The organism is Streptomyces sp. NBC_01485 (assembly GCF_036227125.1).
Taxonomy (GTDB): Bacteria; Actinomycetota; Actinomycetes; order Streptomycetales; family Streptomycetaceae; genus Streptomyces.
Window position 1 is genome coordinate 4,449,892 of record NZ_CP109435.1, and the last position, 57,671, is coordinate 4,507,562.

A 57,671-nucleotide genomic window follows, 5' to 3' on the forward strand; every position below is an offset into this window, starting at 1 on the left:
ACGACCTCGTCGTCGCCGTTCACCCAGGGGCTGCCGCTGGTGCCGCCGGTGAACTCGGGGCAGGTGATGCGCTGCTGGGTGGCGTTGTGGGCGGTGGGCCGGTTCGTGCAGCGGATCGGCACGTCGAGGGAGTCGGGGTAGCCGGTGACCGTCACGGGGGTGGCCCCGGTGGTGGTACGCGCCACGAACCGATTGCCGCCGACGACGTCCTCGACGCCCTTCCCGTCCCGCTCCCCGAGCACGGCGAACGCCACGTCGCTGTCCTCGCTCTGCCCCTTCGCCCACCCGTCGGGCAGGAAGGACCGCTCGACCTTCCAGATCCCGTAGGGGGCGGTGCCCGCCCGGTATCCGGGTACGAACACCAGTTCGCCCACCCCGCTGCTGAGGCAGTGCGCGGCGGTGGCGATGAGGTCGTGGTGCGGACTGTGCACGACGGAGGCGGTGCAGAAGTGCTCACCGGTGAATCTGCCGGCGCCGGCGTCGTCCGCGCTGAACAGCGCGCCGATCCGCGCGGACTGCGACGTCGCCACCGCGACGGCCGTCACCCCCAGGGGGCCGGGCCCGCCGTCGGCAGCCGCTTCGGAGGCGGAGGTGACGGCCAGCATGACGACCGCACCGAGCAGGGCGTTTCGCTTCATCGGGTTCACTGTGTCCCACGAAGGTGAGAGAAACGTCAGACGCGTGCTTTCCCATACGACGCTACCCGCACTCGGCCCACACAACCTCCCCAGCGTTTCAGTTCTCAGAAAGGACGCCCCCGTGGCTGAAATCCCCTCCGACCTCACCTGGACCCGCGCCGCACCGCCGGACGCGACCGGACCCGGCCCCTGGATCGAGATCGCCTTCGGCGAGGGGGACGACGGCGAGGCACCCGTCTACCTGCGGGAGACCAGCGACCCGGAGAACGTCGTCACCACCAACCGCCGCAAATGGGACGCGTTCGTCCTGGGCGTCCAGGCAGGCGAATTCGACCACTTCGTAGAAGGCGTAGAGGGCACAGAGGGCACAGAGGGCAACGAAGGAGCCTGACCCCACGCCTCACACCCCACACCTCGCACCCCATACCTCACACATCACCCCGCACCACAGCATGCAAATGCTGATCGCGCCACCCGTCCGCGTGCAGCAGAGCCCCGAATCTCCGCGACTCACGACCACCGGAGGTCAAGTCCCGGCCATCTTCACACCATCCGCCAGCCATTGATCAGCAATCCCGCAACCCCGTTCAGTAAGGCAGGAGTCAGGATTCGACCGCCTGTCTTGTTGTCGCGTACTCAACAAGCACACAGTGACGGCGGGCCGCCGCCCGCCGCCGGGGATCTCGTACCGGTGGCACGCACCACCCCCCACCCGCACCGCCCCTGCCACTGATCCCCAGGAGCTGTCCGTTGCGTACGACGACTTCCCCCAACACCCCTGCCATATCCGGCAGATGGCGCCGCGTTAGCGCCTCGGCCCTCGGCACCGCCGTACTCGTGCTCGCCGGTATCGGCACCGCGGCCCACGCGAGCGCGGTGCCCACGGCCACCATCAAGGCCACGTCCGTCGCCAAGGCCACGCCTGCCAAGGTCACCTGGGCGGCCACCCCCTGCGCCGTCCCCAAGCACAAGGGCGACCTGGCCTGCAACTCCTTCCGCGTGACCGGCGGCACCACGGCCTTCCAGAAGGAACGCGCCGCCGAGACCGGCAAGGCCGCCACGGTCACCCCGAAGGCCTCGTCCGCCAGCCCCACCGGCTACGGCCCGTCCGACCTCCAGAACGCCTACGGCCTGACCGACGCGGCCTCGAGCAACGGCTCCGGCGAGACCATCGCGATCGTCGACGCCTACGACGACCCGAACGCCGCCGCCGACCTCGCCAAGTACCGCACGCACTACGGCCTCCCGGCCTGCACCGTCGCCAACGGCTGCTTCAAGAAGGTCAGCCAGACCGGCTCCACGACCTCCCTCCCCACCGCCGACAGCGGCTGGGCCCAGGAAGAGTCCCTGGACCTCGACATGGCCAGCGCGGTCTGCCCGAACTGCAAGATCCTGCTGGTCGAGGCGTCCTCCTCGTCCATGGCCAACCTCGGCAAGGGCGTGAACGAGGCCGTCTCACTCGGCGCGAAGTTCGTCTCCAACAGCTACGGCGGCGGCGAGTCCTCCTCCGACACCTCCTACGACACCTCGTACTTCAAGCACCCGGGCGTCGCCATCACCGTCAGCGCGGGCGACGAGGGCTACGGCGCCGAGTACCCGGCCGCCTCCAAGTACGTGACGTCCGTCGGCGGCACCGCCCTCTCCAGCTCCTCCAACAGCCGCGGCTGGACCGAGAAGGTCTGGAACACCAGCTCCACCGAGGGCACCGGCTCCGGCTGCTCCGCCTACGACGCCAAGCCGACCTGGCAGACCGACACCGGCTGCGCCAAGCGCACCATCTCCGACGTCTCGGCCGTGGCCGACCCGGCGACCGGCGTCTCGGTCTACGACTCCTACGGCGTCACCGCCGGCTGGTACACCTTCGGCGGCACCAGCGCCTCCGCGCCCATCATCGCCGCGGTCTACGCCCTCGCCGGCACCCCCGGCAGCAGCGACTACCCGGCCTCGTACCTCTACTCGGCGGCCGGCACCTCGGCCCTGAACGACGTCACCAGCGGCAGCAACGGCACCTGCTCCTCCAGCGCCGCCTACCTCTGCACCGCCAAGTCCGGCTACGACGGCCCCACCGGCCTCGGCACCCCGGAGGGCACGGACGCCTTCACCGGCTGACCCTCCGTCACACAGAAGCAGCCACAGTGGGGCCGTGGGGGCCACACGTGGTGAACGGCGAGCGGGCCGCGGCATCCAGCCGCGGCCCGCTCGCCGTTCCATCGTGTTCGCCGTTAGTGATGAGAACCACAGGTCGTGAGACCATCGAAACGTACGCTCACCCGACCATCCGTCAGAACCGGCGCAGGGCCGTGAAGTGGGCTAACGACGGAACCACACCACAGGTTCCGCTCCGGCCTCATTGCCCGGCGTGACCTGCCGTGATACACAGAGTGACCGTACGAGCCATTCGTACGAATCCCGCCCATCAAAGACGCCAAGTCGACATACGACGGCGGATTTGTCGGCGAGAATGAGGCGTGACCTCTGCACACCGGCAGGGGAACGGCGGAACTACCCACCAGGGGCGGTGACTTACATGCTGTTTGCGGCCGACAAGGGCGATATCAACACCATCATCGGCGGGATCGCTCCGGACTGGGGGCCCTTCGGCAGCCTGGGCAACGAGGCCAAGGTGATGATCGAGGTCGTGATGGCGGTCGCCATCCTGCTCTGCCTCGGCATCGCCATCTGGGGCGCGGCCAAGCAACGCATCGGCGCGACCGCCCTGCGGGACACCTTCAGTGCGGAACAGGGCAAGGGCCTCATCATCGCGGGCCTGACGGGCGTCTTCATCATCGGCTCCCTCGGGACACTGTTCACGATCGTGTACGGCATGGCCGTGTAGCAGGAGTCCCGCGCACCACCCCCAGTCCCGTCCGGGCGCGCCCGGCCCGCCGTCCCCACCCACCTGTCGTGCCCACCGGCTGAGGTTGCGTTTCCCTGATGTCCCTGATGTCGAGTCACCACACCGCGCCCGCGCGGGAACCAGCACGGCTACCGTCGTACTTCTACGCGGTCCGGTACGGCAGCGAGGGGGCGTACGCGGCATGACTCCCGGCGACGAACACGACTACGGCGAACCCGCGCGCACCGACGAGGGCCACGGCTACGGCGCGACCCGCCTCCGCCTGCCCGACAGCGACCCCTACGGCGGCGCCCGCAGAGGCTCCCGCTCCTCCTCCCGGAGCCTGGTCACGGTCGTCGGCGTCGTCGTCCTCCTCATCGCGGCGATCGCCTTCGCGAACCGCGGAGGAGGCGATTCCTCTTCCACCTCGGCCGACGGATCCACCGGCGCCGGCAAACCGAAGACGACCAGCACGGCAGCCAGCGGGACCAAGCCGGTGGAGTCGAAGAGCGGCACCATTCCGACCGGGTACGCGCACGATGCGCAGGGCGCCCAGAGCGCCGCGGCCAACTACGCCGTGGCACTGGGGTCGGCGGACATGTTCCTCACGGACCGACGGCACCAGATCGTCGACACCGTGTACGCACCCACCGTCGCCGCCACCCGGCAGTCCGCCCTGGACACCGCGTACGCGAGCGAGACGTTCCTGAGCAACATCGGGCTCGACAAGGACGGCACCGCCCCGGACGGCCAGACCTTCGTCTCCCGGGTCATTCCCGTGGGCACCAAGGTCACGGCCTCCAGCGCGAGCAATGCCACCGTCGAGGTCTGGTACACGTCGCTCTTCGGGCTCTCGGGCGCGGCCTCGACGAACCCCGTCTCCGAGAGCTGGTTCACCACCACCTACCAGCTCACGTGGACCGACAACGACTGGAAGGTCGCCGACTTCCAGCAGAAGGACGGGCCCGTTCCGGTCGGGCGCGACCAGCAGGCCTCCACCGCCGACGACATGACGAAGGCCGTCGAGGAGTACGGAGGGTTCACCTATGCGCGCTAAGCACCTGCCCCTCAAGGTGACGGCCGCCCTGGCCGCCGTTCAGACCACAGCCGTGCTGCTGGCCACCCGCGCCTTCGCCGCGCCGACGCCCAGCCCTTCGCCGTCCCCCTCCGCGTCCCCGAGCGACAGCGCCTGCAGCGAACTCATCCGCGGCCCCGCCAGGGACTACTGCCAAAAGGGGGAGAACCCGTCCTCCGGCACCACCCCCAACGTCTCCGACACCCTCGACCCCCTCTCCTCCCTCGCCAAGGGCTGTGCCGACGCCGCCGCCTGGACCGTCACCAAGCTCAGCGACGCCGTGAAGGACACGGCGAACGTCGACTTCACCAACGAGAAGTTCCTCAAGCAGTACGCCGTCGTCTTCGCCGCCTCGACCGTCCTCACGCTCCTGCTGTGGCTGCTGGCCGTCGCCAAGCGGGCGGTGCGCGGGGTCCCGGTCACCACCGCCATCGGCGAAGCCGTCGGCTTCCTCTGGCTGACCGTCCTCGCCTCCGCCTTCACCCCCCTCATCCTCTACACCGTCGTCTCCGCCACGGACGGCATCACCGACGTCCTCGCGAAGACCACCGGCAACCAGACCGACACGTTCTTCGGCACCTTCTCCGCGGCCCTCGCCAAGGGCGAGGACATCGGCGGCGGCCCGATCATGCTGATCGTCGTCTCGCTCGTGTCGATCCTCGCCGCCGGCGTCCTCTGGCTGGAGCTCGTGCTGCGCGCCGCCCTGCTCTACGTCGGCGCGCTGCTCGGCACCGTCGTCTACGCGGGCCTGGTCGACAAGCACCTGTGGAGCCACGTCCGCCGCTGGGCCGGCATCATGATCGCCGTCATCCTGGTCAAACCGGTCATCGTGATAGTGCTCGGCCTCGCCGGCGCGCTGTCCAGCGACGACGGCCCGAACGCCTTCTCCGCCGTCGTCTCCGGCCTCTCCATCATCCTGCTCGCCATCTTCGCCAGCGCGATGATCTACCGCTTCGTGCCCGGCTTCGGCGACGAGATCGCCAGCGGCCGCAACAACCGCATCATGCAGGGCGCCGAAGGCAAGGCCGCCGCCGTCATCAGCAGCCCCGCGACCCTCGTCGCCCAGGGCATCAAGACGCACAGCACCCGTGCGGACAACAACGGGGGCGGAGGCCAGTCCGGATCCGGCGCCCGCCCGTCCAACCCCGTCAGCGGCGGGGTGGCCGCGCACAGCTCGCGCTCCTCGAACGGGGGCGGCGGATCTGTCCCCTCCGCCGCACCCGCGCCCCGCGCGAGCAGCCCGGTCAACACCCCGCACGCCGGCAACAACCGCAACAGCAGCCCCAACCGCACGGGAGGTGAAGGGCGTTGACGACCGATACCCACCTGTCCCACGCGATGACGCCCCGCCGTACATATCTGGTCGGCCGCGCCCGGCCGAACGCGATCGTCGGCCGCAACCGCGAGACCGGCGAGATCGCGCTCATCGTCATCGGCGCGTTCCTCGGCATGATGTGCGGCCTCCTCGTCCCCGTCCTCGCCCTGCGCATCGCCGCGCTGAGCGGCTTCCCGATGCTCGCGCTGGCCGCGGTCTACGTGCCGTACAAGCACCGCACGTTCTACAAGTGGTTCGAGATCAACCGCAGTTACAAGCGCAGCCTCCGCCAGGGCACCACGTACCGCTCGACCGCCGTGGAGGCCGGCACCCGGCTCGACGGCCAGGAGATCGAGATCGGCCCGCCCCCGGGCATCGGCCGCATCAGCTGGCTGGCCGCCCCCTTCGGCCCCGACGAGATCGCCGTACTGCTCCACGCCGACCGCCGTACGGTGACGGCGGCCATCGAGATCGAGGGCCCGGGCGTCGGCCTGCGCGACAGCGAGGACCAGGAAGCCCTCGTCGACCGCTTCGGCACCCTCCTCAAGCACGTGGCCAACGGCGACGGCTTCGTCACCCGCCTCCAGATGCTCGCCCGCACCCTCCCCGCCGACCCCGACGCCCACGCCAAGGACGTCGCCGTACGCGGAGACGAGAAGTCCCCCGACTGGCTGGCCCGCTCCTACGACCAGCTCCAGTCCATGGTGTCCACGAGCAGCGAACAGCACCGCGCCTACCTCGTCGCCTGCATGCACTACACGCGCGAACTCGCCGCCGAGGCCCACGCCATGGCCCGCGCCGCCCGCCCCCAGTCCGGCCGCAAACTGGACCGCGACGCGGGCCTCGCCGTCGTCATGGCCCGCGAGCTGACGGACATCTGCTCCCGCCTCCAGGAGGCGGACATCCGCGTCCGCCAGCCCCTCGGCCAGGGCCGGCTCGCCTCCCTCGTCCACTCCATGTACGACCCGGACCACCCCATCGACCACATCCAGGCGATGACCAAGCGCAACGCCTGGCCGGCCGAACTGGACGCCATGCAGCCGACGTTCCTCCAGGCCAAGACCCGCGAGTCGTCCACCCGCGCCCCCTGGTGCCACGCCACCGCGTGGGTCAAGGAGTGGCCGATGACCCCGGTGGGCGTCAACTTCCTGGCCCCCCTCCTCGTCCACACCCCGGACGTCATCCGCACGGTCGCGGTCACGATGGACCTCGAACCCACCGAGGTCGCCATCGAACGCATGCTGACCGAGAAGACGAACGACGACGCGGAGGCCAGCCGCGCCGCCAAGATGAACCGCACCGTGGACCCCCGCGACGTGGCCGCCCACTCCCGCCTCGACCAGCGCGGCGAGGACCTCGCCTCCGGCGCGGCCGGCGTGAACCTGGTCGGCTACATCACCGTCTCCTCCCGCAACCCCGAGGCCCTCGCCCGCGACAAACGGACGATAAGGGCCTCGGCCGGCAAGTCGTACCTGAAGCTGGAGTGGTGCGACCGAGAGCACCACCGGGCGTTCGTGAACACCCTCCCGTTCGCCACCGGAATCCGAAGGTAGGGGCTGATGAGCTGATGCGGGATCCGCTGTCCGTCCTCACGGACGCCTTCACCTCCTTCCTCTTCGGCAAGATCGAGACGACCCGGCTGCCGGTACGCACCTCCACGGGCCAGGCCCAGGCGGTCTACCTGCCCACGGCCGCCCCCGGCCTCGGCGACTCCGGCGTCATCATCGGCCGCGAGGTCTACTCCGGAAAGGGGTACATCTACGACCCCTTCCAGCTCTACGGCCAGCAGCTCCCCGCGCCCCACTGGCTGGTCCTCGGCGAGTCCGGCAACGGCAAGTCGGCCCTGGAGAAGACGTACGTCCTGCGCCAGCTCCGCTTCCGCGACCGCCAGGTCGTCGTCCTGGACGCCCAGGGCGAGGACGGCGTCGGCGAATGGAACCTCATCGCGCAGGCGCTGGGCATAACCCCCATCCGCCTGGACCCGACGGCCGCCCTGGACATGGGTATCCGCCTCAACCCCCTGGACCCGTCGATCACCACGACAGGCCAGCTCGCGCTGCTGCGCACGATCATCGAGGTGGCGATGGGCCACAGCCTCGACGAACGCTCCGGCTTCGCCCTCAAGGTCGCCCACGCCTACGTCAACGAGACGATCGTCGAACGCCAGCCGGTCCTGATGGACATCGTCGAACAACTCCGCCACCCCGAACCGGAGTCGGCGGAGGCGATGAACGTCGCCATAGACGACGTACGGGCCTGGGGCCTGGACGTGGCACTCGTCCTGGACCGCCTGGTCGACGGCGACCTCAGGGGCATGTTCGACGGCCCGACCACGGTCGGCATCGACCTGGACGCCCCCCTGATCGTGTTCGATTTGTCCCACATCGACCGCAACTCGATCGCCATGCCCATCCTGATGGCGATCGTCGGGGTCTGGCTCGAACACACCTGGATCCGCCCCGACCGGAAGAAGCGCATCTTCCTGGTCGAGGAGGCCTGGCACATCATCAACAGCCCGTTCGTGGCCCAGTTGTTCCAGCGCCTGCTGAAGTTCGGCCGACGCCTGGGCCTGTCGTTCGTGGCGGTGGTCCACCACTTGTCGGACGTGGTGGACGGAGCGGCGGCCAAGGAAGCGGCCGCGATCCTCAAAATGGCGTCGACCAGGACGATCTACGCCCAAAAGGCCGACGAGGCGAGGGCGACCGGCCATGTCCTGGGCCTCCCCCGCTGGGCGGTCGAGATCATCCCCACCCTCACCCCCGGCATCGCGGTGTGGGACGTCAACGGCAACGTACAGGTGGTAAAACACCTGGTCACCGAGACGGAACGCCCCCTCGTCTTCACCGACCGCGCCATGACGGAATCCTCCGCCGAACAGGCGGCCGCAGCCGACGACGCGCTCCTCGCCGCCGAACTGGAACAGGAACGCCGAGCGGCGGCCTTCATGGAACAACACCTGGCCGACCTGGACGGCTCGTCCGAGTCGACGGTGGCGTAAGAGGGCCGGGGGCTGCGGGATGAGACCAACCGACGAACACCACCACAACGGCCAGGGAGGCACCCGGGGAGGCGCTCAGGGAAGCAACCAGGGGGGCATCCCCGACGGCCTGCTGGTCGGCATACTCGCGTTCCTGCTGGGCATGACCCTCCTGGTCTGGACGGCAACAGGCCTGGCAGCCCTCTTCTCCCACGGCGCCTGGCCCACCGGCGTCACCTTCACCCGCACCCCCCTGGCCATGCGCCACCTCATCGCCCAGCCCCACGACATCCCCGGCGCCTGGCCAGAAGCATCCCCACCCACCCTCTCGGGCTACGGCCTCTTCTGGGGCCTGTTCATCGGCCAACTGATGATCCTGCTCGTCCTGACCGTGTTCACGATGGGCACCGTCGCAAGGTGGCGAGCGGTACGGGCGAGGAGACGATCCGGTGGGACTGCGACGCCACCGGCAGCACCGTCAGGACACGAGGTGCCAGTGCAGAGGTCAGAGGCGGAGTCGGAGTCGGGGGCGAAGCCAAGGCTTGGGTCCGGGCTGAGGCCTGGACCGGAGATGGAGCCCGGGGTCGGGCCGAGGGGTGAGGCGGAGCCGGCCGCGTGGACGGAGCCCAGGCCAGAAACCGGGCCGAGCTCGGAAACGGAGTCGAGGCCAGGAGCCGGGCCAACGCAGTTGGCAGAGCCGCTGAGCCCGACGCCGACGGCGTCCCTCGGCCCAACGGCACCCGCACAGCACCCCTCAACCTCCGCTTCCCTGTTGCCAGGTGAACGGTCGGACGGTTGGGAAAACTCTCGCACCGAGGGCACCGTGCGCTACGCCCCCGCGGAAACCCGCCACACCACCGCAGCCCAGGCCATCCGGGACGCCGACGGCGGCCCCGCCCTCGTCCTCACCTCCAACCCCGCCCTCTGGCAGGACACCAAGGACGCCAGAGCCAAACTGGGCCCGGTCCACCTCTACGACCCCACCCACCGCTGCGACACCCCGGCCCGCCTCCACTGGTCCCCCACAACAGGCTGCGCGGACAAGGCAACGGCAGTGGCGAGAGCCGCCGCCCTCCTGACCCCCGTCCGCCCCACCGCCCGCCTGGACCAAGCGGTCAGCGACACCGCGGAAATCCTCCTCCGCAGCTACCTCCACGCCGCCGCCATCGACGGCCGCACGATCCGCCACGTCCACCGCTGGTCCCAGGGCACCGGAATCCAGGACGCGGTCCGCACCCTCCGCACCAACCCCAAGGCGGCCCCGGGCGCGGCCGGCGAACTCGAAGCCGCCCTCACCGCCCACCCCGAACGCCGCGACATCGCCCAGGAACTGACCTCCCGAGCCCTCTCCGCCCTCTCCACGGTGAACATCCGCGAGGCCTGCACTCCCAACCGAAGTGATGCCCTCGCCTTGGATTCCTTCGTGAACGAAGGGGGAACGCTTTATGTGCTCGGTGAATCCATCGAGGACCCCAGGACGAATCCCGGCGCGATGCCCCTCCTGACGGCCCTCGTCTCCAGCGTGGTCGAGCGCGGCCGGCGCATGGCCGAACGGTCATCCTCCGGTCGCCTCGACCCACCACTGACCCTGGTCCTGGACGACGTGGCAGCGGTGGCCCCGATCTCCCAACTCCCGGATCTCCTGGCCACCGGCACGAGCCGCGGCCTCCCCACCCTGGCCCTGCTCCGCTCCCGCGAACAGGCCAAGGCCCGCTGGCCCCACCACGAACTACCGGCATAGGCCGGCAGAAACGCGCTACGGCCGCTCGACCACCATCTCCAACTCACGCTCGTCCGTGTCCTTCGAGAGAGCCACGACAACCCCGCTGGGTACGAACCCGACCTTGCCGTAGAACCGCAGCGCCCGGCCGTTGTCCTCATGCACGATGAGCCGCACCCGCTCGGCCTCCCGGCTCCAGGCCCATTCGAGCCCCGCGTCGAAGAGCACCTCGGTCAGCCCGATGCCCCGGCACTCCGGCCGCACGAACACCCCGACGATGTGCCCCTGCCTCTGCTCGACCGCGAACCCGGCCCAGTCGGTCGTCCCGGACTCTTCCAGGAGCACGGTCACGGTCCCGACCCACTCACCGTCCGGCCCCTCGGCGACGATCTGCTGGGCCCCGCCGGCACCCACCGCGGCCCCCGCAGCCCGCTCCTGCCAGAAGGAGTCCGGCCGGGCAGCGGCAACGTCGTACGTGTCGAGGAAAGCGAGATGCGCGACCGGATCCCGCAACGCGATGAGCCTCAGCTCCTTCGCCGCGGCCCACTCGTCGGCGCGTATGGAACGGATCTGGTAGTTCATGTGGACCACGGTAACGGAAACGCAGAAAACCCCCGCACCATGATGGTGCGGGGGTTTCCCGGAATGATTGTTCGGCGGTGTCCTACTCTCCCACAGGGTCCCCCCTGCAGTACCATCGGCGCTGTAAGGCTTAGCTTCCGGGTTCGGAATGTAACCGGGCGTTTCCCTCACGCTATGACCACCGAAACACTATGAAACTGTTTCAGCCGCACCACACCCCGGCCAAAGGGGGTGTGGGGCTGTTCGTGGTTTCAGAACCAACACAGTGGACGCGAGCAACTGAGGACAAGCCCTCGGCCTATTAGTACCGGTCAGCTCCACCCATTACTGGGCTTCCACATCCGGCCTATCAACCCAGTCGTCTACTGGGAGCCTTAACCCCTCAAAGGGGGTGGGAATACTCATCTCGAAGCAGGCTTCCCGCTTAGATGCTTTCAGCGGTTATCCCTCCCGAACGTAGCCAACCAGCCATGCCCTTGGCAGAACAACTGGCACACCAGAGGTTCGTCCGTCCCGGTCCTCTCGTACTAGGGACAGCCCTTCTCAATATTCCTGCGCGCGCAGCGGATAGGGACCGAACTGTCTCACGACGTTCTAAACCCAGCTCGCGTACCGCTTTAATGGGCGAACAGCCCAACCCTTGGGACCGACTCCAGCCCCAGGATGCGACGAGCCGACATCGAGGTGCCAAACCATCCCGTCGATATGGACTCTTGGGGAAGATCAGCCTGTTATCCCCGGGGTACCTTTTATCCGTTGAGCGACGGCGCTTCCACAAGCCACCGCCGGATCACTAGTCCCGACTTTCGTCCCTGCTCGACCCGTCGGTCTCACAGTCAAGCTCCCTTGTGCACTTACACTCAACACCTGATTGCCAACCAGGCTGAGGGAACCTTTGGGCGCCTCCGTTACTCTTTAGGAGGCAACCGCCCCAGTTAAACTACCCATCAGACACTGTCCCTGATCCGGATCACGGACCCAGGTTAGACATCCAGCACGACCAGACTGGTATTTCAACGACGACTCCCCCTGAACTGGCGTCCAGAGTTCAAAGTCTCCCAGCTATCCTACACAAGCCGAACCGAACACCAATATCAAACTATAGTAAAGGTCCCGGGGTCTTTCCGTCCTGCTGCGCGAAACGAGCATCTTTACTCGTAGTGCAATTTCACCGGGCCTATGGTTGAGACAGTCGAGAAGTCGTTACGCCATTCGTGCAGGTCGGAACTTACCCGACAAGGAATTTCGCTACCTTAGGATGGTTATAGTTACCACCGCCGTTTACTGGCGCTTAAGTTCTCAGCTTCGCCACACCGAAATGTGACTAACCGGTCCCCTTAACGTTCCAGCACCGGGCAGGCGTCAGTCCGTATACATCGCCTTACGGCTTCGCACGGACCTGTGTTTTTAGTAAACAGTCGCTTCTCGCTGGTCTCTGCGGCCACCCCCAGCTCGGAGAGCAAGTCCCCTCACCAGTGATGGCCCCCCTTCTCCCGAAGTTACGGGGGCATTTTGCCGAGTTCCTTAACCATAGTTCACCCGAACGCCTCGGTATTCTCTACCTGACCACCTGAGTCGGTTTAGGGTACGGGCCGCCATGAAACTCGCTAGAGGCTTTTCTCGACAGCATAGGATCATCCACTTCGCCACAATCGGCTCGGCATCAGGTCTCAGCCTTAATGTGCGACGGATTTGCCTATCGCACGGCCTACACCCTTACCCCGGGACAACCACCGCCCGGGATGGACTACCTTCCTGCGTCACCCCATCACTCACCTACTACAAGTCTGGTCCGTCGGCTCCACCACTTTCCATTCCCCGAAGGGTCCGGAACGGCTTCACGGACTTAGCATCGCCTGATTCAATGTTTGACGCTTCACAGCGGGTACCGGAATATCAACCGGTTATCCATCGACTACGCCTGTCGGCCTCGCCTTAGGTCCCGACTTACCCTGGGCAGATCAGCTTGACCCAGGAACCCTTAGTCAATCGGCGCACACGTTTCTCACGTGTGTATCGCTACTCATGCCTGCATTCTCACTCGTGAACCGTCCACCACTGCCTTCCGGCGCGGCTTCACCCGGCACACGACGCTCCCCTACCCATCACAGCACCCGTTGGGGCTATATGCTGCAATGACACGACTTCGGCGGTACGCTTGAGCCCCGCTACATTGTCGGCGCGGAATCACTAGACCAGTGAGCTATTACGCACTCTTTCAAGGGTGGCTGCTTCTAAGCCAACCTCCTGGTTGTCTCTGCGACTCCACATCCTTTCCCACTTAGCGTACGCTTAGGGGCCTTAGTCGATGCTCTGGGCTGTTTCCCTCTCGACCATGGAGCTTATCCCCCACAGTCTCACTGCCGCGCTCTCACTTACCGGCATTCGGAGTTTGGCTAAGGTCAGTAACCCGGTAGGGCCCATCGCCTATCCAGTGCTCTACCTCCGGCAAGAAACACACGACGCTGCACCTAAATGCATTTCGGGGAGAACCAGCTATCACGGAGTTTGATTGGCCTTTCACCCCTAACCACAGGTCATCCCCCAGGTTTTCAACCCTGGTGGGTTCGGTCCTCCACGAAGTCTTACCTCCGCTTCAACCTGCCCATGGCTAGATCACTCCGCTTCGGGTCTTGAGCGTGCTACTCAAACGCCCTATTAGGACTCGCTTTCGCTACGGCTACCCCACCCGGGTTAACCTCGCAACACACCGCAAACTCGCAGGCTCATTCTTCAAAAGGCACGCAGTCACGAGACATGTGCAAGCACATGTCCGACGCTCCCACGGCTTGTAGGCACACGGTTTCAGGTACTATTTCACTCCGCTCCCGCGGTACTTTTCACCATTCCCTCACGGTACTATCCGCTATCGGTCACCAGGGAATATTTAGGCTTAGCGGGTGGTCCCGCCAGATTCACACGGGATTTCTCGGGCCCCGTGCTACTTGGGTGTCTCTCAAACGAGCCGTTGACGTTTCGGCTACGGGGGTCTTACCCTCTACGCCGGACCTTTCGCATGTCCTTCGCCTACATCAACGGTTTCTGACTCGCCTCACAGCCGGCAGACTGTGAAAGAGAGATCCCACAACCCCGTATGCGCAACCCCTGCCGGGTCTCACACGCATACGGTTTGGCCTCATCCGGTTTCGCTCGCCACTACTCCCGGAATCACGGTTGTTTTCTCTTCCTGCGGGTACTGAGATGTTTCACTTCCCCGCGTTCCCTCCACATACCCTATGTGTTCAGGTATGGGTGACAGCCCATGACGACTGCCGGGTTTCCCCATTCGGAAACCCCCGGATCAAAGCCTGGTTGACGACTCCCCGGGGACTATCGTGGCCTCCCACGTCCTTCATCGGTTCCTGGTGCCAAGGCATCCACCGTGCGCCCTTAAAAACTTGGCCACAGATGCTCGCGTCCACTGTGCAGTTCTCAAACAACGACCAGCCACCCATCACCCCCAACCCTCACCGGGTCGGAGTGCACTGGGGCCGGCACTGAAGACAGACCTTGCGGCCATACCCTCAGACACCCAACAGCGTGCCCGACCAACCCCCGCCCGAAGATCATGCTTTCCACACCCTTACGAGCAGTACTTGCAGCCTCCGACCCGGAAACCGGCCGAATAATCAACGTTCCACCCTTGAGCAACCACCGTCGGACATACGCCGACGTAATGGCCCTGGACCACCGGGCAAGCCCGGCAGCCTAGATGCTCCTTAGAAAGGAGGTGATCCAGCCGCACCTTCCGGTACGGCTACCTTGTTACGACTTCGTCCCAATCGCCAGTCCCACCTTCGACAGCTCCCTCCCCGTGAGGGGTTGGGCCACCGGCTTCGGGTGTTACCGACTTTCGTGACGTGACGGGCGGTGTGTACAAGGCCCGGGAACGTATTCACCGCAGCAATGCTGATCTGCGATTACTAGCAACTCCGACTTCATGGGGTCGAGTTGCAGACCCCAATCCGAACTGAGACCGGCTTTTTGAGATTCGCTCCACCTCACGGTTTCGCAGCTCTTTGTACCGGCCATTGTAGCACGTGTGCAGCCCAAGACATAAGGGGCATGATGACTTGACGTCGTCCCCACCTTCCTCCGAGTTGACCCCGGCAGTCTCCTGTGAGTCCCCATCACCCCGAAGGGCATGCTGGCAACACAGAACAAGGGTTGCGCTCGTTGCGGGACTTAACCCAACATCTCACGACACGAGCTGACGACAGCCATGCACCACCTGTACACCGACCACAAGGGGGCGACCATCTCTGGCCGTTTCCGGTGTATGTCAAGCCTTGGTAAGGTTCTTCGCGTTGCGTCGAATTAAGCCACATGCTCCGCTGCTTGTGCGGGCCCCCGTCAATTCCTTTGAGTTTTAGCCTTGCGGCCGTACTCCCCAGGCGGGGAACTTAATGCGTTAGCTGCGGCACCGACGACGTGGAATGTCGCCAACACCTAGTTCCCACCGTTTACGGCGTGGACTACCAGGGTATCTAATCCTGTTCGCTCCCCACGCTTTCGCTCCTCAGCGTCAGTAATGGCCCAGAGATCCGCCTTCGCCACCGGTGTTCCTCCTGATATCTGCGCATTTCACCGCTACACCAGGAATTCCGATCTCCCCTACCACACTCTAGTCTGCCCGTATCGAATGCAGACCCGGGGTTAAGCCCCGGGCTTTCACATCCGACGTGACAGACCGCCTACGAGCTCTTTACGCCCAATAATTCCGGACAACGCTTGCGCCCTACGTATTACCGCGGCTGCTGGCACGTAGTTAGCCGGCGCTTCTTCTGCAGGTACCGTCACTCTCGCTTCTTCCCTGCTGAAAGAGGTTTACAACCCGAAGGCCGTCATCCCTCACGCGGCGTCGCTGCATCAGGCTTTCGCCCATTGTGCAATATTCCCCACTGCTGCCTCCCGTAGGAGTCTGGGCCGTGTCTCAGTCCCAGTGTGGCCGGTCGCCCTCTCAGGCCGGCTACCCGTCGTCGCCTTGGTGAGCCATTACCTCACCAACAAGCTGATAGGCCGCGGGCTCATCCTTCACCGCCGGAGCTTTCAACCCCCACCCATGCGAGTGGAAGTATCATCCGGTATTAGACCCCGTTTCCAGGGCTTGTCCCAGAGTGAAGGGCAGATTGCCCACGTGTTACTCACCCGTTCGCCACTAATCCACCCCGAAAGGCTTCATCGTTCGACTTGCATGTGTTAAGCACGCCGCCAGCGTTCGTCCTGAGCCAGGATCAAACTCTCCGTGAATGTTTTCCCGACTATGCTTAATTAAAAGCGCGGGTCGACACCACGAGAGCGGAACAGCCAGGCGGAATAAGCCCGGCCGTTCACAGCGTCCTCGCTGTGTTTTGTTTCAAAGGAACCTCATCCCCGGCTATCACTGCCGGGAACGGGGTATCAACATATCTGGCGTTGATTTTTGGCACGCTGTTGAGTTCTCAAGGAACGGACGCTTCCTTTGTACTCACCCGAGAGACTCTCTCAGGCTTTCCTCCGGGCTTTTCCCTTCGGTCTTGCGTTTCCGACTCTACCAGACCGTTTCCCGATCCGATTTCCTCGGTGCTTTCCAGGTTCCCGCTTTTCTTTCGCGGTTTCCCTTTCCGGCGGTTCCGACTCTACCAGATCCTTTCGGGCCTGATTCCCAGTCAGCGGGGGGTTGTCTTCCCGGCCGTTGGGCCGTTCCGACGTCTCAAACCTTAGCGGATCCGCTCGGCAGCTCCTAATCGAGCTGCCGGCCCCGAATCGAATTGAATTCGGGCACGCCGAATTCAATCCCGTTGGGAGATCGTGCTGATGGTTTGAGGTGCCGCTACTGCGGCAGAGGTGTTACCGAAGAACCGTTACGGCTCCGTGGCAACCCGACGAACTTTACGCACCCCGCATGGGGGTGTCAACCACTCCTGTCAAGATCTTTTAGTCGAGGTCACTGAGTCGGCCGCCGGCGTCCGGCTGGGCGTGCTCCACCCGGCGCAGGAGCCTGGTCAGGACCTCGCCCAGGGCCGTGCGCTCCTGCGCGGAGAGGTCCTGGAGGAGGTCCCCCTCGAAGACCGTCGCCATACGCATCGCCTCCAACCACTTCTCCCGGCCCTCGGGCGTCAGCTCGACGATCACCCGGACCCGGTTGGACTCGTCCCGCTCACGGGTCACCAGTCCCTCGGCGACCATGCGGTCGATCCGGTGGGTCATCGCGGCCGGCGTCAGGCCGAGGCGCTTGGCCAGGTCGCTGGGGCCCAGGCGATAGGGGGCGCCGGAGAGGACGAGCGCCTTCAGGACCTCCCACTCGGCGCTGCTGATGCCGAGGTCGGCGGTCTGGCGGCCGTAGGCGACGTTCATCCGGCGGTTGAGGCGGGACAGCGCCGAGACGATCTTCTCGACCTGGGGGTCGAGGTCCCGGAACTCGCGCTGATAGGCGGCGATCTGCTCTTCGAGAGTCGGCTCGCTGCCGAGGCCGGTACCGACCGTGCCGGGGGTGTCACCCATGGGCCCCAGTATCGCACGGGGCTCGTTCACCTTGAAGTTCTTCTAGGTGTACAGTTTAGCTTCAAACTTTAGCTTCGAAGTCTTCGGTTCTAAGTACTGAGGCATCGGAAGCATCAGGGCATCAGAAGTACTGACCAGCACTACCTGAGAGATGAGAGAGGGTGAACGTGACCAGGGCGAGGGGCGCGGCGATGCGCCGGATCCACGTGGGCAACGCACTCAGCGCGTTCGGGCTCGGCTTCACCGTCCCGTACCTGTACGTCTATGTGGCGCAGGTACGCGGGCTCGGGGCCATGACGGCGGGGCTCGTGCTCGCCGTCTTCGCCGTGGCCGCGCTGATCGTGCTGCCGTTCGCCGGTCGGGCGATCGTGCGGCGCGGTCCACTGCCGGTCCTGCTCGCCGCCCTGGTCACCGCCGCGCTGGGCGCGCTGGGCCTGGGGCTCGCCGGCGACGCCACCGCCGTACTGGCCGCCGCGGTCGCGCTCGGGGCCGGGCAGGCCGTGATGCAGCCGGCGCTGGCGACGATGATCGTGGACTGTTCGACCGCAGAGACGCGGTCGCGGGCGTTCGCGACGCAGTTCTTCCTGCAGAACCTCGGGCTCGGCGTGGGTGGGCTGATCGGCGGGCATCTCGTCGACACCACGCGCGTGTCCTCCTTCACCCTGCTGTTCGCCATCGAGGCGGCGATGTTCCTGCTGCTGGCCGTGGTGATGACGACCGTGCGGCTGCCGCACGCTCCGCACGTCGGGGACGCTCCGCGGTCGGCCAAGGGGAGCTGGAGGCAGTTGGTCGGCAACCGGGCCATGGTGCAGCTGTGTGTGCTGGGCTTCGTGCTGTTCTTCGCCTGTTACGGGCAGTTCGAGTCGGGGTTGAGCGCGTACGGGGTCGAGGCCGCCGGGATCTCGACGTCCGCCCTCGGGACGGCGCTCGCGGCCAACACCGCGGTGATCGTGGTCGCGCAGTTCGCCGTGCTGAGGTTCGTCGAGCGGCAGAAGCGGTCGCGGGTGATCGCGGCCGTGGGGCTGATCTGGGCCGTGGCGTGGGTCGTGGCCGGGTACGCCGGGCTCGGGCACGGCAGTCAGGCGATGGCGACGGCCGCGTTCGTGTCGACGTACGCGCTGTTCGGGCTGGGTGAGGCGATGCTGTCGCCGACGGTCGCGCCGCTGGTGGCGGATCTGGCGCCGGACGGGCTGGCCGGGCAGTACAACTCGGCGTTCGCCCTGGTGAAGCAGCTCGCGCTGGCCGTCGGGCCGGCGGTGGGCGGGCCGATGGGGGCCTCGCTGCACGCGCCGTACATCGTGACGTTCCTGCTGTTCTCGCTGGGGATCACCTACCTCGCGCTGCGGCTGGGGCGGCAGTTGACCGCCGTCCAGGATCAGCCGTGGCTGGCGCGGAAGCGGGTGGTGGCCAGGGGTGGGGCTGCTGTGCGGCCTGTGGGTGCCGAGGCCTGAGGGGCCGGAGCGGGAGGCGGCCGTCGTTCTTCGGACGACGGCCGCCTTCGCGCGCTCTGTCACTCCGTGGGCTTCGGGAGGACGAACTCGCACCACACCGCTTTTCCGCCGTCCGGGGTGCGTCTGCTGCCCCAGTTGGAGGCGATCGTGGCGACGATGGCGATGCCGCGGCCTGACTCGTCGCCCGGTTCCGCGCGGCGGCGGCGCGGGAGGTGGTCGTCGCCGTCGGTGACCTCGATGATCAGGCGGCGGTCGGTGCGGCGCAGCCGCAGCCGCATGGGCGGGGTGCCGTGCTGGAGGGAGTTGGCGACGAGTTCGCTGGCGGCGAGGACGCCGAGGTCGTGCAGCTCGGGCGGGAAGCGCCAGCTGGTGAGGACGCCGGAGGCGAAGGCACGCGCGCGTGGGGCCGCTTCGACGCCGCCGAGGAGCTCCAGGGCCGCGTTGCGGAACAGCTCGCTGTCGGGGCCGGTGCGGGCGGGGTGCTGGAGGACGAGGACGGCGACGTCGTCGTCGTGGTCGGCGGTGACGCCGGCCGAGCGGACGAGGCGGTCGCAGACGACCTGGGGGGTGCCGGTCGCGCCGGACAGGGCGCGCTCGAGGGCGGCGATGCCCTCGTCCAGGTCCTCGTTCCGGCGCTCCACCAGGCCGTCCGTGTAGAGGACCGCCGTGGAGCCGGGGCCGAGGGCGATCGAGCCGGAGGCGTGCATCCAGCCGCCGGTGCCCAGCGGCGGGCCGGTGGGTTCGTCGGCGCGCTGGACCGCGCCGCTCTCGTCCCGGACCAGGATGGGCAGGTGGCCGGCCGAGGCGTACACCAGCCGGCCCTCGTTCGGGTCGTGGATGGCGTACACGCAGGTGGCGATCTGGTTGGCGTCGATCTCCATGGCGAGGCCGTCGAGGAGCTGGAGGACCTCGTGCGGGGGCAGGTCGAGGCGGGCGTAGGCGCGGACGGCCGTGCGGAGCTGGCCCATGACGGCTGCCGCGCGGACGCCCCGGCCCATGACGTCGCCGATGACCAGCGCCGTGCGGCCGCCGCCGAGGGTGATGACGTCGTACCAGTCGCCGCCGACCGCGGCCTCGGTGCCGCCCGGCTGGTAGGTGGCGGCGATGCGCAGGTCGTCGGGCTCCTCGAGCTCCTGGGGGAGGAGGGATCGCTGGAGGGTGACGGCGGTCTCGCGCTGGCGGCGTTCGCTGGTTCTGAGGCGTTCGGCGGCTTCGGCGTGGTCGGTGACGTCGGTGGCGAAGATCAGCACCGTGCCCTTGCCGTTGCCCTCGCCGGCGGGGGTGCAGGTGAACGTGTAGGAGCGGCCGTCGGGGGCCTTGCGGGACTTGAGGATGCGGGGCTTGCCGCTGCGCAGGGCCTGGTCGAGGAGGGGCATGAGGCCGAGGTCGCGGAGTTCGGGGAGGGCCTCGGCGGCCGGTTCGCCGCAGGGACGTACGCCGAAGGCGGCCGTGTAGGCCTCGTTGACGTAGGCCAGGCGGTGGTCGGTGCCGTGGACGAGGGCGACGAGGGCCGGGACGCGGTCGAGGACCTCACGGACCGGGAGTTCGTCGACGGCGGGCACCGGGGGCGGCTCGTCGGTGAGTTGTTCGGCGCGGGCCGCTGGTACGGAGCCTTCGCTCCGCCGGTCCGTGGTGGTGACCGGGTGCTCGGCTCGCGCGGCGGCGCGGCGCTGCGTTCCGGGGAGCCGGGCGCTCCAGCGCGTGAAGTTCACGAATCCTTGCCTCGTGTAGTCGTCGTCGGCCGGCTCCGGGCCCGGCCTGGGCTGGGCTGGGCTTGGGCTGGGCGTGGCTTGGGCTGCGGGGGGCCGCGCGGCGGGGGCCGCACAGTGTTGCAGGGGGCGGGGTGGCCCGCCGGGGGCTCGGCGGGGGGCTATGAGCAGGGAGCAGTCTGGCAGTGTGGCCGCCGTCCGGGCCGACAATCGTCGGACGTACGGGCGGCCGGTGGAGTTCCTGGATCGGTCAGGACGACCCCTTCGGGTCGCCGGAAGACTCGTCAGAAGGCTTTCCACCGGCAGCCAGTTCGAACTCCGCGCGGGGATGTTCGAGGGATCCGAGGGAGACGATCTCCCGTTTGAAGAGCCCCGAGAGGGTCCATTCGGCGAGCACGCGTGCCTTGCGGTTGAAGGTGGGCACGCGGCTGAGGTGGTAGGCGCGGTGCATGAACCAGGCCGGGTAGCCCTTCAGCTTGCGCCCGTAGACCTGCGCGACGCCCTCGTGGAGGCCGAGCGAGGCGACCGAGCCGACGTACTTGTGGGCGTACGTCTGGAGGGGTTCGCCGCGTAGTGAGCGCGCGATGTTGTCGGCGAGGACCTTGGCCTGGCGGACGGCGTGCTGGGCGTTGGGGGCGGTCTCCGTGCCGGGCGCGTCGGCCGTGACGTCGGGGACGGCGGCTGCGTCTCCGGCCGCCCACGCGTGCGTGACGCCGTCGATGGTCAGCTCGGGGGTGCATCTCAGCCGACCTCGTTCGTCGAGGGGGAGGTCGGTGGCGGCGAGCAGCGGGTGGGGTCTGACGCCGGCGGTCCACACGACCGTACGGGTCGGGAGGCGGGTGCCGTCGCTGAGGACGGCGGTGCGGTCGGCGCAGGACTCCAGGCGGGTGTTCAGGCGTACGTCGATGTTGCGGCGGCGCAGCTCGCTGACGGTGTAGCGGCCCAGGTCGGCGCCGACCTCGGGCAGGATCCGGTCGGAGGCCTCGACCAGGATCCACTTCATGTCCTCGGGTTTGACGTTGTGGTAGTACCGCGTGGTGTAGCGGGCCATGTCCTCCAGCTCGCCGAGCGCCTCCACGCCCGCGTAGCCGCCGCCGACGAAGACGAAGGTCAGGGCGGCGTCGCGGATCGCGGGGTCGCGGGTGGAGGAGGCGATGTCCATCTGTTCGATGACGTGGTTGCGCAGCCCGATGGCCTCCTCGACGGTCTTGAAGCCGATGGCGTAGTCGGCGAGCCCCGGGATGGGCAGCGTGCGGGAGACCGAGCCGGGCGCGAGGACGAGTTCGTCGTACGCCGACTGCTGGGGTCCGGTGCCCTCTTCGTCGGTGGCGAGGGTGGTGAGGGTGGCGGTGCGCTTGGCGTGGTCGACGGCGGTGACCTCGCCGACGACGACCCGGCAGTGCGGCAGGACGCGGCGCAGGGGCACGACGACGTGCCGGGGGGAGATGGAGCCCGCGGCGGCCTCCGGCAGGAAGGGCTGGTAGGTCATGTACGGGTCAGGGGTGACGACCGTGATCTCGGCCTCGCCCCGGCCCAGTTCCTGTTTCAGCTTCCGCTGGAGCCGCAGGGCCGTGTACATCCCGACGTAGCCGCCGCCGACAACGAGAATGCGCGCACGTTCCTTCACCATCCCATGACGCACCGGGCACCGGAGTTTGTCCACAGCCTCGACAATTTGTGTGACCGCGAGTCGGGCGGGCGCGGGGTTGGCCGAAACACCGGAGTGCGGGGCAGGTGTGCAGGTCAGCGGGTGCGCGCCGGGGTACGGGAAGGGGTGCAATCAGGACGTATGCGATCCGTACTCCGATCGGGGGGCGCTCCGTGCGGAACCTCCCCCTTCTGAATTGACTCCCACTCAACTATGTTCGTGTGACGACGGGGTGTCAGGGGGAAGCGCTCTGCGGGTCTGCGACGGGCGGGTCCGGGGTGACCGTCCCCTGTTTCCACGCCCCGCTTTCTATGACGGGGAGTCTCCGGGGGGAGACGTCATTACCGGGGGATCAATCATGCACATGCAGAATTCGCATTGGCCGTCCGCATCGGCTCTCGCACCCGGCACCGCGGTCGGTGCCATCGGTGTGACCGCCGCGGCGGTGGGAAACGGACGCGGAGACGGCGCGCGCACAGCGCCGCTGCGCGTGGACGCACAGCGCAATCTCGAACACGTACTACGGGCGGCGCGCGAGGTGTTCGGCGAGCTGGGATACGGCGCGCCGATGGAGGACGTGGCGCGACGCGCGCGGGTCGGCGTCGGCACGGTGTACCGGCGGTTCCCGAGCAAGGACGTCCTGGTGCGGCGGATAGCCGAGGAGGAGACCTCCCGGCTGACCGACCAGGCGCGGGCGGCGCTCGGCCAGGAGGACGAACCGTGGTCGGCGCTGTCGCGCTTCCTGCGGACGTCCGTGGCTTCCGGCGCCGGGCGGCTGCTGCCGCCGCAGGTGCTGCGCGTCGGGGTCCTGGAGGACGGCGCCGAGGGCGCGCCGGGCGACGCGGCGCGGGTGCCGCAGCAGCGGTCCCAGCCGGGCGGCGGCGAGCTTCGGCTCGTCCCGGGCGACGGTACGACGGCCACGGTCGACGACGCCGGGGCGGCGGCGCTGCTGGAGGTCGTGGGCCGGCTGGTGGAGCGGGCACGGGAGGCGGGCGAACTACGCGCCGATGTGTCGGTGTCGGACGTGCTGCTGGTCATCGCGACGGCGGCGCCCTCGCTGCCGGATCCGGCCCAGCAGGCGGCGGCTTCGGCGCGGCTGCTGGACATCCTGCTGGAGGGTTTACGGTCACGGTCTTCGTGAGTCGTGAGTCGTGAGTCGTGAGTCGTGAATAGGGGCTCGGGGCGCGTGGCTTGGGGATTGGGGCTCGCGCGGCTTGGGGCTCGGTGACTCGTAAGGGTGACTGGTGGGGTGGGGGCCGTGCGGCTCCCGCCCCCGTCCGCCATGCCGGACATAAAGGGTATTTTGGTCGGGCGGCTCAACTCCTGCCCATAGAAGGACAGTTGAACCTTCCCTGTATGGGTGAAACCTAGTACTGGATTGCGACAGGTCCCCACGGACGAGTGGAAGGCCCGTCGCACCGGATTCTGACCAAAAGCCAATATGGCACTCTGACCCGGTGGTCGGGACTGTAGGGCAGGCGGCGGCGGGGGCTTTCCGCGATGAGCGTTGACGGTCGGGACGAGTCACTCGGTTCACCGCAGGTGCCGAGCCAGGGCGGACGCGCGAGCGGTCCGGTGGGCGGTCCGGTGGGCGGTCCGGTGCCGGCTCGGGTGCCCGCCGCGGGGCCCGTTCCGTCGGCCGACGCGGCGGAGGGCAGTGTTCCGGCGCAGCGTGAGTGGCGGGCCGAGGGCATCCTGCCACCGCCGCGGGACCTGCCGCCGGCCGACACCGACCTGATCGGCCGGATGCGCTCGGGCGACGACACGGCGTACGAGGAGCTGTACCGGCGTCACGCCGACGCCGTGCGCCGCTACGCCCGCACCTGCTGCCGGGACGCACACACCGCCGACGACCTCACCGCCGAGGTCTTCGCCCGCATGCTCCAGGCGGTGCGCGGCGGTTCGGGGCCGGAGTTCGCCGTACGCGCCTATCTGCTCACCTCCGTGCGGCGGGTCGCCGCCGGGTGGACGCAGTCGGCGAAGCGGGAGCAACTCGTCGACGACTTCGCGGTGTTCGCCGCGCAGTCCGCCCGCTCCTCCGACGTCGCCGATGACGACACGCTGGAACTGGGCGCCGACGTGCGCGCGATGCACGAGGCCGAGCAGTCCATGGCCATGCAGGCCTTCCGCTCGCTGCCCGAGCGCTGGCAGGCGGTGCTGTGGCACACCGAGGTCGAGGACGAGTCGCCGAGCGAGGTCGCGATGCTCTTCGGCCTCGACGCCAACGGCACGCGCGTGCTCGCCAGCCGCGCCCGCGAGGGCCTCAAGCAGGCCTACCTCCAGGCCCACGTCAGCGCCACCCTCACCAACGACGAGGAGTGCGCCGGCTACGCCGACCAGCTCGGCACCTACGCCCGCCGCCGGCTGCGCACCCGCGCCGAACGGGGGCTGCGCAAGCACCTGGAGGAGTGCGTCAAGTGCCGGCTGGCCGCCCTGCAGATCGAGGAGGTCGCCAGCAGCATCCCCGCCGTCGTGCCGGTCGCGGTCATCGGCTGGTTCGGCGTCGCCGGGTACGCCAAGGCGGTCGCGCTCATCGCCGGCGGTGCCGGAGCGGGGGCGGCAGCGGCGGCGAGCGGTTCCTCGGGCGGGGCGGGCGCCGGGGGCGGCGGCGCGATGGCCTCGGAGGGGCTGGGCGCGCCGGTGAAGGCCGGTATCGCGGCCGGGGTGGTCACGGTGGGGGCCGCCGTGGTGGCCCTCGCGCTCGTCGGCCACGGCAACCCGGCCAAGCAGCCCGAGGCCAGACCCCCGGCGTCCGCGCCGGCGCCGGTCGCTCGGCCCGAGGAGCCGACGCCCACACCGACGCGGGCGGCGGAACCCGAGCCGGAACCTCCGGTGATCATCCCGGCGGCCGCCCCGACGCCGACCCCCACCCCCAGGCCGACGCCCACACCGACGCCGACCCCCAAGCCCACCCCGACTCCGCCCCCCACACCGACTCCGGCTCCGACGCCCACCCCGACCCCCACGCCCACGCCGCCGCCAGCCCCGGTCGTCTACCCGCTGAGCGAGCTGTCCTTCGACGTCACCGGCGACGGGAGCGGGCCCGAGATCCGGCTCGGCGGCAGCAGTTGGGTGTGGCAGCGGTACGGCGGGCTGTCCATCGCGGACCGGCATTACGGGCGCGGGGTGACCGTGCGCGGCGACTCCTCCGTCACCGTCGATCTCAACCGGGAGTGCGCCTCCTACGACGCGCTCGTCGGCGTCGACGACCTGACGATGAAGCTCGGCAAGGTCGCCTTCTCCGTCTACGCCGACGGCGACCGGCTCTGGTCGTCCGGGGTGGTCAGGGGCGGCGACCCGGCCGTACCCGTCCATGTGAACCTCACCGGCCACACGACCGTGCGCCTGGTGGTCGAGCCGCACAGCGCCTTCGACTCGGTGGCCCTCGCGGACTGGGCGGAGTCCAAGTTCACCTGCTCGTAGGGGCTTGCGGGGCGGGGGCACCCGCTGTGCCCCGTGTGTTCGCTGTGCCCGCTGTGCCGACTGCGCTGGTCGTGTCCGGTGGTTGGGCGGGGTGGTCGCGCACGGCCTGCGTGAGTTCGTGCAGGGCGTCGGTCACCGTCATGGCAGTGCCGCGGGTTCGCTCGGCCGCGTAGCGCTCGGTGCCCAGTGTCTCTCGGGCCGCGGCCTCGGCTCGTTCGGCCCGGGTGTGCTCCGGGGCGGGGCGCGGGTGGGGGCCGCGCAGCCCGTCGGCGGCCGCGAGGAGTCGGGCCGCGCGCGGGAAGTCCCCGAGCTGGGCCAGCAGGTCCGCCGCGCCGTCCACGATCGACGAGGTGACGGCCTCGGCGCACTGGTCGGCCATCGCCTGGCGCAGCGTGTCGGCGAACATCGGCAGACCGTGCGCGGGACCGCACTCGATGGCCGTGAGGTCCGCGTCGATCGCGGCCAGCGCGGCCGAGAACTGGGGCGGCGGTGTGCCCTGCCCCGCCGCCACACGGCTCCGGTCGCAGAGCACGCGCGCGTGGGCGAACTCGCCCTCGTACAGCGCGATGTGGGCGCGCAGCAGCAGGACGAACGCCCGGACGTCCGCCACGCCGTAGCGGTCGGCGGCGCTGCTCGCCTCGTCCAGCGCCGCCGTGGCGCCGTCGGGGTCGCCCGAGCGGTAGGCGATCTCCGCGAGCCGGGCGATGAGGAACGGCGACTCCGTGTGGGCCCCGACCTCGTAGGCGAGTCGCAGCGCCTCGCGGTACTCGCGTTCCGCCTCCGTGAAGCGGCCGCGCGCCATCTCCGCCTCGCCGGCCGCGCCGCACACCTGGGCCCGCATCCAGCGGTCGCCGACGCGCAGGCTGAGCACCCGCAGCTCCGCCAGGTCGTCGTCCACGCCGCGCAGTCCGCCGGGTGAGTCGACGGCCATGTGCGTGCGGAACATCAGCGTGCAGCCGACTTCCCAGTCGCCGCCGTAGATACGGCAGTTGGCGACGGCCGTGTCCAGGATGCTCCGGACGTCCAGCGTGTCCCGCATCTGGAAGGACGTCAGCGGCCAGATCAGACCGGGCATCACCGCCGCCTGCGGGCCGCCCGGCTCGTAGCCGGCGCGCAGGCGGGCGAGGTACTCCCGGTGGCGCGGGTCCGCCACGACGTCCGTCGGCTCGGACTCCGACAGCAGGAACAGGTGCAGCATCCGCAGGTTCATCCGCCGCACGTGACGGGGGTCGCCGTCGCCGTCCCCCGGAAGCGCGGGCGTGGGTGTGGGTGTGGGCGCGTCGAGGAAGGCGTCCACGGGGTCGACGGCGGCCATGCGGGCGGCGAGGTCGACGGGGACGGTGAGGGAATGGCGGGTGGGCTTGGGGGCGGAGGTGGGGGCGGGGGTGTTGTTCGGGCGGGAGGGCCGGAGTGTGTCCAGGACCGTGCCCAGGCGCAGGGTGCGGTCGGTCCATTCGGCGCCCTCGTGGCGGTGGTTCCGCAGCCACCAGAACCAGCCCGCGGCGAGGCAGACGGCGGCGGCCTCCTCCTCGTCGCCTGCCATGAGGGTGCGCTGGAGGCCCACGCGGATATTGTCCAGCTCGGTCTCCAGGCGGGAGATCCAGGGGAGTTGCTCGGCGGAGCGCAGCAGTGGATCGGCCCGCTCGACGAGGGCGCGCACCCACGCGCGGTGTCGCCGTTCGGCCGCCGCGCGGGACTGCGGGAGTTCGGCGGCGCGTTCGGTGGCGTACTCGTGGATCGTCTCCAGCATGCGGTAGCGCATGTCCCCGCCGCCGTGCCGCTCGCACGGGGCCGCCACGACCAGGGACTTGTCGACGAGCGCCCCGACGAGGTCCGCGACGGGGCCGGTGCACACGGCCTCCGCGGCCTCCAGGTCCCAGCCGCCCGCGAACACGGACAGCTCGCGCAGCAGGGTGCGCTCCGGGTCGTCGAGCAGGTCCCAGGACCAGTCGACGACGGCACGCAGGGTCTGCTGGCGGGGCAGGACCGTGCGGCTGCCCGAGGTGAGGAGGCGGAAACGGTCGTCGAGGCGGTCGGCGATCTGGCGCGGGGTGAGCAGCCGGAGCCGGGCCGCGGCCAGCTCGATGGCGAGCGGCAGACCGTCCAGCCGCCGGCAGATCTCCGCGATCGCCGCCTCGTCCCGGTCCCGCAGGGCGGCGGCCGCGGTGGGGCGTACGGCGGCGGCGCGCTCCTTGAAGAGGCGGTGCGCCTGGTCGGGGAGGAGGGGCTCGACCGGGCGGACCGACTCGCCGGGGACGCCCAGGGGTTCACGGCTGGTGGCGAGGATCGTGAGCTCTGGGCAGCGGGTGAGGAGGGTCTCGGCGAGGGCGGCGGCCGCGCCGATGACGTGTTCGCAGTTGTCAAGGATCAGGAGTTGGCTGCGCGGGGCGCAGTACTCGACGAGCAGGGCGACCGGGTCGTCCTGCGAGGTCACCAGGTCGGTCGTCAGCAGCACGGTCTCGCGCAGACCGAGGGCACTGACCACCGCGCCCGGCACCGCCTCCGGCCGGTCGAGCGGCGCCAGCTCGGCCAGCCACGCCTGCGGGAGCCCGGCGGCGGCTTCCTCGGCGAGACGGGTCTTTCCAGAGCCGCCCGGTCCGGTGAGCGTGACGAGACGGGCCCTGTGCAATTCGGAACGGATGGCGTCGAGCTCAGGTTCCCGGCCCACGAAAGAGGTAAGCCGCGGACGGATGTTGCCGGTGCGTTCGGGGAGTTGGAGGGGGGTGAGCGGAGTTGGGGGGTGGGTCGGTTCGAGGCGCTTCAGGAGTTCGGGGCGGTGGGACGGTTCCGGAGGGTTCAGGAGTTCGGTGTGCAGGGCGCGGAGGCGGGGGCCCGGGTCGGTGCCGAGGCCGTCGGCGAGGGCGCGGCGGGCGGTCTCGTACGCGGCGAGGGCGTCGGCGTCGCGGCCGGTGTCGCGCAGGGCGCGGATGAGGAGGGCGTGCAGCGGTTCGTCGTAGGGGTGCGCGGCGGTCAGTTCCGTCAGGCGGGGTACGGCCTCGCGGGCGCGGCCGAGGAGGAGGTCCGTCTCGGCGCGGGTGCGGGTGGCCTCCAGGTGCAGGGCCTCGGGGCGGGTGGCCGGGGTGCGGTCGGGAAGGTCGGCGAGGGCGGGGCCGCGCCACAGGGCGAGGGCGTCGTCGAGGGTGCGGGCGGCGGCGGGGGCATCGCCCTGCCGCAGGGCTTCGGTGCCCTGGCGTACGAGTCGCTCGAAGACGAAGAGGTCGACGTCGTCCTCGGTCGCGGCGAGACGGTAACCGCCGGGGGCGGAGGTGACGGTGTCCTTGCCGACGGCACGGCGGAGACGGCCGATCAGGGCCTGGAGGGCGGCGGGGGCGTCCTGGGGCGGGGTGTCGGCCCAGACCTCGTCGATGAGGGTTTCGGGGGTGGTGGGGTGGCCTGGGCGGAGGGCCAGGGCGGTGAGAAGGGCGCGGAGGCGGGCGCCGGGGATGGGTACGGCGATGCCCTGGTCGTCCTCTGTCCGGGTGACACCCAGGATTCTGTACCGCACCTGTTCATTGTCACCGGGGGTGAGGTCGGGGGCACGGGGTTTCTGGTCGGTGGGTCGCGCAGCCCGGCGCTGCGGGAGTGCCGCTCACGCACGCCACCCGCCCTCTCCGCCCCTCCCAGGGCTGTGCCCGCCCAGGACTGCGCCTGCCCAAGCGGGGCGCCCCCTCACCCCCCAGAAGAGACCGCCCGCCGCTGGGGAGCGATGCCCGCTGGTACCGCACGCGCGCGGGCCGGGGTTCCTGTCCAGCAGGTTCCTCTGCGGGAGAGGAGGCGGCGGAGCCAGAGTTCCAGGGAGACGAGGTCGGCGAGGCCGTCCAGGGGGAGGGGTTCGCCTGCTGCGGCGGCTCTGAGGGCCTTGCGGACGACTCTCGCCTCGATCAGGCCCGCTTCCGCGAGGAGGGGTGCCTCGAAGAGGGTGAGGAGGGGGTCCATGGCCATGCGCAGGCCGGCCCGGGCCGCCGCGGTGGCGGGGGCCTGGGAGGGGGCGCCCCAGCCGGGCGGGAGGTCGGTGACGCCGGCGTCCTTCAGGACGGTGCGCAGGATCGCGGCGCGCGCCCCTGGTTGCACGCGCAGGGTCTCGGGGAGCGCGCGGCACGCGCGGACGACCTGGTTGTCGAGGAACGGCGCGTGCAGTCGCTGGGAGCGGATCTCGGCGGCCTGTTCCAGGACGCGTAGGTCCATGGCATGACGCGTGAGGGCGGCGCGCGCGCGGTAGTCGCCCGGACGTTGGCCGGGGCCGACTCCGGAGCGGTGCGTGGAGCCTTGCAGGCGAACCGATACTTCAGCCAGCGCCTCACCCGTCAGCCAACGCGCGGCCGGACCCGCCCCGCCCCAGGTGAGGGCGGCCAGGGACGCCCCTACGGCGCCTCCGGAGTCGTCGAAGCCGAAGCTGCGCTGCAGGAGGCGTTCGGCGAGGCCCTCCACGCCCGCGCGGTACGACGTACGGGCCAGGCGGCGGGCCGCGCCGTACACGCGCGCGGGGACGAGTACCGAGCCGTCGGCCTTCGTCAGCGCGGCGACGGGGCGTACCAGGTGGCGGCGCTTGCGGTCCATCAGCAGGTCGGCGAGGCGGGCCGGGTGGGCGTCCAGGACCTGGCGGGCGCCGTAGCCCGTGAAGTGGTCCGCGCTGCCCGCCGCGAGCCGCGCGCGGTGGCGGGCGGCCATGACCAGGCTGGGGCCGGGTTCGTCGGTCAGCGGGCCGTCCAGGTCGGCGTACGGCAGGGTCTCCTCGTCGCCGGCCACCACGACGTGGTGCAGGCGCGGGTTGGCCGCGAGGGCGCCTGCCCGCTCCAGCTCGGCCTCGCGGCCGCCGACGGCCAGGTCGTTGAAAGTGACGGCCAGCAGCCGTTCCCCCGCGCCCGTGCCGTGCCCGAGCAGCGTGCCCGGCCGGCCGGGCAGACCGGCCGCGAGGAGCGCCAGCGTGCCGGAGGCCGGGCCGCCGGACAGGTCGGCGCCGATGCCCGGCGCGGGCATCCCGCGCGCGGCGCGCCGTTCGGCGGGGCCCATGCCGGGCACGGGGCCGGGGTCGATGTCGGGGACGTGCCGGGGCGCGGACAGACGCGCGCGTACCGCCTCGATGAGCGCGTCGCGCACGGCGCCGACCGCGCTGTCCGGGTCGGCCGCGGGCGCCGCCACGGCGAGGGAGGCGACCGGCTCGTACCCGGCGACTTCGCGTGCCCCGGCGCGCAGGATCAGCGCATGCCCCGGCGGAACGCGGCGCACGCCGTCGTACGGGGTGGAGTCGTGCAGGGCGGCCGGTACGTCGGGGACGGCGAGGAGGGCCGCCAGGTGGCCGAAGTCGAGGTTGGCCTCGATGAGGTCGGCCAGTGGCAGCGCGGCCGTCGCGTACGCCGTGCCGTCGGCCCAGGGGGTGTGGAACACCGGGCGCGCGCCCGCCAGATCGCCGGAGACGGTGAGGCGCCGGCCGACCTGGACGATCGCCGTGTAGCTGCCCGGCCAGGCCGTCAGGTGCCGAAGTGCCCCGCCCCGCGCGGCGAACAGTCCGACGCGCAGTTGTTCGTCGGTCGCCCCGCAGGTGCCGAGGACCGCCAGCCGGGTCTGGGCGTCGGCCTCCAGCACCCGCACCTCGTCGGGGCGCCAGTCGCCGACCGCCCACAGCGGATCGGGGTCGCCCCACAGGAGTTGCGAGCCGACCGGCTGCAAGGTCTCGCCCTCGTAGCCGACTTGGCCCGCGTACGCCGCACCGTCGTCGTGGCGGCCGTCGTAGCCGACGGCTCCGCCCAGCGCGCCCGCGGCGGTGCTGCTCCATCCCACCAACCACCGCATCGACGCCTCCACAGGCTGTGGACAACCGAGTGCACCGTACGAACGGTTCACATGCTGCCACGAAGAACGCGCCCTGGACGGAGGCGGCACCGCTTGTGATCCGGGGAGCGCACCCGTGTGAAGGCGTCGGCGCCGGTTGCGGAGACCGCGCGCACCCCGGTGTCTGCGACGTGAATGCGCCCCCGGTACGCTCCCCCAAGACGCCCTGCGCGCCCTCGATTTCCGTGGTGGGAGGCGTTGCTACCCACGGAACACAGGGTCGCTTTTCGGCCAAATCCCCGACATGCGTCCGGCGTTGAGAACGCGCTGCGCAGGCTCCGCACACGCTCCGTGCACGCGCGCGTGCCCAAGGCGGCTCGCGCCGATCCGGGAGGCGGAGTTCGCCTCCCGGACCGCTTCCGCCGCCCGCGGGGATGTAGGCGGCGGTGTCCCCCAGCCCACTGGATCCAGTACAGCGGGCCGACCCACGCAGGTCTCATGGAACCGCTCCCGTGGTGGCCGGAGAAGAGCGCACGGCCGGGCGCACGGCCACACAGCGGGGGCACAACGCGACGGCCCGGGCGAGCGCCCGCACTTTCGTACGGACCACAATCCCGCCAACCGGAAGAATGCCCCTTAACGCTTGGGATGCGGCGAACTACGCTGGGTTTACGAATGCCGCATGGTTATGCCAGCGCGGCAGCCGTCTGTGTCGAGGGGTGGCGCAATGTCCAGGGAGCAACGCGGGCCGAACGAAAAACTCGGCGCCGTTCTCGCCCTCGCGGGAATCAGCAACGCAGGACTCGCGCGACGCGTCAACGATCTTGGCGCTCAACGCGGGTTGACTCTTCGCTACGACAAGACGTCCGTGGCGCGCTGGGTGTCGAAGGGCATGGTGCCGCAGGGCGCCGCGCCCCACCTCATCGCGGCCGCCATAGGGCAGAAGCTCGGCCGCCCGGTGCCGCTCCACGAGATCGGTCTGGCGGACGCGGATCCCGCGCCCGAAGTGGGCCTCGCCTTCCCCAGGGACGTCAACCAGGCCGTGCGCTCGGCAACCGAGCTCTACCGCCTCGACCTCGCCGGCCGCCGGGCCGGTTCCGGGGGCATCTGGCAGTCGCTGGCCGGATCCTTCGCAGTAAGCGCGTACGCGACGCCCGCCTCACGGTGGCTGATAACCCCGGCCGACAGTTCGGTGGCACGTGACGTCCACCTCCTGGAGGGGGCCGGCGCGCCGCTCAAAGTCGGCCACAGTGATGTGCAGAAGCTGCGGGAGGCCGCCGAGGACGCCAGACGCTGGGACTCCAAGTACGGGGGCGGGGACTGGCGTTCGTCCATGGTCCCGGAGTGCCTGCGGGTGGAGGCGGCGCCGCTGCTGCTCGGCTCGTACTCCGACGAGGTCGGCCGCGCCCTGTTCGGGGCGAGCGCCGAACTGACCCGGCTGGCCGGGTGGATGGCCTTCGACACCGGTCAGCAGGAGGCCGCGCAGCGGTACTACATCCAGGCGCTGCGACTGGCCCGCGCGGCGGCGGACGTCCCCCTCGGGGGGTACGTGCTGGCCTCCATGTCCCTCCAGGCGACGTATCGCGGCTTCGGCGACGAGGGCGTCGATCTCGCGCAGGCCGCCCTGGAGCGCAACCGGGGGCTGGCCACGGCCCGCACGATGAGCTTCTTCCGGCTCGTCGAGGCACGCGCGCACGCCCGCGCGGGGGACGCGCAGGCCGCCGGGGCGGCGCTCAAGGCCGCCGAGAGCTGGCTGGAGCGGGCGCGTGACGGCGATCACGATCCGTCCTGGCTCGGCTTCTACTCGTACGACCGTTTCGCCGCCGACGCGGCGGAGTGCTACCGCGATCTGAAGGCGCCGCGCCAGGTGCGGAGGTTCACCGAGCAGGCGTTGTCGCAGCCGACGGAGGAGTTCGTGCGGTCGCACGGGTTGCGGCTCGTCGTTTCGGCGGTCGCCGAACTGGAGTCGGGGAATCTTGACGCGGCCTGTGAGCAGGGGGTTCGGGCCGTGGAGGTGGCTGGGCGGATCTCTTCCGCCCGGACGACGGAGTACGTGAAGGATCTTCTCCATCGGCTGGAGCCGTACGGTGATGAGCCTCGGGTGGTGGAGTTGCGGGAGCGGGCCCGGCCGTTACTGATGACGCCGGCCTGAGGCTGGTTCCGCCCCGTCTGCCTGGTCAGTGTCGTTCTGGGGCCTGGCGGTGTGGCAGTCACCCGGGTTTGAAGGCATTGTCAGTGGCGCAGTGCACTATCGAAGCCGGGAGGTGGTGCATGTGTCGGAGGTCGCCCATGACTGTGATGTGCTCGTGGTCGGCGGCGGGATCGTCGGGCTGTCCACGGCGTATGCGATCACGCGTGCCGCGCCGGGCACGCGGGTGACGGTGCTGGAGAAGGAACCCGGGGTGGCCCGGCACCAGACGGGGCGCAACAGCGGGGTCATCCACAGCGGGATCTACTACCCGCCGGGGTCCCTGAAGGCGCGGTACGCGGTGCGCGGCGCGGCCGAGATGACGAAGTTCTGCGCGGAATACGGCATCGCCCACTCGGTCACCGGCAAGCTGATCGTCGCCACGGACCGCGCGGAGCTGCCTCGGCTGCACGCGCTCGTGCAGCGCGGCCGGGAGAACGGCATTCCGGTGCGGGAGCTGGGCGCCGCCCAGATCGCGGAGTACGAACCCGAGGTGCGGGGCCTCGCCGCCATACACGTCCGCACGACCGGGATCTGCGACTACACGGCCGTCGCCCGGCAACTGGGCCAGGCGTCCGGGGCGGAGATCCGGTACGGCGCCCAGGTCGTACAGGTCGACCGGCGGCCGGAGCGCGGGGTGGCGGTGCGCACCGCGCGCGGGGACGTCGTCCGGGGGCGGGTCCTGGTGAACTGCGCCGGGCTGTACTGCGACGAGGTCGCCCGGCTGACGGGGGACGAGCCCGAGGTGCGGATCGTGCCGTTCCGGGGCGAGTACTACGAGCTGGCCCGGCCGGAGCTGGTGCGCGGGCTGGTGTATCCGGTGCCCGATCCGGCGTTCCCGTTCCTCGGGGTGCATCTGACCAGGGGCATCGACGGGGGCGTGCACATCGGGCCCAACGCCGTGCCGGCGCTGGCCCGGGAGGGGTACGGGTGGGGCGTCGTACGGCCCGGGGAGGCGATGGCGACGGCGGCGTGGCCCGGGGTGTGGCGCATGGGGCGGCGGCACTGGCGGTACGGGGTCGGGGAGCTGCGGCGGTCGGTGTCGAAGGCGGCGTTCGCGGACGCGGTGCGCCGGCTGCTGCCGGCGGTGGAGGACGGGGATCTGGTGCGGGCGCAGGCCGGGGTACGGGCGCAGGCGGTGCTGCGGGACGGCACGCTGGTGGACGACTTCCTGATCCGGGAGGGCCCGCGCGCGGTGCACGTGCTGAACGCGCCCTCGCCGGCGGCCACGGCCTCGCTGCCGATCGGGCGGGAGGTGGCCCGAAGAGCGTTGGAAGCACTGAGGACACTGGGGGCCTCGTGAGCCCTGTGAGGTGCGCGGGCCTTGTGAGTCCGGTGAGGTTCGCAAGCCTCGTCAGCCCCGTGAGCTTCGCGAGCCCCGTGAGTCTTGTGGGTCCGGTGAGCCTCGTCGCCCCCGTGAGTCCTGTGGGCCCCGTGAGCCTCGCGGGCCACGTCAGCCCCGTGAGTCTCGTGAGTCTCGTGAGTGACGCCCTGGCGCCGGGCTCGGCTCACGCCTGCTCGACTGGGCCCCGTAAAATCGACCGCACTGTGTCTGATTCCGTGAGTACCCCCGACGTCCCCCAGCACGTCCCTCAGCCCTCCCCCGACGGCGAGCACCACCCGGGTGAGTCCGTTCGGCATTCCCGGGCCAAGGGGGAGCCCCGGTTCCCCGACGGGCCCAGGGCCGACCCCGCCGGGTCGCACTTCGAGCGGCGGATCCGCAGCTTCCAGCCTCGGCGCAGCCGGGTGACGGCCGGGCAGGCGGACGCGTTGCAGCGGCTGTGGGCCCAGGGGGGGCTCGACATCGACGGACACCCCGTCGACCTGGCCGAGCTGTTCGGCGACGACCGTCCGGTGGTGCTGGAGATCGGCTTCGGGATGGGCGAGGCGACCGCGCAGATGGCGGCCGCCGACCCGGACACCGGCATCCTCGCGGCGGACGTGCACACGCCAGGCCAGGGCAACCTGCTCAACCTCGCCGACCGGGGCGGGCTGACCAACGTCCGGGTCGCCAACGGCGACGCGATCATCCTGCTGCGCGAGATGCTGCCGGCGGACTCGCTCGACGGACTGCGCGTCTACTTCCCCGACCCCTGGCCGAAGAAGCGCCACCACAAGCGGCGCCTGATCCAGCCGGAGTTCCTCGACCTGGCCGCGACGCGGCTGAGACCGGGCGCGCTCGTGCACTGCGCCACGGACTGGGTGCCGTACGCGGAGCAGATGCTGGAGGTGCTCACCGCGCACCCCGACTTCGCGAACACCCGGGCCGACGGCGGGTTCGCGCCCCGGCCCGATTTCCGGCCACTGACCCGTTTCGAGGGACAGGGGCTGGACAAGGGGCACGCGGTGAACGATCTGCTCTTCCGTCGCGTACAGCATCGCGTCCGGCCCGGGGATCGCTGACCGTCCAGCTCGGCGAACACTGACCGACCAGTTCGGCGAAGACTGACCGTCCAGCCAGGCGAACTCCGGTCGACCAGCTCGGCGAGCACCGGCCGACCAAACGATCACCGACCGACCGACCGCCCTCCCACCACAGTCCCCTCCCTCGTTAGGGTCGATGCCGTGGCCATCAGTCCCCCGTTTCCGCCCTATCCGCCGCAGCCCGGCGGCGCGCCCCAGGACGGCGTGCTCAGGCACGCGCACTGGTGGCAGCGCAGGTGGGTGCGGTACGGGGCGCTCATCACGCTGCTCGCGCTGTCCGGGCTGGTCATCCTCGCGCTGGTGCGGCAGCAGACCGGCACCGAGGGTTTCCTGGTCGGCCTCGGGCTCGCGGTGCTGCCGGTGCCGCTGCTCATAGCCGCCTTCCGCTGGCTGGACCGGGTCGAACCCGGGCCCTGGCGGAACCTGGTCTTCGCCTTCGCCTGGGGTGCGTGCGCGGCGGCGCTGATCGCCATCGTCGCCAACAGCTTCGCCACCCGGTGGATAGCGACGGCGACCGCCGACCCGTCCAGCGCGGACACCCTCGGGGCGACGGTCATAGCGCCCATCGTCGAGGAGTCCGCCAAGGCCGCCGCCGTCCTCCTCGTGTTCCTGTTCCGCAGGCGGGACTTCACCGGGATCGTCGACGGCGTGGTCGTCGCCGGGGTCACCGCCACCGGCTTCGCGTTCACCGAGAACATCCTCTACCTCGGCACCGCCTTCGGCACCGACCAGCTCACCGGCGACAGCGGCATCGCCTCCGTCACCGCCGCGACGTTCTTCGTACGCGTCATCATGTCGCCGTTCGCTCACCCCCTGTTCACCGTCCTGACCGGCATCGGCTTCGGCGTCGCGGCGCTCTCCGGGGACCGTCAGCGGGTGCGGCGCGTGCTGCTGCCGCCGGCCGGGCTGCTCCTCGCGATGGGCATGCACGCGCTGTGGAACGGCTCCTCGACGTTCGGCGATTTCGGGTTCTTCGCGGTGTACGCGGCGTTCATGGTGCCCGCGTTCGGGCTGCTGACCTGGCTGGTGGTGTGGACGCGCCAACGCGAGCTGCGCACCGTACGCGAGGAACTGCCCGCCTACGCGGCCGCCGGCTGGCTCACCCCGGCCGAGCCGTTCGCGCTCGGCTCGATGCGGGCCCGGCGGCTGGCCCGCGTGTACGCAGGCCGGCACCTGGGCAAACCGGCGGCGCGGGCGGTCGCGCAGTACGAGGCGTACGCGACGTCCCTGGCGTTCCTGCGCCACCGCGGCCGACGCGGGCGGGCAGGCGCCGACTTCCTCGTCCGGGAACGGGAGTTGCTGAACGAGCTGTGGCGACGCAAGGACGTCGCCCGCCCCGCACTGGCCCACGCCGCCCGCATGACGGCCCCACCGGTCCGCGTGACCGCGCCGCCCTGGCCGGTGTACGGGGTGTACGGGTACAGCCAGGGGCAGGCGCAGATGCCGGGGCACGGTCAGGGGCAGGTGCCGGGTCAGGCGTACGGGTACGGCTACGGGTATCCCGCAGGACACGGCTACGGGTATCCCGCACAGCCGTACCCGGCCTCCAACCCCTACCAGTCGTAACCAGTCGTAGGAGAAGCCCTGGGGATCAGGCCTTAGGGGATCAGGAGCTGTCGGGGATCAGGCCGAGGCCTGGGTCAGCCTCGTGATCTCCGTCTCCGTCAGTTCCAGCTCCGCCACCGCCAGCAGCGCCGGCAGTTGCTCGACCGTCCGCGCGGACGCGATCGGCGCGGCCACCGTCGGCTGCGCGCCGAGCCACGCCAGAGCGACCGTGGCGACCTGGGCGTCGTGGGCCTGGGCGATCTCGTCGAGGGCGGTGAGGACGCGTATGCCCCGCTCGGAGTCGAGGTGCTTCGCGGCGCCCTCCGCCCGGGCGCTGTCCACCGTCGTACCGGGCCGGTACTTGCCGGTGAGGAAGCCGGAGGCGAGCGCGAAGTACGGGACGGCGGCGAGTCCGGCGCGGGAGGCGACGTCCTGGAGTGCGCCCTCGTAGGTGTCGCGGGAGACCAGGTTGTAGTGCGGCTGGAGGGCGACGTACCGGGCCAGGCCCTCGCGGTCGGAGAACTCCAGGGACTCCTGGAGGCGTTCGGGCGAGATGTTGGAGGCGGCGATGTGCCGCACCTTGCCCGCCTTCACCAGTTCGTCGAGCGCACCGATGATCTCGTCGACCGGGACCTCGGTCTTGTCGAAGTGCGTGTAGTAGAGGTCGATGTGGTCGGTGTCGAGACGGCGCAGGGAGGCGTCGGCGGCGGCCTTGATGTTGGCGGCGCTCAGGCCCTGGTACTCGGGGTGCTGGCTGACCTTGGTGGCGATGACGAGCTTGTCGCGGTTGCCGCGCGCCTTGGCCCACCTGCCGATGATGGTCTCGGACTCACCGCCGCTGTTGCCCGGCGCCCAGGCCGAGTAGGCGTCGGCGGTGTCGATGAAGTTGCCGCCGGCCGCCGCGTAGGCGTCCAGGACGGCGAAGGAGGCCGTCTCGTCGGCTGTCCAGCCGAAGACGTTGCCGCCGAGGGAGAGCGGGAAGACCTCGAGATCGGAGGAACCGAGCTTGCGAAGCGAAGACGAAGTAGTCATGCCATACGTCAACAACGGCTTCGGAGCGGCCCATTCCGCTGTTCGTACGAACAACGTGTGAACGGAGCCGCTCCCTAAGACGAGTGCGTCAGGGACTCAGGGGTTGAGGCCCACACTGCGCAGCCAGGCGCCCGGGTCGACGCCGTTGGAGCTGCCGTTCGGGTGGACCTCGAGGTGGAGGTGCGGCCCGGTCACGTTGCCCGTCGCGCCGACGCGGCCGATCACGTCACCGGTGCCGACCTGCTGGCCGACACTGACGCTGATCGAGGACTGGTGGCAGAACCAGATCTCGGTACCGTCGTCCAGCGTCAGGATGGTGCGGTAGCCGTAGGAACCGGCCCAGCCCGCCTCGGTGATGGTGCCGCTGTGGACGGCCTTGATGAGTGTGCCGGTGGGAGCGGCGAAGTCGAGGCCGGTGTGGTAGCCGGAGGACCACATGGAGCCGGACTGACCGAACGTCGAGGTGATGGTGTACGAGGAGGTCGGCAGCGTGTACTGCGTGGCGAGCTCGGCCAGGCGCGCGGTCTCGGCCTTCTCCTTGGCGGCCGCGGCGGCCTTCTCCTTGGCGGCGTCGGCCTTGGCCTTCGCCTCCTTCTCGGCCTTGGCGACGGCGTCGGCCTGAGCCTTGGCCGCGGCTGCCTCGGCGGCGGCCTTGGCCTTGGTCTCGATCTGGGTCTGCTGCGACTCGGCCTGCGCCATGATCCGGCTGCGCAGGGCCTCGCCGGCGTCGGCGGTGGCCTGGCTGCTGCTGGTGTCGTCGGTCGTCGTCTCGGAGCCAAAGCTCGCGAGGGCCGGTGCGGCGTCCTGGGCGGGCTCGTCGTCGGAGATGAGCGAGCCGACGTTCGGCAGGTCCGGCATGGAGATGGAGACCGGCGCCTTGCCGGTGTTGGCGCTGGCCATGCCGCCCGCGCTGACGGCGGCTATGACGCCGACGCCGAGGACGGTGGAGCTGCGGGCGAACCCGCCGCCGCGCTGCTTGGCGACGCGGTGCTTGCCGCGAACCGGGCGAATGGTCTCCGCGGTGGGGTTCCATTCCTCCCAGGGGCCCTCGTCGGTGCGGTGGGTGCCGTAGCCGAAGGTCTCGCCGGAAGGCTGACTGGGCACGAACGGGGCTTCTGGGGCAGGCCGGTTGGACGCCACGCGGGCGCACTCCTTTCCTTCCGTCGCCTACCGGGTTAGCTGACGGGTTCGGAGCGGGAAGGTCTCCTACGCGCGTATACCGGCCGTGGACTCAGCGAGTTCACGATGGCTTCCGCGAGATTCACCCCAAGGTGGTGGTTCCCCGGTTCCCTTGCGGGATTCGGCAGTGCGCACGGAGCCGGCTCTTGTGCCGGCTGGGACGACCGCGCTGCGTTATCGAACGTTAATAGACCTGGGGGCCGGTTTCCAAGCCGTTCTGCTTGATCAATAACATTTCCGGCCTGGACTTTCGGCCCAAGAACGGCGAAAAACGGGCGAGTTGACGACCAAGGTCAGCCGGAGCACAGTGAACGCACAGTAACCAACTGGGCACTTGCCGACGGACGGGACGGCAGACAGAGCTGCGGACATACACCGAGGGCCGGAACCCTTTCGGATTCCGGCCCTCGGCCTTCAGTAGCGGGGACAGGATTTGAACCTGCGACCTCTGGGTTATGAGCCCAGCGAGCTACCGAGCTGCTCCACCCCGCGTCGTTGTGACTCCAGTCTACGTCATTTCCGGGGCGCCAAACACCACGGTGCCCGCCACCCCCTCAGCCGCCCCCGCGGCCTCACTCCAGGCTCCTCATTCCAGGTGCCGGTTCGGAGCCTTCGCCCGTTCGGCGTAGTCCGCGAGTACGAGGACGTCGACACCCTGGGCCGACAGGAGCCCGGTGCCGTCCGCCTCCGTCACGAAGGTGTCCGGCTCACGCCAGGCGGTGACCACCCGGCGCACGCCCGCGTCGAGGATGAGACGGGCGCAGGGGGAGGGCCTGGAGGAACGGCGGGCGCAGGGTTCGAGGCTGCTGTAGACGGTGGCCGTGGACAGCCGGGGGTCGGCCGGGTCGAGCTTCGCGAGGGCCGCCTCCTCCGCGTGCACGACCGGGTCGCCGGCCTCGCGGGAGTGCCCGCGCGCCAGTTCCGTACCGTCGGCGGCCACGATCACCGCGCCGACGCTGAAGGCGGTCCGCGACGGAGGGCACTGGGCCGCGAGCTCGCAGGCGAGGGCAAGCCAGTGGCGGTCGGCCGCGACGGGGAGCGGTCCGGTGCCGGGGGCGGTGGGCTCGTAGCGGGTCAGGACGACGTCCTCGATACGCCGCGTCTCCACCAGGCGCAGGCGTCCACCCTGATACCGACCCCGATACCCGCCCTGACGGACACCCTGGGAATCACCCCGGGAATCGCCCTGATCGCCGCCCCGATCGCCGCCCTGATGGCGGGCCGGTCCGAAGAGGCGGGGCGCGTCCAGGTCGCCGACGAAGATCGGGGCGAGGACGAGCTGGAGTTCGTCGGCGAGGCCCTGCTGGAGCAGTTGGGTGTGGATGGTGCCGCCGCCCTCGACCATGAGCCGCCGCACACCGCGCACCTCATGCAGGTGTTCGAGGAGGCGGCGCCAGTCCAGTTCGGGGCCGAGCGGGACGACGTCCGCGGCGATCCCGAGCGCGCGGGCCCGCTCGGCGCCCGCCTCCGTCGTATAGACGACCTTCTCGCCGCCCGTGTGCCAGAAGTTCGCCGCGGGGTCGAGGTCGCCGGAGCCGCTGACGGTGACCTTGAGGGGGTACGCCGGCTGCCCTGCGGCGACCCGGGCGGCGCGGCGCTCCGGGGAGTTCACGAGGAGCCGGGGGTTGTCGGCGCGGATGGTGCCGGCTCCGATGAGGATGGCGTCGACGGAGGCCCTCACCTCGTCGACGCGGTCGAAGTCGGCCGGGCTGGAGAGGAGCAGGCGCTCGGGGGTGGTGTCGTCCAGGTAGCCGTCGAGGGAGACGGCGGCGGACAGCAGGACGTACGGGTAGGGGTACGGGTCGAGGTCGGGGTCGGGGTCGGGGTCGGGAGAGGCGTACGGGTGCGGCATCGGCGTGCTCCCCGGCGGAGTGGGAAAGGTGGGAGGCGGCGGTCTTGGTTCAAGTTTGAAACAAACCTACACTGGGTGCATGACGACTCGCTGGCTCACCCCCGAGGAGCAACGCGCCTGGCGCGCCTACGTCGCCGGGTACCTCCTCGTCGAGGACGCGATCGACCGGCAGCTCCAGCAAGAGGCCGGCATGCCTCACCTGTACTACTCCATCCTCGCCAACCTCTCCGAGACACCGGAGCGGCGGCTGCGGATGACCGATCTCGCGGAGCGGCTGAAGATCACCCGCAGCAGGCTGACGTATGCGGTGACCCGGCTGGAGAAGGACGGGCTGCTGCGGCGCGAGGACTGCCGCTGGGACAAGCGGGGGAGCATCGCGGTCCTGACGGACGAGGGCATGGCGGTCCTGGAGAACACGGCGCCCGGACATGTCGAGACCGTCCGCGCCTCCCTCTTCGACCGGCTCACCCCGGAACAGGTGGGACAACTGGAGGAGATCTTCACGCAGGTCGCGCGGGGGTTCCAGGGGGACGACAGCGGCGAGGTCGCGCCCGAGGACCTTCCGTGGCGCCGACGGTCGTCACCTTGCTCAGGGACTTCCAACACTGCTGGGACTTCCGGGATCTCCAACACTGCCGGGAGTTCCAACACTTCCGGGGCCTCCGGGGCTTCCGGGACCGCATGAGTCACACCACAATCCCATTGCTTCAAATTTAAAGCATGGGGTAGGGTCTCGTTTCGTCGGATCTGCTTCAAATCTGAAGCAGGAGCCCGAACCAGACACCGATCGCGTACCGCCGTTCACCACCGGACCCGGGAGCCCGCATGCCCGACACCCCCGCCGCCACCCAGCGCGCCCGCGTCCGGGTACCGCTGCGCTTCCACGACGGCTACTCCGTCGACGCCGAACTGGTCACCTTCCACGGCCTCGTCGACGGCCAGGAGCACGTCGCCGTCGTCCTCGGCGAACCGGCGGCCGGCGCCACCCCGCTGGTCCGGCTGCACTCCGAGTGCCTGACCGGTGACGCCTTCGGCTCCGCGCGATGCGACTGCGGGCCGCAACTGCGCGAGGCGGTCGAGCGCATAGCCGCGACGGGCGGCGTCCTGCTCTACCTCCGCCAGGAGGGCCGCGGCATCGGCCTCTACAACAAGCTCGACGCGTACGCCCTCCAGGATCAGGGCCTGGACACCTACGAGGCGAACGCCGCGCTCGGCCTGCCCGAGGACGACCGTGACTACACGGCCGCCGCCCAGATGCTGCGCGCCCTGGGCATCACGAGCCTGGACCTCCTGTCCAACAACCCCGACAAGGCCGACCAACTCCGGGGACTGGACATCGACGTCCAGGACCGGGTCCCGACGGGCGTCTTCACGACCCCGCACAACGTCCGCTACCTGCGCGCGAAGGTCCTGCAGACCCAGCACACGCTGCCGCTGGCCGACCTCACCGGGCTCAACACGGGCTGACGGCGGACTGACGACAGGCGGACGGCAGGCGGCTCACCGCGGGCCGACCTCGGTCGGCCCGAACGGCCCGTCCAGCGCGGCCCATTGGAGCAGCATGATCGTCTTCGCGTCCGCGATCGCGCCGGTGCGGACGAGGTCGAGGGCCTCGGCGAAGGGGAGTTCGACGACGGCGATGTCCTCGCCCTCGGCCGACACGCCCGCCGTGTCGACGCCGGGGGCGGAGGCGTCGTAGGGGGCGGCGAAGAAACTGAGCCGCTCCGTGACGGAGCCGGGACTCATGAACGCGTCGAACACATGTTCTACATTCTGGACCACACGTCCAGTCTCCTCCGCGGCCTCACGGCGGATCGCCTCCTGCGGGTCGTCGCCGTCCAGGAGTCCGGCGGCGGTCTCCAGCAGCATGCCGTCGGGGTGCCCGTTGACGTACGCGGGCAGCCGGAACTGACGGGTCAGCAGGACCGTACGCCGGTCGGGGTCGTAGAGCAGGATCGTCGCACCGTCGCCCCGGTCGTACGTCTCGCGCTGCTCGCGGCTCAAGTGACCGTCGCTGTGCCGGTAGTCGAAGGTGGTGCGGCGCAGGACGGACCAGTCGCAGGCGAGGACTTCGACGTCGACGATACGGACGCGGTCGTTGCCGGTGAGGTCCCGTCCCTGACGGTCGAGCCCGGTACGGCCGCGGGGGTCGGGGGTGTCGATACCGGCGGTCACCGGAGGCTCGCGGACTGCGCGTCGCGGAGGCCACCCGCCGCCTCCAGCAGGGGCAGCGCGAGCGCCTCGCCGGTGACGGGCAGGTGCCCGGCACGGAACAGCACGAGGGCGGCCTCGTTCATGGCCCGCACGTGGGCCGCGAGCTTGACGGGGTCGTCACCGGTACCTGAGCGGTACGGTCCGGCGACCAGGGTCATCAGCGGTGTCACGGGGCTCCCAGTACTGCGGGGTTACGGGGGTGAGGGGGTGAGAAGGGCGTAGGTCAGTCGCCGGTCGAGGAACCACAGCGGCGAGGAGTCACGCCCGGTCGGTCACCACTGCCCGCTCGCGCTCGCGCTCGCGTTCGCGCTCGCCGGATGCCGCCAACAGGCCCAGCACCTCGCCGAGTTGCCGACGCACCTCCGCGTCGGCGATGAGCCCGTCCGCGCCGGGCATCCCCCGGTCCACCGGGATCTTCACGCAGGCCGGCTCCACGATGTCGGCGCCGGTGTAGCCCAGGACCGTCCGCAACGTGGCCTCCGCGCCCCCGCCTCGGCCCGGGGCCGCCGCGTTGATCCAGGCCACCGGCTTGTCGCCGATCTCGGTGCCGCCGACCGTCCAGTCCAGCAGGTTCTTGAACGATCCCGGAAGGGTGCCCGCGTACTCCGGGGTGCAGATCAGGATCCCGGCCGCCTGGTCGATCGCCGCCCGCAACCCGGCCACGGCTGCCGGCAACGGGTCGGTGTCGTCATCGGGGTTGAAGTGCGGAAGCTCCGCGAGGCCGCCGTACAGTACGGCGCCCACCTGCGCGTCCGGCGCAACGGCGTACGCGGTGCGCAGCACGGCCTCGTTGGAGGAGCCGGCCCGCAGACTCCCCGACAGCAGAAGGATCACCGGCGTCGTGGACATCCGCTCAACCTACTCCAGCCGGTCGGACCGTCAACGCCCCCTCCAGGATCGACGACCCGGAGCCTGAAAACGAAGCGGCGCCGAGCCGGCCGAAGCCGACCCGGACGCCGCGTATCAGGTCAGAGGCAAGGTCACTCCGCCTCCGGCCGACGGCGGAAGCCGTCCAGCATCCGCCAGAACGCCGAGCGGGTCGGTTTCACGGAAGCGTCCGAAGCGGAGGCGGCCACCGCGGGCACCGCCGCCACGACGGGCGCCGCAGGCACGACGGAAACCGCAGGCCCGACCGCAGGCACGACGGAAACCGCAGGCCCGACCGCAGGCACGGTCGCCGGCACCGGTGCCTCCGACAGGACGTACCGGACCGGAAGCGACCGGAGTCCGCTCATCAACGGGGATATGCGCCAAGGCAGTTGGTCCCTGGGCAGCGTCAGCCGGAGATCCGCGAACCGCTCGAACAGACGCTGCACCCCGATCGCCACGATGCTGCTGGCCAGGTCCCGGCCGGGGCACTGGTGCGGTCCCGCGCCCCACGCCAGATGGGCGCGGGAGCTGACCGTCGCGTCCCGGGCGATGCCTTGCGCGAACAGCGGGTCCGCATGGGCGGCGGCCGGGGACACCATGACGGGGTCCCCCGCGTCGATGACGAAGTCGCCGAGGCGCACGGCCGCGACCGGGAAGCGGAACGTGAGGTTGTGCATGGGCGGATGGGCGAGCGCCGCGCGGTTGACCACCTCGCCGACCATGCCGGCCGACAGGCTGGCCCGCGCGCCCGTGTGGCCGGTCAGCACCTCCACAACGGTGTTGCACAGCAGTGTCCCCACCAGGTCCGCGGTGGTGCACAGCACCAGGTACAGCTCCCAGGCCAGTTCCTCGGTGCTCACCGACGGATCCGCGGCGAGCATGTACGAGGGGATGTCGTCGCCCGGCATGGCGCGCTTCTCCAGGACCAGCCCCTGCAGCGCGCCCATCAGCCGCTCGATCGCGGCAGCCGCGTCGGGCCCCGCGTCGAGCACCCTCCAGACGTCCATGATCACCTCGTCCCCCCTGGCGTCGGCGAAGCCGAGCAGGCGGTTGGTGACCATGAGCGGCAGCGGCCGTGCGTACTGGCCGCACAGGTCGGCGATCCCGGTACGGCCACCGTCCTCGGACAGAAAGGTGATGAGGTCGTCCGCGTACTGCGTGATCAGGGCCCGCAACTGCCGGGCACTGGGGCGCGAAGGATCCTGGAACGGTCTGACGGCCCGTTCGAACGCCGCCCGCGCCGTCTGGTGCCGCTGATCGTCGAAGAAGACCATCATGTCGCACTCGAGTGCGGGCAGCATCGGCCAGTCCGCCGGGATCCTGCCCTCGGTGTAGGCCCGCCAGTGAGTCAGGCTCTTCTTCCACCGGTCGCCGTCACGCAGGACCGTGAGCGCCTCGTCGTAGCCGAGCACCAGCCAGACCGGCGTGCCGAGCAGGTCGACCGGCGCCACCGCCCCGTACCGCCCGCGCAGTTCGTCGTGGATCTCGGCGCGCCGGGTTTCGTAGTCGTGCGTGAGCAGTGGTTCGACGGACATCGTCTCGAGCTGTGTCACCGGGCGAGTTCCTCACGGAGCAGGGCGGCCAGTCCGGCGGGCCGGGAGAGGAACGGGGAGTGCGAGGCGTCCAGCCGCCGTACTTCCTGAGCACGCGCGGACATGGCTTCCTGTACGAACGGCGGGGTCGCGCCGTCGGCCTCGCAGATGACGTAGGTGCTCGGGAGCGTGTGCCAGGCCGCCCGGGTGAGGGGCTGGGAGAACGAGGCGAGCGACTGGGGGCCGATCCGCGCGACGGCCTGCCGCGCGAGTTCCGGGTCCACGTCGCCGTAGAAGACCCGCTCCGGCTCCAGCGGCACGGTGTAGCCCTCCCGCTCATGCACCTCCCACCACGGCGGCGGAGCGCCGCCGACCGAGGACAGCAGCGAGTCGCCGACCTCCAACTGGAAGGCGCACAGGTAGACCAGTCGCCGGACGTCGCCCACGGAGCCGAGCGCCTCGGTGACGGGAACACCACCGTAGGAGTGCGCGACGACCACGACCGGTCCGTCGATCGCGGCCACGGCCTCGGCCACAGCGGCCGCGTCGTCCCGCAGATCCCCCAGGACACCGGGGCCGCCCGGAGCACCCGGGTCGCCGCCGCTGCTGCTGCCGCTGCTGGGCAGGGCGACTGTGCGTACGTCGACGTCCGGCAGCTCGTCGATCAACTGCCGCCAACACCAAGGGCCGTGCCAGGCACCGTGAACGAGGAGAAGGGCAGGGGGCGCACTCATCGAATCTCCAATCGGCCCCAGCCCTACGGATCACACTGACGGTGAGGGCCTGAAGGCGGGCGGCGGCGCGGACGTTGTGCAGATCATGCCAAGCAGGCTCGGCATCCACGTGATCGGGAGGGCACCACCACGCACGGCCCCGAAAACGCCACAGCGCCCGAGCCGGCCGAAGCCAACCCGGACGCTGCCTAGCAGGTCAGAGGGCATACCCCCCGCCTGCCACCCGTAGGCCCTGTGGGACTCGAACCCACAACCAATGGATTAAAAGTCCTGGCCAAAGCTTGCCGGGTGGTTCCGAACGGTTCTTCGGTGTCCGGAACCACCTGGTCAGGATGCGTGCGGTGTGATGCGCGGGCTTCCCGCTGCTGACCTGTGGGGCTCCGTCCGCTCACGCATCGCTCACGCATGGCGGGCCGCTGAGCAGCAGCTTTCGGTCTACAAGAGGACGACGCACCCTCGCCGCTCCAGTTCGGTCCGGAGCGACAGGGAAGGCTCGCAGACGTTCCAGCGCAGGTCCAGCTTCTCCAGCGAGGGCATGTCGACGATCCAGTCCGGCAGCCACGTAAGGCGGTTGCTTCGCACGTCGAGCTGACGCAGTCGGGGAAGGCCGGCCAGCGCCTCCGGGAGTTCTCTCTCAGGTCCAGGTGGCGCAGTTCGCGGAGGTCGGCCACGGACGGCGGCAGGCTTTCGACCACGTTGCCCCGCAGCCAGAGCTCGCGCAGGCTGCGGAGGTCGCCGTTGCCAGCGGGCAGCGTGGTCATTCGGTTGTGCTGGGCCCGGAGTTCGATCAGGCCGGTCATGCGGCCACTGGCCTCGGGCAGGGCGGTGAGGGTGTTCTCGCCGACGTTGAGGTAGCGCAGCCGCGTCAGGTTTCCCAGTGAGTCGGGGATCTCCGACAGCTTGTTGTCGTGCAGGTAGAGGCAGCCGCTGAGGTCGGCCAGGTCGCCCAGTTCGGCGGGCACCGACGTGAGGTGGTTGTGGCCCAGGTCCAGGGTGGTCAGCCGGTGCAGCCGTCCGATCTGGGGCGGGAGGTCGGTGAGCCCATTGTCCGCGAGGATCAGCACTTGGAGTTCGGTGTCCCGCCAGACCGACTCGGGTACTTTTCCCAGCTGTTGACGCCAGAGGTTCAGCACGTGCGGCACGGCGTGATCCGTTCCTCGGTATGTCGACGGGTCAGCGAAGAATCGCAGCAGATGCCGTACGACCACTTCCGGCTGTTCCTCGGGGACGTAGTGGCCGCTGTCCTGCACCTGAACCATCTCCACGTCGCTCCCCTTCTTCTCCAGCACCGGCTCAAGAGCCGGTAGCCTCCCTCGCCGCCGCCGAGCACCAGGAGCGGCACGGTGAATGGGGCGTACGCCAAGCAGGCAGTCAAGGATCAGCAACATGAAGAAACCCGCCAGGGATTACCTGGCGGGTTTCGACTTCACCGATCTGCCGAGATCACTGCTCGGTCAAGGCAGCTCGCAGGTGAGCGATCAGATCACCGCTCGGCACCGCGACCCAGGAGGACCCGGGCACCACGGCGCGGACCTCATAGCGCTCTTCGTCCGGCTCATGGACCAGGACCTGACGGCTCTGCCAGTTCAACGGATCCATCTGTAGGCGAACGGCACGGTGCGAGATCACCGGAAACATGCGCCCCAGCACCTCGTCCGCGTGAAGGCGACGGAGGAGGTTCCACTGCTCCCGGTGGAATTCGGTCGACAGAAGCTTGGACCACTGCGAAGAGGCGGGCTCTCCTCTTTCGAGCGCCCCGGCGAATTCGTCGAGCTCCAGGAATTCGAACCTCGCCTTCAACTCGTCCAGCGGCACACCTTCCCGCCATGCGGCGACCGTCTCCACGAGCAGTCCGAGATCGTCCGTCGAGCCGATCTCCCAGGAGAAGTCGGGAATATAGACCCTCAGCCGGAACAGGCGCTCCTCGGTCGCGGAATGGACCGACACGTTGCCTCTTGCCGTCTCGAAACAGACGTCGTCGGTGACCCAGAAGAACCGCCCCATGTCACATCCGCGCTGCTTGGCCGCCTCATTCATGGCCGACGCAAGGTCACCCGAAGCGGTCACGTCCGGGTACAGGTCTTTTGGTTGGGTGCCCATACTTCGACTCCTCAGCAGTGGCAGTATCCGATAATCGAACCCTTCACGGGATCAAGCTTCCCCTTCAGTACCGATAGATCCGGCATGGGTATCGGGGGATCCAGTCGCATCGCTCCACCTGGGCCCGACGGGGAGTAGAACTTGATCGAATTCCACGGGCGTTGACCATTGGCGAGAGCCCTCGCGATCATGGACATCTCGTAGTCCGTGGCAGCAGCTCCGGCCTCACCGCCCGTCAGACCACGCTGGGCAGCATCCATGAAGTTTCCATGTTGGTTCAGTCCCGTCATGTTGATGTGCAGCGTCACGTTCGGGTCGGCGATCGCCATTTCCGCGATCCGGGCGAAGTTCTCCGGGGTCGCGATGGAGAAGGTGCGGAGCCCGTTCTCACTGGCCCACTCGTCGAGCTTGCCACCCCTCTGCCACCCCAACGCCACCTTGCAGTTGTGGACAAGAACCGGAGCGGCGCCCGCCAGCACGAAGAACGTGTGCAGGTCCTCGACCGTGAGGTCGTAGACCGTGCGCGGGGCCAGGCCCGAGCGGTCGTGGAGGGCGGTCACCGCGCGGACGGAGCCGTCCGGGGTGCGCAGGCGGTCGCCGACGCGCAGGTCGGAGACCAGCGTCCACCCGCGGTCCACCACATAGAACTTGTGGCCGGTGGTACTGGCCAGCTTCCCCCCGTCGGCAACGGTGATGTCCACCAGCCGCTGGGTTTCGTGCTTGAAAGTGTCGGTGACCTGCCGGGCCCGCAACCGGCCGGAAGCCGGATCCGTGGCCTTGACGAGGTCCCCCACGCCCACCTGGCTGATGGGCCGGTGTGAGCCGTCCGCCATCAGCACCTGGGTGGTGCCGGGGAAGCTGTTCGTCTTGCAGGCGGTGTACAGGTCTTCGTAGGCGTTGATGGTCCTGTTGAGCTTGGCGAGGGTCGCGGGGTCCAGGTCGAGGGCCTTGAGTGCCTTGAACGCATCACGGACCCCGACGCCGGTCTTCATGGCGGCGTCCAGAGCCCGGATGCCTTCGAAGACCTTGCCGAACGCCTTGCCGGGGATGAAGTTGCTCAGCGCCCAGGCGCAGCCGCTGCCACTGCCGTGCCAGCAGTCGACGAAGTCCTGGACCAGGACCGCCTTGATGAGCTGGTAGGTGAGGGTCTGCTGGATGAGTTCCAGCTTGGAGAAATAGCGGGTGACGTCCTTCTTCAGACCTGGGATGCGCTTGCTCTCGACGAGCAGCGTGTCCTGCGCCGCGCAGCCGCTGGCGCTGGCCGTTGTGTCGGAGCTGGTGCAGAGGAAGAAGTCGACCATCGCGCTGAAGGTGACCGTGAACGTGGTGGTGCAGCCTTCGAAGCCGATCTCGATCACACACGGGTCGTGCTGCTTGGCGTCGGTGATCTCGATGCTGTCCTCGTCGACGACGTACCACGTGCCGCCGACTCCGGTGCCCGCGCCGGTCGAGACCTGCGTGTTCGCGGCGTTGCGTGCCGCTTCCTCGGCTGCCTTCTGTGCCTCCTGGGCGTACTTCAGCGCGTCCTTGGCGGCTTGTTCGGCTTCGGTGGCGGCGGCGTCGGCGCGGTCCGCGGCTGCCCGTGCGTCCTTGGCGGACTGCTCGGCCGCGGCTGCGGCGTCGCGTGCGGCTTCGGCGTCGAGGGCGGCCTGGTCGGCGGAGTCACGGGCTTGCTTGGCGTAGCCTTCGGCGCGGCCTGCGGCCTTGTCGGCGGCGTCGGCGTCTTCGGTGGCCTTGCGGTCGTATTCGATAGTGCGGGCCAGTGACGTCAAGGCCTTTGAGGCGGCTGCGGAGGCGTCGGCCGCGTAGCCGAGGGCCTCCTTGGAGTAACCGCGGGCGGTGGCCGCGTGTGCGGCGGCGTTGGCCGCGTACTGGTAGGCGATCTTCGCGTCGCCCGTTGCCTGGTCGGCGACGTTCTTGGCCGCTGCGGCCTCGGCTTGCGCGTTCTGGGCGTGAGCGTCGGCGACGGCCTTTTGCTGGTCGCCGATGGACTTGGACGCCTGCCCGGTCAGCACGACCAGGTCTGCGGCCGAGTCGGTGGTGACGTACGGGGAGCCGAGCTGGATCGCGTCGTTGGCGGGCTGGGCAACCTCGGCGGCGGCGTTGCCCGCGTCGACCGCGGCCTGCGCGGTGACGTAGGCGAAGCCCGCGGCCTTCGCAGAGGCGACAAGGGCCTTGGCGGCCTCCTTGTTCGCCTCGTCCGCCTGGGTCATGGCGGTGTCAGCCAGCTTCTCCGCTTCCTCCGCCAGCTCGACAGCCGTCTTGGCCTCTTCGGAGGCGTGCTCGGAGGCCTTGATGGCGTCGGCCGCGGCACTGGTCGCGGTCCGCACCGCGGCATCGGCCTTCAGCTTGGCGGCCTGAGCGGCGTCCGCGTCCGCACGGGACCGCTTGGCGGCCGCCTCGGCACGGGTGGCCGCGGCATCCGCTTCGGCCGCCGCCTCGCTCGCGGCATCCGCCTCGCTCCGGGCCCGACCCGCGGCAGCCTCGGCATCGTCCGCGTACTTGTCCGCCGAGTCCGCTGCCGCCCTGGACTCCTGGGCGCTGCTGTCGGACTCATGGGCCTCGGCAAACGCCTCCTTGGCGTCCGCCTTGGCGCGAGCCGCGTCCGCCTTCTGCTCGGCGTCCCACGCGTCGGCGTCGAGATCACGGGCATTGTCGCGCGCCTTGACCGCCTCGTTCTTCCGCACGACCGCGGTCCCCTCGGCGGCCTGCGCCTTCTCCTTGGCGTCCTGGGCGTTCGCCGCCTCGGCCTGCGCGTTCTTCTTGTGCTGAGCCGCTTCGCCCTGCTTGGCCGCCGCGGTCTCCTTCTCCGCCTTGGCCGTCTTCTCCTCCGCCTCGGCCGCGAGCCGCTTGGCGTACGCGTCGGCGGCAGCCGCCTTCGCGTCCGCTTCCGACTTCAGCGCGGCGGCGAGCTTCGCCTCCGCCGTCTCCTTGTCCTTCTTGGCATTGTCCCGGTGCAGCCTGGCCGCGTCCGCCGCGGCCTTCGCCTGCAACTCGGCCGCGTGCGCGGCCTCTTTACGGAACTCCGCGTTGACCTGCGCGGCCTGGGCCTGGGCCCGCTGGGCGATCGTCTCGCTGTCACCCGCGGCGGCCCTGGTCGCGGCCTCGGCGGTCTCACCGGCCTTCACCATCGCCGTCAGCGCCGCCACCGTCCCCTTGGTGACCTGCGCCTTCTGCTGGCCGACCAGGAGCCCACGGCCCCGCGGCGCACCGGCGGCGTCCGCGATGCCGTACCCGGCCTGCTCGGCGGCGTCGGACGCGGTGGCCGCCTTCTTGGCGTTCTCCAACTGGGTCCTGATCGTGGCCAGTTGCTTCTTCGCCGCCGCCTGGGCGTCGGTGACGACCTTCTTCGCCTTGTCGAACTCGGCCTTGTCCGGGTACACGGCGCTGTCCGTGCCCTTGTGGCCGGACGGCTTGATCAGGAACTTCTGCGCACTGGCGTCCTTGCAGTCCCAGAGCCGCGCGTCCGTGCCCTTAGTGACCGCGCTCAGGTCCAGGCACTTGCCGGTGGTGACGCTCTTCAGGGGCGAGGTGGCACGGGCGTCCCCCTTCCACGACTGCCCCGCGGACTTGTAGCAGTCCGATATCTGGATCTTCGTGCCGTTCGCCGACTTGTTCCCGGCCACGTCCAGGCACTTCAGTGAGCCGACGTTGCGGAGGTGGAGGTCACCCTCGCTGCCTTCGAGCGTCCACTGCTGGGAGGCGCCACCGTTGCAGGTGTAGATCTGGACGGGAGTGCCGTTGGTCTTGGCGCCTCCCTGGACGTCCAGGCAGTTGCCCTTCGCGCCCGGCACCTCGATCGTCACGGGGCTGTCGCCGATCCAGCCCAGCCCGCCCGCCGACCAGTAGTCCTGCCAGCGGGTGGAGTAGTCCGCGAGCCATGACTGGCCGAGGACCTGCCCCAGGGCGAACGTGCCGTCCCGCAACGCGTTCGTGGCGTTGAGGCCGGCGGCGAGGATCTGCTGCCGCTGCGTGGCCTGCGAGGCGATCTCCCACTGCCACTCGGCGGACGCCTGCGCCACCTCCTTGCCGAGAACCCGGTTCGGGTCGATCGGGGCGTGCCACGCACACGACGCGAAGCGGGCCTTCAAGTCCTCGACCGCGATGCGGAACTCCGGGGTGTCCGTGGCCGGGGCTGTACGGGGGAAGCCGCCGGAGGCCAGGAAGATACGGGCGTCATCGGCAAACACCCGGGGAACGAACAACACATTGGGTTCGATCTTCCCCGAGTTCTTCTTCCACAGCTTCCACGCCTGCTGCTCCTCCGGTGTCCCCCCGGTGGTGTACAGCGGGTCGCCGACCGCGAGCGCGGCGGCCTTCGTGCTGTCGTCGGCGGTGGGCGACGGGTCGTAGAACGGGGAGAACAAGTCGATCGAGCTGCTGTACGACTGCCACAGCCACGGAAGCAGCCCGGTGTGGTCGAGGATCTTGAACTTTCCGCCCGGTTCGCCAGGGTAGGAAGTCAAACCGCTGACGGTGGTGACGAACGTGTACTCCTGGTCGCCGACCTTCTTGACCCACTGGTCACTGCCGGCGCTGTCCGCGCTGAAGGCCTGGTGCAGTGGGGTGCTGGCGTCGGCGAGATCCCGCCGGAGCTTCTGGTGGAGCTGATCGGCCGGCAGCCCGACGGCGTTCTGCGCGAGGGCGAACAGGTTGGGCCCGCCCTTGCGCAGGCCATAGGCAGCCACGCACTGGTCCTCGCGCAGCTGCTCAGCCGCTTTGGTGTCGAAGCCGTCGTACGAGTCGCCCGTCGCGGCGACAGGCTGTGCGGCGTCCCGGCCGAGCAGGCCGGGCTGGACGGCCAGGCCACCGAGGACGGCCAGGGCGGCGACGGACGTAACGGCAGAGGTGAACGCTGCGGATGTTCGTGATCTGGGGTTGAACAACCCCGGTCTGAATCGCAAACGGGCATCCTTCGTAGCGAGCGAGGGCAGGCAGGGGTGACCGCCCGAAGAGGGCGGTGGGATACGCGCGGGGTCAGCCCGCCGTTCCGGCGTGGGAACAGGGGCAGCAGAGAGCAGCGACCACGTAGGCGTTCACAACGAGCCCGTATCGCGACATTACGAAGCACTCCTCCCCCGTGACGGCACAGTCCCCCCCGGCCGTCGAATGACGTGCGCGCGTCACGGTGGGCTGGTCAGGGCCCCTCGTGTGAGCGCGCGGCGTCACCTTAGCCACAGGTCAACCGGGTGAGGCAAGGCCCGTTCTTGGCGTCCGGGCTACGGAACGGGAAATCAGTTGCACGGCCGTTCACAGCACAACATGTGCTAACGCCGTGCTCACACCAGGAGTTTTTCGCGTAAGTCATGTAAAGAAGGCGTGCAGACAGCGATCACTCTCTGCCATAAGATGACTGGAATTCGCCTGCTTGTCGATGGGTGCGGTCGTGCTGCGAGGGACGCCAGCCAAGAACACCTGGTTTCTGCCGACCCTGCCGATGCTGCCGTTCAGCAGGTGACACGGCCGCTGCTGAGAGTTGAGGGCTATGCTTCTGCCGGCCAGGGATCGAGCCTGCCCTCGGCCCGGTGGGCGTGGTTCTTCGCTTAGCGCCGCCGCCCGGCGACGATGACTCGACGGCCGTGACCGTCTTGCGCAGCTCCCCACGTTGATCAGGTCCTCAAGGGTGAGGACGGAGACCTCAGCGGGCCAGACGCTGTGGGTGATGAGCTGGGAGGTGAGTGCAGGCGTGCGGGGTCGCGGTCACGCAGAACCCCGAAAACGCCGCAGCGCCCGACCCGACCGAAGCCGACCCGAGCGCTGCTCTGCAGGTCAGAAGGGATTTCCCCTCCCCCACATCCGTAGGCCCTGTGGGACTCGAACCCACAACCAATGGATTAAAAGTCCACTGCTCTGCCAATTGAGCTAAGGGCCCAGGCGATGTTGCCTCCCCGAGCATAGCCGGACCCGGCCGTGTCTCCGATCGGGTATCCGGGACACGGCCGCGCCGAGGTGTGCGGAGGGGTGAAGATCGGTCATCCGGCCTGCCGGTTACCGGGGCGGCCTGCCGGTTACCGGGGCTTTCCCGTCCCCGCCGCCGTCCCCGCCCGCGCCGCCTCCCGGGCGACCGTCCGCGCGTGTTCGGGGTTGAGGAACCAGTGGCGGGCCGAGAGCTGCCACCACGCTCCCGCGGAGCCGAGCACGACGAGCACGGCGATCGGGGCGTAGTTGAAGGTCTCCCAGGTGACCGGGGAGACCTGGGGCAGCATGAAGAGGACCGTGATGACGGCCACCCACGCCACCGACACCACGCCGATCGCCTTCGACCAGCGGCCCAGGTGCCACGGGCCCCGCTCGAAGGCCTCGCCCTTGCGGACGCGCAGCAGCGTCGGGATGACGTACGCGATGTAGAGGCCGATGACGGCGATGGAGGTGACGGCCGCGTACGCGGTCACGTTGATCAGGTACGGCAGGCCCAGCAGCAGCGCGCCGCCGGCCGCCAGCCAGACCGCCGCGACGGGCGTGCGGGTGCGCGGGCTGACCGTGTGCCAGAGGTGGGAGTACGGCAGCGCCCCGTCCCGCGAGAACGCGTAGATCATGCGGCTGTTGGCCGTCACCGACGCCATCCCGCAGAACAACTGGGCGCCGATGACCACCAGCAACAGCAGCTTCCCGGCGGTCGCGCCGAGCGCGTCGAGCAGGATCTGGGCGGGCGGCGCGCCGGTCGGGGACTCGAGGGCGGCGGAGTAGGACTGGATGGCGTAGGTGAAGCCGAGCAGCAGGACGAAGCCGGCGATCCACGACGTCCAGATGGACTGCACGATGCCCTTCGGGCCGGCCGTCGACGCGTCGTGCGTCTCCTCCGTCATGTGGGCGGAGGCGTCGTAGCCGGTGAAGGTGTACTGGGCCATCAGCAGGCCCAGCAGGACGACGTACACGCCGCTGCCCCAGCCCGTGTTGTTGACGAACTCGCCGAACACGAAGGACGTCGACTGGTGCGTGTCGGGGACGAAGGCCAGCGCCCCGACGATGACCCCCACGCCCAGCACGTGCCACCACACGCTCACGCTGTTCAGCAGCGCCACGATGCGCACCCCGAAGGTGTTCAGCAGGCCGTGCAGGACCAGGATCCCGGCGAAGAGGAGGACCGTGCGGCCCGGTGTCACCTCGAAGTCGAACTGGAGGTTCAGATACGCGCCGAGGAAGGACGCGGCCCCGAAGTCGATGCCGGCGGTCACCGCGACCTGCCCCAGCACGTTGAACCAGCCCGTGAACCAGGCCCAGGCGGCGGCGGTCCGGCCGGGGGCCAGCTTGTGGGCCCAGAAGTACAGGCCCGCCGACGTCGGGTACGCCGAACAGATCTCGGCCATCGACAACCCGACGAAGAGCGTCATCAGCCCGACCGCGACCCAGCCCCACATGATCACCGCTGGTCCGCCCGTGTTCATGCCGAACAGATACAGCGTCAGACAGCCCGACAGGACCGAGATGATCGTGAAGGAGACCGCGTAGTTGGAGAACGCCGACATACGGCGGGCGAGAACCTGCGTGTAACCGAGCTGGGCCAACCGCTCTTCGTCCGAGAGACCTTCGGACGACCGCCCGCTCACTATGGCGTCATCTGTCATGCCCCCAGCAATTCCCCTCCCAGGGGCGTGACACACGTCACAACTTGGCTGAAACCCGACCGTGATCCGGCCGACCCGCGCACAACACCGAGGGGCCCGCACGACCGGAGTCGTACGGGCCCCTCGGGGCTGGCTCAGTTCACGCGGTTAGCGTTCGCGTCAGCCGTTGCGCTTCCAGCGCGGCTTGTCGTCGCGGCGGCCGGGGGTGCCGGAACCGGTGCCCGTGCCGGAGCCGGTGCCGGTGCCGCGGTGGTTGAAGGACGGGCGGTCGTGGCCGCCGGCACGGAAGCCCGGGCGGTCGTCGCGGCGGTCACGGTTGAACGGGCGGTCGCTGCCACGGTGGCCGGACGGGCGGTCGTCGCGACGGAAGCCGCCACGGTCGTTGTCCCGGTTGAAGCCGCCACCGGACGACGGACGGTCGTCACGACGGTCGCGGTTGAAGCCGCCGCCCGAGGAACGGTCGTCACGACGCTCGAAGGAACGGCCACCACGGTCGCTGTCACGGTTGTCACGGTTGAAACCACCGGACGGACGGTCGTCACGACGGTCACGGTTGAAACCGCCACCGGACGACGAACGGTCATCGCGACGGTCGCGGTTGAAGCCACCGCCCGAGGAACGGTCATCGCGGCGGTCACGGTTGAAGCCGCCACCGGACGGACGGTCGTCGCGACGGTCGCGGTTGAAGCCGCCGCCCGAAGAGCGGTCGTCACGACGCTCGAAGGAACGGCCACCACGGTCGCTGTCACGGTTGTCACGGTTGAAACCACCGGACGGACGGTCGTCACGACGGTCACGGTTGAAACCGCC

Annotated in this window: 37 protein-coding genes, 2 tRNA genes, 3 rRNA genes, 1 pseudogene and 1 riboswitch (2 of these 44 only partly in view); of the genes and pseudogenes, 17 read left to right on the forward strand and 26 right to left on the reverse strand. The window is 69.6% G+C overall.

Annotated elements, in window-relative coordinates; all coding sequences use genetic code 11:
* Nucleotides 1-638: the 5' portion of a trypsin-like peptidase domain-containing protein gene (locus OG352_RS20275; protein ID WP_329218723.1), read on the reverse strand. The gene continues 112 nt to the left of window position 1, outside the view; only the first 638 of its 750 coding nucleotides appear in the window; it begins with the start codon at nucleotides 636-638; its stop codon lies beyond the left edge, outside the window.
* Nucleotides 639-759: 121 nt separating this feature from the next.
* Between OG352_RS20275 and OG352_RS20280 the strand changes: the two genes are divergently transcribed.
* The 8 genes from OG352_RS20280 (at nucleotide 760) to OG352_RS20315 (ending at nucleotide 10,582) form a co-directional block, all read left to right on the forward strand.
* Nucleotides 760-1,029 carry a DUF397 domain-containing protein gene (locus OG352_RS20280; RefSeq protein ID WP_329218725.1) on the forward strand — a complete coding sequence of 90 codons (270 nt, stop codon included), beginning with the start codon at nucleotides 760-762 and terminating at the stop codon, nucleotides 1,027-1,029.
* Nucleotides 1,030-1,388: 359 nt separating this feature from the next.
* Nucleotides 1,389-2,747 (forward strand): S53 family peptidase, encoded by a 1,359-nt coding sequence (locus tag OG352_RS20285; RefSeq protein ID WP_329218727.1) that lies wholly within the window; start codon nucleotides 1,389-1,391, stop codon nucleotides 2,745-2,747.
* 418 nt (nucleotides 2,748-3,165) lie between these two features.
* The gene (locus OG352_RS20290; RefSeq protein WP_003991275.1) at nucleotides 3,166-3,474 is read left to right on the forward strand and encodes a hypothetical protein; all 309 of its coding nucleotides are present in this window, start codon (nucleotides 3,166-3,168) and stop codon (nucleotides 3,472-3,474) included.
* 202 nt (nucleotides 3,475-3,676) lie between these two features.
* The gene (locus OG352_RS20295; protein WP_329218729.1) at nucleotides 3,677-4,531 is read left to right on the forward strand and encodes a hypothetical protein; all 855 of its coding nucleotides are present in this window, start codon (nucleotides 3,677-3,679) and stop codon (nucleotides 4,529-4,531) included.
* The gene (locus tag OG352_RS20300) at nucleotides 4,521-5,861 is read left to right on the forward strand and encodes a hypothetical protein (protein WP_329218730.1); all 1,341 of its coding nucleotides are present in this window, start codon (nucleotides 4,521-4,523) and stop codon (nucleotides 5,859-5,861) included. Before OG352_RS20295 ends, OG352_RS20300 begins: the two co-directional genes overlap by 11 nt.
* Entirely contained in the window at nucleotides 5,858-7,417 is a 1,560-nt protein-coding gene (locus OG352_RS20305) for an SCO6880 family protein (RefSeq protein ID WP_329218732.1), read from the forward strand. The genes OG352_RS20300 and OG352_RS20305 overlap by 4 nt, the downstream gene beginning before the upstream one ends.
* Nucleotides 7,418-7,431: 14 nt before the next feature.
* Entirely contained in the window at nucleotides 7,432-8,862 is a 1,431-nt protein-coding gene (locus OG352_RS20310; RefSeq protein WP_329218734.1) for an ATP-binding protein, read from the forward strand.
* 19 nt (nucleotides 8,863-8,881) lie between these two features.
* Nucleotides 8,882-10,582 (forward strand): type VI secretion protein, encoded by a 1,701-nt coding sequence (locus tag OG352_RS20315; protein ID WP_329218736.1) that lies wholly within the window; start codon nucleotides 8,882-8,884, stop codon nucleotides 10,580-10,582.
* 15 nt (nucleotides 10,583-10,597) lie between these two features.
* Here OG352_RS20315 and OG352_RS20320 read toward each other — a convergent pair whose 3' ends face one another.
* The 5 genes from OG352_RS20320 to OG352_RS20340 all read right to left on the reverse strand — a co-directional run bounded on the left by OG352_RS20320 (nucleotide 10,598) and on the right by OG352_RS20340 (nucleotide 17,626).
* Nucleotides 10,598-11,143 carry a GNAT family N-acetyltransferase gene (locus OG352_RS20320; protein ID WP_329218737.1) on the reverse strand — a complete coding sequence of 182 codons (546 nt, stop codon included), beginning with the start codon at nucleotides 11,141-11,143 and terminating at the stop codon, nucleotides 10,598-10,600.
* A gap of 69 nt (nucleotides 11,144-11,212) precedes the next feature.
* A 5S ribosomal RNA gene (gene rrf, locus OG352_RS20325) occupies nucleotides 11,213-11,329 on the reverse strand.
* A 95-nt stretch (nucleotides 11,330-11,424) separates the two neighbouring features.
* Nucleotides 11,425-14,547, reverse strand: a 23S ribosomal RNA gene (locus OG352_RS20330).
* A 319-nt stretch (nucleotides 14,548-14,866) separates the two neighbouring features.
* A 16S ribosomal RNA gene (locus tag OG352_RS20335) occupies nucleotides 14,867-16,393 on the reverse strand.
* The 16S, 23S and 5S rRNA genes sit together here, the layout of an rRNA operon.
* 666 nt (nucleotides 16,394-17,059) lie before the next feature.
* Entirely contained in the window at nucleotides 17,060-17,626 is a 567-nt protein-coding gene (locus OG352_RS20340) for a MarR family winged helix-turn-helix transcriptional regulator (RefSeq protein ID WP_329218739.1), read from the reverse strand.
* Nucleotides 17,627-17,793: 167 nt separating this feature from the next.
* Between OG352_RS20340 and OG352_RS20345 the strand changes: the two genes are divergently transcribed.
* Nucleotides 17,794-19,077 (forward strand): MFS transporter, encoded by a 1,284-nt coding sequence (locus tag OG352_RS20345; protein ID WP_329218741.1) that lies wholly within the window; start codon nucleotides 17,794-17,796, stop codon nucleotides 19,075-19,077.
* Nucleotides 19,078-19,136: 59 nt separating this feature from the next.
* Here OG352_RS20345 and OG352_RS20350 read toward each other — a convergent pair whose 3' ends face one another.
* Together OG352_RS20350 and OG352_RS20355 are read right to left on the reverse strand one after the other, a co-directional pair.
* Complete coding sequence (locus tag OG352_RS20350; protein WP_329218742.1) at nucleotides 19,137-20,789, reverse strand: ATP-binding SpoIIE family protein phosphatase; 1,653 nt, start codon at nucleotides 20,787-20,789, stop codon at nucleotides 19,137-19,139.
* 247 nt (nucleotides 20,790-21,036) lie between these two features.
* Entirely contained in the window at nucleotides 21,037-22,416 is a 1,380-nt protein-coding gene (locus OG352_RS20355; RefSeq protein ID WP_329218744.1) for an NAD(P)/FAD-dependent oxidoreductase, read from the reverse strand.
* Between the two features lie 442 nt (nucleotides 22,417-22,858).
* On the opposite strand from OG352_RS20355, the gene OG352_RS20360 reads away from it, so the two are divergent.
* Together OG352_RS20360 and OG352_RS20365 are read left to right on the forward strand one after the other, a co-directional pair.
* Nucleotides 22,859-23,575 carry a TetR/AcrR family transcriptional regulator gene (locus tag OG352_RS20360; protein WP_443072486.1) on the forward strand — a complete coding sequence of 239 codons (717 nt, stop codon included), beginning with the start codon at nucleotides 22,859-22,861 and terminating at the stop codon, nucleotides 23,573-23,575.
* Between the two features lie 359 nt (nucleotides 23,576-23,934).
* Nucleotides 23,935-25,857: a sigma-70 family RNA polymerase sigma factor gene (locus OG352_RS20365; protein WP_329218747.1), complete on the forward strand. Its 1,923-nt coding sequence runs from the start codon at nucleotides 23,935-23,937 to the stop codon at nucleotides 25,855-25,857.
* Here the strand turns inward: OG352_RS20365 and OG352_RS20370 are convergent.
* On the reverse strand, nucleotides 25,844-29,362 hold the full coding sequence (locus OG352_RS20370; RefSeq protein ID WP_329218749.1) for a BTAD domain-containing putative transcriptional regulator: 3,519 nt from the start codon (nucleotides 29,360-29,362) through the stop codon (nucleotides 25,844-25,846). The two genes, OG352_RS20365 and OG352_RS20370, sit on opposite strands and share 14 nt — an antisense overlap.
* A 164-nt stretch (nucleotides 29,363-29,526) precedes the next feature.
* Nucleotides 29,527-31,647: an asparagine synthase-related protein gene (locus OG352_RS20375; RefSeq protein WP_329218750.1), complete on the reverse strand. Its 2,121-nt coding sequence runs from the start codon at nucleotides 31,645-31,647 to the stop codon at nucleotides 29,527-29,529.
* Between the two features lie 706 nt (nucleotides 31,648-32,353).
* On the opposite strand from OG352_RS20375, the gene OG352_RS20380 reads away from it, so the two are divergent.
* The 4 genes from OG352_RS20380 (at nucleotide 32,354) to OG352_RS20395 (ending at nucleotide 37,804) form a co-directional block, all read left to right on the forward strand.
* The gene (locus tag OG352_RS20380; protein WP_093781911.1) at nucleotides 32,354-33,778 is read left to right on the forward strand and encodes an MFS transporter; all 1,425 of its coding nucleotides are present in this window, start codon (nucleotides 32,354-32,356) and stop codon (nucleotides 33,776-33,778) included.
* A gap of 91 nt (nucleotides 33,779-33,869) precedes the next feature.
* Entirely contained in the window at nucleotides 33,870-35,117 is a 1,248-nt protein-coding gene (gene lhgO / locus OG352_RS20385) for an L-2-hydroxyglutarate oxidase (RefSeq protein WP_329218751.1), read from the forward strand.
* 245 nt (nucleotides 35,118-35,362) lie between these two features.
* On the forward strand, nucleotides 35,363-36,217 hold the full coding sequence (trmB, locus tag OG352_RS20390; protein WP_443072307.1) for a tRNA (guanosine(46)-N7)-methyltransferase TrmB: 855 nt from the start codon (nucleotides 35,363-35,365) through the stop codon (nucleotides 36,215-36,217).
* Nucleotides 36,218-36,379: 162 nt separating this feature from the next.
* Nucleotides 36,380-37,804, forward strand: a complete 1,425-nt coding sequence (locus tag OG352_RS20395; RefSeq protein ID WP_329218754.1) for a PrsW family intramembrane metalloprotease — start codon at nucleotides 36,380-36,382, stop codon at nucleotides 37,802-37,804.
* A 57-nt stretch (nucleotides 37,805-37,861) separates the two neighbouring features.
* Here the strand turns inward: OG352_RS20395 and OG352_RS20400 are convergent, their stop codons facing one another.
* From OG352_RS20400 to OG352_RS20415, 4 genes are all read right to left on the reverse strand, one after another.
* The gene (locus OG352_RS20400; RefSeq protein ID WP_329218755.1) at nucleotides 37,862-38,815 is read right to left on the reverse strand and encodes an aldo/keto reductase; all 954 of its coding nucleotides are present in this window, start codon (nucleotides 38,813-38,815) and stop codon (nucleotides 37,862-37,864) included.
* Nucleotides 38,816-38,911: 96 nt separating this feature from the next.
* Nucleotides 38,912-39,955, reverse strand: coding sequence for a M23 family metallopeptidase (locus tag OG352_RS20405; protein ID WP_329218757.1), 1,044 nt, complete (start codon nucleotides 39,953-39,955; stop codon nucleotides 38,912-38,914).
* A 9-nt stretch (nucleotides 39,956-39,964) separates the two neighbouring features.
* Nucleotides 39,965-40,131: riboswitch (cyclic di-AMP (ydaO/yuaA leader) on the reverse strand.
* A gap of 281 nt (nucleotides 40,132-40,412) precedes the next feature.
* Nucleotides 40,413-40,486 (reverse strand) — tRNA-Met (locus OG352_RS20410).
* 94 nt (nucleotides 40,487-40,580) lie between these two features.
* Nucleotides 40,581-41,846, reverse strand: a complete 1,266-nt coding sequence (locus OG352_RS20415) for a dihydrofolate reductase family protein (RefSeq protein WP_329218759.1) — start codon at nucleotides 41,844-41,846, stop codon at nucleotides 40,581-40,583.
* 79 nt (nucleotides 41,847-41,925) lie between these two features.
* Between OG352_RS20415 and OG352_RS20420 the strand changes: the two genes are divergently transcribed.
* Both OG352_RS20420 and OG352_RS20425 read left to right on the forward strand, forming a co-directional pair.
* Complete coding sequence (locus OG352_RS20420) at nucleotides 41,926-42,531, forward strand: MarR family winged helix-turn-helix transcriptional regulator (protein WP_329218760.1); 606 nt, start codon at nucleotides 41,926-41,928, stop codon at nucleotides 42,529-42,531.
* Nucleotides 42,532-42,671: 140 nt separating this feature from the next.
* The gene (locus tag OG352_RS20425; RefSeq protein ID WP_329218762.1) at nucleotides 42,672-43,313 is read left to right on the forward strand and encodes a GTP cyclohydrolase II; all 642 of its coding nucleotides are present in this window, start codon (nucleotides 42,672-42,674) and stop codon (nucleotides 43,311-43,313) included.
* A gap of 33 nt (nucleotides 43,314-43,346) precedes the next feature.
* Here OG352_RS20425 and OG352_RS20430 read toward each other — a convergent pair whose 3' ends face one another.
* The 12 genes and pseudogenes from OG352_RS20430 to OG352_RS20480 form a co-directional block, all read right to left on the reverse strand.
* Complete coding sequence (locus tag OG352_RS20430; RefSeq protein ID WP_329218763.1) at nucleotides 43,347-44,021, reverse strand: NUDIX domain-containing protein; 675 nt, start codon at nucleotides 44,019-44,021, stop codon at nucleotides 43,347-43,349.
* Nucleotides 44,018-44,230 (reverse strand): hypothetical protein, encoded by a 213-nt coding sequence (locus OG352_RS20435; RefSeq protein ID WP_329218765.1) that lies wholly within the window; start codon nucleotides 44,228-44,230, stop codon nucleotides 44,018-44,020. The genes OG352_RS20430 and OG352_RS20435 overlap by 4 nt, the downstream gene beginning before the upstream one ends.
* An 88-nt stretch (nucleotides 44,231-44,318) precedes the next feature.
* Nucleotides 44,319-44,909 (reverse strand): NADPH-dependent FMN reductase, encoded by a 591-nt coding sequence (locus OG352_RS20440; protein ID WP_329218766.1) that lies wholly within the window; start codon nucleotides 44,907-44,909, stop codon nucleotides 44,319-44,321.
* Between the two features lie 131 nt (nucleotides 44,910-45,040).
* Nucleotides 45,041-46,483 (reverse strand): cytochrome P450, encoded by a 1,443-nt coding sequence (locus OG352_RS20445; RefSeq protein ID WP_329218768.1) that lies wholly within the window; start codon nucleotides 46,481-46,483, stop codon nucleotides 45,041-45,043.
* Entirely contained in the window at nucleotides 46,480-47,196 is a 717-nt protein-coding gene (locus OG352_RS20450; RefSeq protein WP_329218769.1) for an alpha/beta hydrolase, read from the reverse strand. The genes OG352_RS20445 and OG352_RS20450 overlap by 4 nt, the downstream gene beginning before the upstream one ends.
* Nucleotides 47,197-47,631: 435 nt before the next feature.
* A complete protein-coding gene (locus OG352_RS40010) occupies nucleotides 47,632-47,778 on the reverse strand; it encodes a hypothetical protein (RefSeq protein WP_443072487.1) in 147 nt (48 codons plus the stop codon).
* A gap of 110 nt (nucleotides 47,779-47,888) precedes the next feature.
* Nucleotides 47,889-48,584: pseudogene (locus OG352_RS40015) on the reverse strand (leucine-rich repeat domain-containing protein); the annotation flags it as partial.
* A 55-nt stretch (nucleotides 48,585-48,639) separates the two neighbouring features.
* Nucleotides 48,640-49,296, reverse strand: a complete 657-nt coding sequence (locus tag OG352_RS20460) for a hypothetical protein (protein WP_329218770.1) — start codon at nucleotides 49,294-49,296, stop codon at nucleotides 48,640-48,642.
* Nucleotides 49,297-49,307: 11 nt separating this feature from the next.
* Nucleotides 49,308-54,200 carry a ricin-type beta-trefoil lectin domain protein gene (locus tag OG352_RS20465; RefSeq protein WP_329218771.1) on the reverse strand — a complete coding sequence of 1,631 codons (4,893 nt, stop codon included), beginning with the start codon at nucleotides 54,198-54,200 and terminating at the stop codon, nucleotides 49,308-49,310.
* Between the two features lie 895 nt (nucleotides 54,201-55,095).
* Nucleotides 55,096-55,168: transfer RNA gene (locus OG352_RS20470), tRNA-Lys, on the reverse strand.
* A gap of 136 nt (nucleotides 55,169-55,304) precedes the next feature.
* Nucleotides 55,305-56,861 (reverse strand): amino acid permease, encoded by a 1,557-nt coding sequence (locus OG352_RS20475; protein WP_329218773.1) that lies wholly within the window; start codon nucleotides 56,859-56,861, stop codon nucleotides 55,305-55,307.
* A gap of 159 nt (nucleotides 56,862-57,020) precedes the next feature.
* On the reverse strand, nucleotides 57,021-57,671 hold the final stretch of the coding sequence (locus tag OG352_RS20480) for a DEAD/DEAH box helicase (protein WP_329218775.1). It continues 1,740 nt past the right edge of the window; the window shows 651 of its 2,391 coding nt (coding positions 1,741-2,391); the start codon falls outside the window, past its right edge; the stop codon is at nucleotides 57,021-57,023.

What these genes read in the sequence shown, in the direction of transcription:
- OG352_RS20290 (WP_003991275.1), top strand. Translation starts at nt 3,166, where the DNA reads ATGCTGTTTGCGGCCGACAAGGGCGATATCAACACCATCATCGGCGGG.
- OG352_RS20295 (WP_329218729.1), top strand. Translation starts at nt 3,677, where the DNA reads ATGACTCCCGGCGACGAACACGACTACGGCGAACCCGCGCGCACCGAC.
- OG352_RS20300 (WP_329218730.1), top strand. Translation starts at nt 4,521, where the DNA reads ATGCGCGCTAAGCACCTGCCCCTCAAGGTGACGGCCGCCCTGGCCGCC.
- OG352_RS20310 (WP_329218734.1), top strand. Translation starts at nt 7,432, where the DNA reads ATGCGGGATCCGCTGTCCGTCCTCACGGACGCCTTCACCTCCTTCCTC.
- OG352_RS20315 (WP_329218736.1), top strand. Translation starts at nt 8,882, where the DNA reads ATGAGACCAACCGACGAACACCACCACAACGGCCAGGGAGGCACCCGG.
- OG352_RS20320 (WP_329218737.1), bottom strand. Translation starts at nt 11,143, where the DNA reads ATGAACTACCAGATCCGTTCCATACGCGCCGACGAGTGGGCCGCGGCG.
- OG352_RS20340 (WP_329218739.1), bottom strand. Translation starts at nt 17,626, where the DNA reads ATGGGTGACACCCCCGGCACGGTCGGTACCGGCCTCGGCAGCGAGCCG.
- OG352_RS20355 (WP_329218744.1), bottom strand. Translation starts at nt 22,416, where the DNA reads ATGGTGAAGGAACGTGCGCGCATTCTCGTTGTCGGCGGCGGCTACGTC.
- OG352_RS20365 (WP_329218747.1), top strand. Translation starts at nt 23,935, where the DNA reads ATGAGCGTTGACGGTCGGGACGAGTCACTCGGTTCACCGCAGGTGCCG.
- OG352_RS20375 (WP_329218750.1), bottom strand. Translation starts at nt 31,647, where the DNA reads ATGCGGTGGTTGGTGGGATGGAGCAGCACCGCCGCGGGCGCGCTGGGC.
- OG352_RS20380 (WP_093781911.1), top strand. Translation starts at nt 32,354, where the DNA reads ATGTCCAGGGAGCAACGCGGGCCGAACGAAAAACTCGGCGCCGTTCTC.
- OG352_RS20400 (WP_329218755.1), bottom strand. Translation starts at nt 38,815, where the DNA reads ATGACTACTTCGTCTTCGCTTCGCAAGCTCGGTTCCTCCGATCTCGAG.
- OG352_RS20415 (WP_329218759.1), bottom strand. Translation starts at nt 41,846, where the DNA reads ATGCCGCACCCGTACGCCTCTCCCGACCCCGACCCCGACCCCGACCTC.
- OG352_RS20420 (WP_329218760.1), top strand. Translation starts at nt 41,926, where the DNA reads ATGACGACTCGCTGGCTCACCCCCGAGGAGCAACGCGCCTGGCGCGCC.
- OG352_RS20425 (WP_329218762.1), top strand. Translation starts at nt 42,672, where the DNA reads ATGCCCGACACCCCCGCCGCCACCCAGCGCGCCCGCGTCCGGGTACCG.
- OG352_RS20440 (WP_329218766.1), bottom strand. Translation starts at nt 44,909, where the DNA reads ATGTCCACGACGCCGGTGATCCTTCTGCTGTCGGGGAGTCTGCGGGCC.
- OG352_RS20450 (WP_329218769.1), bottom strand. Translation starts at nt 47,196, where the DNA reads ATGAGTGCGCCCCCTGCCCTTCTCCTCGTTCACGGTGCCTGGCACGGC.
- OG352_RS20460 (WP_329218770.1), bottom strand. Translation starts at nt 49,296, where the DNA reads ATGGGCACCCAACCAAAAGACCTGTACCCGGACGTGACCGCTTCGGGT.
- OG352_RS20475 (WP_329218773.1), bottom strand. Translation starts at nt 56,861, where the DNA reads ATGACAGATGACGCCATAGTGAGCGGGCGGTCGTCCGAAGGTCTCTCG.